Origin of the sequence: Sorangium sp. So ce124, assembly GCF_051525235.1 — a bacterium.
GTDB classification, from domain to species: Bacteria; Myxococcota_A; Polyangia; order Polyangiales; family Polyangiaceae; genus Sorangium; species Sorangium atrum.
In genome coordinates this window covers 5,150,711-5,208,381 of sequence record NZ_CP150312.1, presented here as the reverse complement: position 1 = coordinate 5,208,381, position 57,671 = coordinate 5,150,711, and the positions used below count along the sequence as shown (strand labels likewise).

Genomic DNA, 57,671 nt, shown 5'->3' with positions numbered 1-57,671 from the left:
GACGCGGAGCTCGTCGAGCACACCGCGAACGACGCCTACTGGGCCGACGGCGGCGACGGGAGCGGGCGGAACATGCTGGGCATCATCCTGATGGAGGTCCGCGCGCAGCTGCGCCGCTGACGCGTCAGGGCGGCCATCGCTCCTCGGACGGCCTGGGGTCGCGAAGATGGCTGTCGTGCGACCCTGGCTCCGCGATCAGAACTGCGCCACGCCGAACTGCCGCGCGGAGACCGACCCGTCCGGCCCGCTCCCGGTCGGGTGACTCTCTGCGATCCCGCTGATCGCGCCGGAGACCGCGCCGCTGCTCAGCGCGCCGCTCAGGTACACGGTGACCGCCTTGAACTCCGCGGGATCGACCTCGGTGACCTCGTACGAGCCCTGGAGCGCGGAGAGATCGATCTTGTAAAAGAAGCTGGCAGCGTCGACCCGCGGGACCCTGAGCGTGACCGCGAACGATTCGTCGAACGCGCCGTCCTCGGTCGAGAAGGCCAGCGGGACGTCGATCTGCAGGTGATCCGAGCAATCCAATGCGAGCGCCGGCTCGGCGCCGCTCGAATCGCCGCCCTCTGCCACCGTCGATCGCACGAAGCGCGCGGCGATGAGCTCGCCGACAGAGACGGTCGCCGTCGTGCTGCCGCCCTTCGCCCACGTGAGCGGGGCGGAGCGCTCTCCGGAGATCTCCGTGAGCGCCGCTCGCGCCGAGAAGCCCAGCGGGGAGACGTCGTCTGCGCCGATGTCCTCCTTCTCCTCGTCGCACCCGCCCTCCGCTCCGTGGACTCCGCCGATCTGGCCGCCCTGCGGCGCGCCGCCAGCGCCATCGACGCACCCGAAGAGCCCGACGCTCGTCGCCACCGCGACCACCCAAGAAAGCCAACGCCGCTCGCGCATGTTCACGACCTCCTGCGGCGTACCTTGCGTTCGTTGTCGACGCGACGCCAGGTCAGCTTCGCACATTCCATAGGGCAAATTGGCCTCTATATGTGCGAATCTGCGGTACGTGGACCATGAATCCATTGCAAAGGAGCTGATCCGCGCCCTGCGCGGTCGGCGCTCGCAGCTGGCCTTCAGCCGCCGGCTCGGCTTCCGCACCAACGTCGTTTACACGTGGGAGTCCGGCAGGCGCTGGCCGACCGCGGCCACCTTCCTCGTCGCCGCGCGGCGCGCGGGGGTCGACGTCGCGGGGGCGGTGAGGCGCTTCTTCCCATCGCTGCCCGCGTGGCTCGCGCGCACCGATCCGGCGTCGGCCGAGGGCGTCGCGGCGCTCCTCTCGGAGATGCGCTCCATGTCGCCCATCGTCGACGTGGCGCGGCGCGCGGGCAGGAGCCGCTACGCGGTCGCGCGCTGGCTCTCGGGCGAGGCCGAGCCGCGGCTGCCGGACTTCCTGCGGATGGTCGAGGCCTGCTCGCTGCGCCTCCTCGATTTCGTGGCGCTCTTCGCCGACCCGGCGGCGCTCCCGGCCGCGAGCGCGGCGTGGCGCACGCTCGAGGCCCAGCGCCGCGCCGTTTACGAGGAGCCGCTGCTCCCCGCCGTCCTGCTCGCGCTGGAGCTGCCGGCCTACCGGGCGCTCCCGCGCCACGAGCCGGGGTGGATCGCGCGGCGGCTCGGGTTCCCCGTCGAGGACGAGGCGCGCTGCCTGGATCGGCTCGCGGAGGCCGGCCAGATCCGGAGGAGCCGCGGCCGGTGGATCGTCGCGCCGATCCGGACGGTGGACACGCGCCCGGATCCGGATGCGGAGCACCGGCTCAAGTGCTTCTGGGCCGGCGTCGGGCTGGCGCGGCTCACGCGCAAGGCCGAGGGGCGCTTCTCGTTCAACGTCTTCACGGTCTCCGCGGCCGATCTCGAGAAGCTCTCCGAGCTCCACGTGAGCTATTTCCAGAACATGCGCGCGGTGATCGCCGAGTCGCGGCCTCCCGAGCGCGTCGTCGCCGTGAACCTGCAGCTCTTCCCGCTCGACGGGGGCTGAGCCGGCTGCGGACACCGCGCCGCCGCGCCGCCGCTCCAGGAAAGCCCACGCCGTGCCCGCTTCCACCGAGCGGCCTGCGCGGCTCACACGATGGCGAACGCCCGGACCGGGAACGTGCCGAAGGCGCGGACCTTCACCGGGACGGCGAAGAGGCGGGCTCCGGCGGCGGGGAGCTGATCGAGCCCCGTCATGTGCTCGCAGATCGGGATGTCCGCTCCGAGCAGGAGGGAGTGGACTGGCCGCGCGGGATCGGCCGTGTCGTCGATATTGTAGGTGTCGACGCCCACGAACACGACGCCTGCGCCGGCCAGGAGCCGCGCCGCGTCCCGCGTCAGGTACGGGTGTCCTTCGAAATAGCGGTCCGTGCGCCAGTGAGCGCTCCAGCCCGTGCGCACGAGGACGGCCTTCCCGGCGAGATCGAGCCCGTCGAAGGCGTCGGCGTCGATCGCCCGCCCGGACCGGCCCCGCGCCTCGACCACAACGCTCTCCAGATCGGCCAGCGATTCGAGCGGCAAGCCGGCGAGATCCTTGCCGTTTGCGTAGCGATGAAACGGACTGTCCACGTAGGTGCCCGTGTTTGCGACCATGTCGATTCGGCCAATGTGGAATTCGACGCCTTCCGCGTAAACGCCGCGGGACTGCTCGCGCGAAAGGAAATCGCAGACGACGGGCGCCGGGACGCCCTTGTACGTCGTCATGCCGTGCTCGACGGTGTGGCTCAGATCGACGAGTTTTCGTGAGACGGGGGTGGTCACGGTCCGCTCCTCGGGAGGGGCTCCGCGCGGCGGCGCCTCCTGTGCGCCCGGTCGGGGCCCCGAGCCATCGCCAGTTTCGCGGGAGGACGCGAGGAGATCCAGAAATCGGGCGCGAGCCGGTCGAGTTGACATGTGCTCACATGCGCCGATAGAGTGCGAGCGCGGCGACACCTGGCCCGATGCTTCACGGGGGCGAGCGTCGTGCCTGGGTGCCTCGACGGGCGCGGGTCCGGGCGTCGTCGCTGGAGTGGTCACGGGAACGGAGCGTCGCGGGGGGGTCGAGATCGCCCGCGTGGAGAGGTGGATGTCTGGGATGAGTCGAACCATGCCGCGCCGCGCGTTCGTCCTGTCGGCGCTGCTGCTGTCCACCTGCGCCGCGGCGGGCTGTCGTTCGAAGAATGGCAGCGAGAACCCGTCCGCCGCGCCGGAGCGGGCGGCGACGCCGGGGGGGTCGGCGCAGGAGGCGGGGGCCGCCTCCGCGCAGCAGCCCCCGCCGAAGCGGGCCGCGGTGGTCACGATCGCGAGGGAGCAGCAGGCCACCTGGGTGCGCAACTTCAACCCCCTGCTCCCCGAGGGGAGCGCGCGCTTCCCGACGGTCGCCGGCATCTACGAGCCGTTGCTCGTCTACAACACGATGCGGAGCGAGTACACGCCGTGGCTCGCGACGAGCTACGCGTGGAGCGACGCGAACAAGAAGCTCACCTTCACGACCCGCACCGGCGTCAAGTGGTCGGACGGACAGGCGTTCTCGGCGAGGGACGTCGCGTTCACGTTCGCGCTCATCAAGAAGCACGCGGCGCTCGATCTCGCGGGGGTCTGGCGGTTCCTCGGCGCCGTGACGGCGATCGACGATACCACCGTCGAGTTCGTACTGAGGCGCCCTTATGTGCCCGGGCTCAGCTACATCGGCCATCAGCCGATCGTGCCGGAGCACGTGTGGAAGGAAGTCGCGGACCCCGTCACGTTCGCGAACGAGAACCCCGTGGCGACAGGGCCCTTCACCGAGGTGAAGGTCTTCCAGAACCAGGTGTACGAGCTCGGAAAGAACCCGCGCTACTGGCAGGAGGGCAAGCCGGCGGTCGACGGGCTGCGCTTCCCGGCGTATCCGAGCAACGACCAGGTGACCCTGGCGCTCGTCAACGGCGAGATCGACTGGGCGGGCGCCTTCGTGCCGGACATCGAGCGGGTCTTCGTCGCCAAGGATCCGGCGAACCATCATTACTGGTTCCCGCTCGTCGGGGGCACCGCCACGCTGTACCCGAACGCCACGAAGAAGCCGTTCGACGACGTGCGGGTGCGCAAGGCCATCAGCATGGCGATCGACCGCGACCAGATCGTCAAGCTCGCGGCGGACAACTACACGCATGGCGCGGACGCGACGGGGCTGGACGACTCCTACGAGCGGTTCCGCAGCGACAAGGCGGTGGAGGCGGGCGACTGGGTGAAGTTCGATCCGCAGCGGGCGAACCAGATCCTCGACGAGGCGGGCTATCCGAGGGGCGCGGACGGGATCCGGACGAGGCTCGGCAAGCCGATGCACTTCGACATCAACGTCGTCAGCGGCTGGTCCGACTGGGTCCGCGCGGTGCAGATCATCACGCAGAACCTGGAGAGCGTGGGTATCGCCGCGTCGATGAAGACATATGACTTCAGCGCGTTTTACGCGGCGCTGCAGAGGGGCCTGTTCGATCTGTCGATGGGCTGGACCAGCGTCGAGCCCACGCCGTACAATTTTTATCGCGATCTGATGAGCGCAGATCTCGTGAAGCCGCTCGGCGAGGTGGCGCCGCGCAACTGGCACCGTTTCGGCGCAAGGGAGGCCGACGTGCTGTTCCACGCGTTCGAGTCCGCGACGGCCCCTGTCGATCAGAAGCGCATCCTGGACGGGCTGCAGATGATCTTCGTGCAGGCCGCGCCGGTGATCCCGCTCTTCAACAACCCGTCGTGGGGCGAGTACAGCACGAAGCGGTTCACCGGCTTCCCGACGATGGAGAACCCGTACGCGAAGCTGACGCCGAACAACCCGCCGGAGTACCTGCTCGTCCTGACCGAGCTCCGGCCAAGGTGACGCGCCCTAGAGGCGTGTGACCACGAGGCCGTCGTTCTGCACCGAGATGCGGGCGGGCTTGCCGCGGTGCTCGTCGGGGATCTCGTCGGCCATGAGGTAGCGGCCGGCGATCGAGACGAACTCCGCCTCGAGGCTCATGCAGAAGATGCTCGCGTCCGCGTTGTTGTGGGCGCCGGCCATGGCGCGGCCGCGGAGCGGCGCATAGACATGGATGTTGTCGTTCGCGATGAGCTCCGCGCCCGAGCTGACAGGCGAGAGGACCACGAGGTCGCCGTGCGGCACATAGATGACCTGCCCGCTGCGCACCGGCTGCCGCACGGTGAGCCCTGCCGGCGGCGGCTCCCCGGCCGCGTCCGGCGCCGGGGCGGCGTCCCTCGGGCGCCGGGCGGGCCCCACCGGCCCCGCCGTGGCATTCCCTGGCGCGCCGCGGTCTGGCGCGGGCCCCACGGCCACGGGGCCCGGCGTGGGGGTGCTCCCCTCGGCCGACCCGGCCTGGCGCGACGAGCGCGTGAGCGGCGTCCGCAGCACGCCGAGGCCGGCGGCGACGGCCCGCTCGCGCTGGGCGTCCGTCGGGTTGCGCACGGCGATGGGCACGAGGTTGTGCTTCCTCAGCAGCCCGGCGAGGGCGCCGAGGTCGACGGGCTCGTCGCCGAGCTCCGCCAGGTCGAGCAGGATCGGCAGGTGCAGGAAGAAGTGCGGCATCTGCGAGATGTGGTCGGCGAGCTGACGCTCGACGGCCGAGACATTCGCCGTCTTCAGACAGAGCATCGTGATGGCAGGCATCGTGCCCTTGAGCGCAAACGCCTGCTGCTCCTGCCGCTTCTCCCCTCGCCTGCCCGACACCATCGCTGTCCTCGCTCGCAAAAAGGTGCTCCCGCGGCGGCACTGTAACCCGGATCCGGCGGCTCGCGCGGGAAAAACCGGTAGGCGCTCCGGGCCTCGCCGCGCGGGCGGCGCGTCGCTGCGTGCGGCCGGCGCGCCGCTGCTTGGCTGGCCGCCTTACGCGGTGCTAACGGTGGTTTGGCCATGCCGACCGCACGCCGCGCCTCCGTACTGCGGCTCGACCCCCCTCCCAGCTCGTTCTCCGGCTCTTCCTCTCCCGCGTCCCCGCGCGCGACCCTCCGGCCGGTCGACGCGCTCGATCGCCACTTCGCGCTGGAGGTCCCGCGCGTGTTCTCCGAGGCGGAGCGCGCAGCGCTCGTCGCGGGGGTCCGCGCGGCCCGCTCCGAGTGGACTGCCGACTTCGGAGGCGAGCAGTTCTCGCTGGGGCGCGCCTTCTACACGCACCTGGAGACGGGGCGCTCGCGCCTCTATTTCGCCGATGCGGCCGCCTCGGATGCGCGCGTCGAGCGGCACCTCCCCGGGCTCCAGCGCAGGATGCGCGAGCTCGTCGCGGCGCTCACCGGCGGGCTCGCGCAGCCCCGGCGCGGCTTCTGCGGGCCAGGCGTCCACATCTTCCCTGCCGGAGAGAAGGTCGCGCGCGAGGGCGGCGTCGTCCACTTCGACACGGAGGGGCTCTCCGACTACCACCTTGCCCGCCGGCTCCGCGCGATTACCGTCGTCGTGATGCTGGAGCTCCCGGATGAGGACGGCGGGCTCAAGCTGTGGGACGTCCTCTACGACGGGCGAGACGACCCGGGCGACGAGGCGGTCTTCGCGCGGAGCCTCGTCGCCGGCTACAGCCCTGGCGGCGCGCTGGTCATCGACAGCTACCGCCTGCACCAGATACAGCCGTTCCCGGGCGACCGCGACCGCATCTCCGCGACGGTGCACGCCGCCGAGATCGACAGCGGCCGCTGGGAGACGTGGTTTTAGAGCCGGCTACCTCTCCTTCATGAGCTCGTAGTGGTAGCCGTTGTGGTAGAGCCGGATCGTGTTTCCCCCGTTCGCGTTGTAGACGATCGGCGCGTCGTAATTCACCGAGTAGACCTCGATTCGCCTCCCGAGCGTGAGGCTCAGGGCGGCAATCTCGAGGTCGCCGCCCCACGCGCCGTCCTTACTCATATATCCAAGATAGTCGAGCTGCGCCTTCTTCGAGCCCCACCACGCCGTGTCAAAGTGGAGGATCATGAAGCTGATGGCCTGGCGCCGCAGGGCAGCCGCGCGCAGATCGAGCGGCTCGAGTCCGGCGAGCGCCTGCGCGATCGCGAGGAAGAGGCAGTTGCCGCCGCCGTCGTTGGGGATCGTCTTCCAGGTGTTCGCGAGCTTGTCCGAGAGCTTCAGCGTCTGCCTCTCGGACTTCGTGGTGGGCTTCGGGAGCCTGTCTGGATCGATCTCTCTCTTGGCCTTGGAGATCTCCCCACCGACCTCTTGGATGAGCTTGGCGACCCACCCCGGCAGCTGCAGCCCGACGCTCCGCCTCCGCGGGGCGAAGGTCAGATCCCGGCCCGAGATCTTGAGCGAGGGCGCGTAGGGATCGCGGTCACGCTCGTAGATGAGGCTCCGGAGATCGGAGAGCTGGGCGAAGTCGATGAGCAGCTCGGCGTTCGCGATCAGCGCGTTCAGCGTGGAGGAGAGCTCACGGTACATCTCCAGCTCGCTCTCCTTGGGCGCCACGACGGCCTTCGCGGCCTTGAGCACCTCGACGAGCTTGCGCGCACCGACGAACTTTTTGGTCGGACCGCGGTAGATCTCCGCGTAGATCTTCGTCACGGTCGACTGCTGTTCCTCCTCCGTCTTCGGGCGGTTCTTCAGGGCGCGCCGCGCTTCCTTGTATCCGTCGACGTCGCTCTTGGCGGCGGTGGGGTCGCCTGTCAGCGCTGGGGCGATGAGCTGCACGGGGCGGACGGCGAAGATGTGGTAGTTGGGCACCTTGATGCCCTTGAACCCCTGCTCGTCGCCGAGATCGAACTTCCCTCCCCGGGGCGTGCCGGCGAGCACGAGCATCCTCTCGAAGCCCGACGAGGTGGTCACCTTGCCGCCCCTCCCCTCGAGCACGTAATCGATGTAAACGGTAGGGATGCCCATGAACGCGGGGGCCTCGAGCATCCCGCTGCGCATACCGATCATGGTCAGACGGTCGCGGAGCCGGCTGTAGAGGTAGAGGTAACCGTAGAGCTGCTCGTTCAGGGTCAGCGTCGATCCCGTGGTCTCGATGGCGCGATTCCACCACTGCATCATGTCGTGGACGCCCTTCTTCCACACGTTCTTCGGCGTGACCTCGCCCTCGTAGGTGACGTGCTTGAAGACGCGATCGCCCAGCAGGAAGATGTGCGGAGGGTTCTTCTGCATGGAGAGGTACTCCACGACCTGCCGGACCATCTGCTTGCGCGTGTCGAGCTCGGGGTGGGCCCCGCCGGGCAGACCGCCGGTCGATCGCAGGAGGAAGAGCACGACGGGCCGATCGCCCCCGTACGCCTCGCCGGCAATCTCGTCGATGACCCTGTGGATCTGCCCCCGGCGGGAGGACGAGACGCCGTCGGTGAAGGTGGGCACGGCGATCCCGTCGCGGAAGGCGGCGAAGCCTAGATCGTTGATGCAGCTCGCCACGACCCGCGTCGCATCGCTGGCGAGGAGGCACGGGACGTTGAGCTTGCTCCGGCTGACCGCGGCCTCCACGTCGCGCACCTTGAGCAGGCTGATGCGAAACGACTCGATCCCGCAGTCGATGTAGAAGCGGGCCATGTCGAGGGCCTTCTTCTGCATCAGCCCGACCGGCGCCGTCTTTCCCACCTTGCTGTAGGCCTCGGGGTAGTAAGCGTCGTCCCAGCAGATCTCGATCCGTAGCCAGGGCAGGATCTTCAGCGTCAGGGCAATGGCGTACCGATCTCCGGACTGGTGGGCCGCCTGGCGAAGGAACATCTGCGGCTGGCGGAGCGGCTTGACCTTCGGCGGCAGCACGAGGAACGCGTTCACCGGTGACTCGGCGAGTAGCGGGAGCAACCGCTCGTCCACGCCCAGCGACGAGGGGCGCTCGCCGGGATCCTCGCGCCAGGAGCATTCGATCGTGAGAGAACAGTCCATCCGCATGGACGCCATCAACACGGGCCTCATCCCCGACTCGCGGACGATCGCGTCGGCCATGACGCGATCGGTTGGGGAGAGCTTCACCCCCTGGCACGAGACGCCGCTCACCGTGATGAGGCCCGGCAGGAGACCCGTTGCGTAGATCAAGCCGACGGCGCGGCGGAGGCTGCTCCCGAGATCCCCTGGTTCCAGGTAGATCCGGATCCTGAGCGGTCCCCCCGGGCGGTTCCCGAAGACGGCGACGATCAACATGTGGCTCCGGCCGACTATAGAGCATCGGCCGGGACCGCGTCCCATGCGCTGCGGAGACCCAGCGCCAGCGCCGGTTGCAGCTCCAGGCTGCGTCCCTTCGACGCGCAGGTGGTGCCCGCAGCGCGGCGGCCATCGCCTGGCAGAGTTGCTGCGCGAGGACGTCCGGGCGGCGGATCCTGCGCAGACCCCGCGCTACACGATCTTCCGCAGATAATGGAACTTGGGATCCGTCAGATCGTCGGCCGTCAGCGCCCACCCCTCGTCCCGCGGGATCAGGTAGATGACATCCGATTTGACGCTGGCGAAGCTCACGTGACCGAGGTTCTGGAGGATGTGGCCAAACACGTCGCGGCGCCACAGGCGATCCTTGGGGATGTCGCAGACCGTGCGGAGCATCCGATCCGTGGGTGAGCCCTGGATCAGCAGGAACGCCATCGTGAAGGTCAGGTAGCGGGGCTGGCCGCGGTACGGATCCGGCGTCCCCGATGGCCCCTTGCGCGCGCCCTCCTCCGTGATCATGCCGCGGGACCACATGCCGTAATCGTTGAGCGCCCGGGAGTCGTCGTCGAAGTAGTCCCAGCACCCCTTCTCGATGGCGTGCAGATTGGACAGCAGCGCCATCTGCGCGCGGCGGTACTGGTACCACTTGTATTGCAGGCTCATCTTCTCGAACTGGACCTGGACGGCCTCGTGCAGCGTGCGCTGCAGCGTGCTCCCGGGGTCCATGCGCGCGCACACCTCCATCGCGAAGATCGAGTGCTCCACGGTCAGCCTCCGTATCCGCCCGAAGCCCGGTTCCACGAACCGCTCCGGCTGAGGGCCGCGCCGAGGATCACGCCGGTGCCGAGCGCCACGACGACTGGCACCGTCCCGAAGCCGTCCGGGATCGGCGACACCCCGCTCGACGCGGTGCCGCTCGAGAACGGCGTCGCGCGCTGCGTCGGCACGTACGATTTGCCCGGCCTCGGCGCGCTCGGCTCGACCGGCGCCGGGCGAGGGGCTGGCCCCCACGGATAATCCATCCAGAACCAGCCGTGCGACGCGGCGCGGCCGCCGTAGTAGTAGGGAGGCCAATCCTCCGTCTCGTTCGCGGGCTTCGACTCCGTCGCGTCGGCGCCGAAGACGCTCGCGGCCATCAACGCGACGTCGAGGCGGCGCGACCGGAACGCAACGAAGTCGTCGTTGAGGTCGTCGGACTCGGTCGTGTCCCTCTCCGTGGGCACGATGACCAGCACATGGCGAACTCCCCTGTCCCAGAGCGCATCGGCGGACGGCAGCCTCGCGACATGCCGGTTGTCGAATTGCGCCGCGTCGTCCGAATAGGGCGAGAGCCGCTGCCGATCGAGGACGAACATCGTCGCGCGGGGGCCGGGAACCGAGCGGGCGAAGAGCGGCTGGTAGTACGCCGCCGCGGCGAGCGTCAGGTGCGCCTTGACGACGCCCCGCGGGTGCGGCCAGTTGTCGAACGTGAACACCGGGTCGAACGCCTCCGCCGCGCCGGCGGCAAAGGCGACCGACTCGGGGCCGTCGAGATCCACGATGACCGCGATGTCGCGGCGGAGGCCGCTGTCCGTCCGGGCGGCGAGGAGCAGCGACGCGAGCGCCTTGCCGCTCCGGTAGGCGCGGTCCATCGCAGGCGTGAAGATCGGCCGGAGCACGTCGCCGAGCGGCGTGATGGGCGCCGGATCCCCCTCGGCGACGAGCGTTGGCACGGCCGACGGCGACTCGAACAGCGCGGGCACGTAGTAGGCGCGCGCGCCCTCGTCCGCCGGCCTGAGGTCGGTGGACATCCTCGCGAGCGCGGCCCGGTCGAACGGCTTCTTCGACTCGCCGTCGAACGTCACGCTCTCCTGCGCGGCGCCGAAGCTCCAGCCGAACGTCCGCTGCATGTCGAGCGCCCGCTTCCTCTGCACCGCTGTCTCGTCGTCCGAGCACCCGTCCGCGGCCACGGCGATCGCGGCGGCCACTCCGACGAGCCCGACCGCGCCGAGCGCGGCCAGGATCGCGTTCCGCCGCGACGCGTCCTTCGGCGCGTCGGCCAGGCCCTTGTGCCACCAGCGCGCCCCGACGATCCCGGGCTTGTCGAGCACCTCGGCGCGCTCGAACGGCTCGTCCAGCCGGCTCACGCGGAGGCCTCCCCGGCGCCTTGCGGCGCACGCCCGGTCGGCGCCGCTGGCGCGAGCGGCGCGGCCCCTGCCGCCCTGGCGTGATCGCGCCGGAGCGCCTCGATGAACTCCGGCGTGAAGGTGCCGTCGATGCGCAATGAATACCTGAAGTACGGGTCCGCCTCGACGCCGTGGTAATCGTGATCGTTGAACCAGTAGGCCCGGCCGGCGACCGCCGTCTTCCGCCGCGCCCGCTCGTCCCACAGGAACAGGCGCTTGTTGCCCGCAGGACAGAGCGTGATGAAGTGGTCGGGCTCGCTGTCGGGCGCTCTCCCCTCCGGCGCTCTCCCCTCCCCCGGCGCTCTCCCCTCCCCGTCGTGGTGCACCGTGCCGTGATCGTTGGCCTCGAGACCCATGATGTTGCAGCGCCCAATCGACGAGAACGGCAGGCGCTTCACGTAGGCGATCGTCCTCGGGAAGAACGATCGCGCCAGCCGGGTGAAGTCCTTGCCTTCACTCCTGCTCTTGTCGCTCCAATATCGGTTCGGGATGAGCTCGACATAGACCTTCCAGGGGAAGTACACCCCATGGCGGAACTTGAGCCACAGCATCTGCCGCCGCGAGAGCGGGATCTCACGCTCCTCACCGAACTCGAGCGCGGCGCGCGCGGAACGATCGATCGACGATGGGTCGTCCGAGAGGCGCTGGAACGTGGCGAACTCCTCGTCGCCGAGGCCGCGGATCACCTCGCCGTAGTCGGCGAACGCCTCGCCCAGGCGCGACGGCGGCATGATGCCCATCGTGCGGTGGCTGCCGCCGGTGTAATCGATCGGCACCTGCGTGAGCCCGAGGCAGATCTCCTCGTGGATCTCGTCGAGCGGGGCGAGGTCGAGGTACGGCTCGAGATCGATATAGGGTCGCGCGAAGATGCCCTGGATGCCGGAGTCACAAGGAGGTTCGACCATGGGTCCGCCGCCGGAGCCGGGGCGTCACCGCCCCGCAGGCCTACCCATATCACAAAGCGCACGGCGCCCCGCAAAAGCCCGAAACCCGACTGCGCATCGCGGCGGCGTGACGCGAGACCTTGGGCTTGTGGGGGCGCGGCGCGTTCTGTAGCGTGCGTCCCATGGATCTGTCCTACGTCATGGGGTTCGGGCTGGGCACCACGCTCGCTCTGCTCGCCCTGCTGCGCATCGGGCAGAGGGTCTTCTCACCGGCGCACACGGTCGCCCGCGATCTCACCGAGAGCAACGCCGCCCGCCGGCTGCTCACCGTGGGCCAGGTCCTCGCGGTGTTCCTCGTCGCCGCGAACGCCGTGAAGAACTGCCTCGAGGGCGAGGGCTTCGCGCGCGACCTCCTCTGGGTGGGCGCGTTCGCCGTCGTGGGCCTGCTCCTCGTGCTCGCGACCGGCCACCTCGGGATCCGCCTTCTGCTCAGGGCGCGGCTCCCGGCCGAGATCGAGCGCGGCAACGCGGCCGCGGGGCTCGCGGCGGGCGCGCACTACGTGGCGACCGGGCTCATCACCTCGCGCGCGATCGCGGGCAAGGATCTCGGCGATCTCGCGATCTCCCTCGGCTTCTTCCTCCTCGCGCAGATCACGCTGCACGTGTTCATCTCGCTCTTCCGGGCGCTCACCACGTACGATGACGCCGAGCAGATCCAGGGAGAGAACCTCGCCGCCGCGCTGAGCTACGCCGGCGCCTCGATCGCGGTGGCCATCATCATCGCGCGGGCGCTGGAGGGCGACTTCGAGGGTCTCTTCATCTCGCTGAAGGGCTATGGCGGCGTGCTGCTCTATCTGTTCGCCCTCTACCCTGTGCGGCAGCTCCTCGTGCAGAGCGTGCTGCTCGGCGCGCCGCTCGCGCTGCGCGGCGGCCGCCTCGACGCGGGCATCGCGGCCGACCGCAACGAGGGGCTCGGCGCGCTCGAGGCGGCGACCTACCTCGCGACCTCGATCGCCATCGCGCGCCTCCTATGACCTCCGCTGACCGCGCCTACGACGCCTTCGCCGCGAAGATCGTCGACACGGGCCTCATCACCGACCCCTGGTTCGACGGGGCCCCGCGCTTCCGCGAGGAGCCGGTGTTCGTCACCGCCGCCGAGCAGCGCGCCCTGTACCGCGCCGCCGAGGAGGTCGCGGCGGTCTACAACGAGCTTTGCCTGATCGTCGCGGACGAGCCGTCGCTGCTCGACGACTTCTTCTGTCTGACGCCCTGTCAGAAGGCGATGTGGCTCTCGTCACAGCCGCTGTGGCACGGCATCGCGCGCGCCGACGTCTTCCTGACGGACGAGGGCCCGGCGATCGCCGAGCTGAACTGCGACACGCCGACGGGCGAGGCGGAGGCGGTCGTGCTGAGCGCGCTCGCGGCGCCGGACCACCCGGGCGCGCGCGATCCCAACGGCGAGCTCGGCGCCCGGTTCTGCGCGATGGTGGACGAGGTCGCCCGCGCGCTCCTCGGCGAGGCCGCGACGCGGCGCCTCGGCCTCGTTTATCCGACGGAGTTCACCGAGGACCTCTCGGTCATCCGCCTCTACAGGCGCTGGCTCACGGAGCGCGGGTATTCCGTGCTCCTCGGCTCGCCGTACAACCTCGGCCACGACGATCGCGGCCTGTCGCTCTTCGACGCCCCCTTCTCGGTCCTGCTGCGCCATTACAAGACGGATTGGTGGGGAGAGCGCTCGAGCGTGTGGACCGACGAGCAGATCCCCGACGCCGAGCCGCTCGCCGGCCCGCTCGGCGCCGTGCTGTCCGCCGCGGCCGACGGGCGCGCGGCGATCCTGAACCCGCTCGGCGCCGTGCTGCCGCAGAACAAACGCTCGATGGCGTTCATGTGGGAGCACCTCCATCGCTTCTCGCCGCACGCGCAGTCGGTGATCCAGCGTCACGTCCCGGTGACGTCGCGGCTGGAGACGGTGCACCCCGAGCTGCTCCTCGCGCAGCGCGAGGAGTGGGTCCTGAAGAGCGATTACGGCGCCGAGGGAGAAGAGGTGATCCTCGGGCGCCACACCCCCGACGATGTCTGGCGCGCGTCCCTGGCCAAGGCCCGGGAGGGGCGGTGGATCGCGCAGCGGTACTTCGCCGCCCTGGAGAACGCGCGGCGCGAGTCGGTCAACTACGGCATCTATCTAATTGCCGGCGAGGCGTGCGGCGTCTACGCGCGCGTCCAGGCCGGGATGACGGACGCGGCAGCGCTGAGCGCGCCGGCGCTGGTGCGGTAGGAGCGGACGCGCGCCCGCAGCGCGAGCGCGCCCGCGGGCGGCTACTGGGCGGGTCGGGCGGGGGCATCCATGCTGCGCACCGCGCGGAACGCGTCGGCGGTGGCCTGCGTGTTCTGCGTCGTCACGATCTGGAGCCGGTCCCCCGTGCGCCGCGCCACGTGCACAAGGATGCCCTGCATGTCGGGCACGGGCTGGCCATCCGGGGTGACGACGCCCGTCAGCTCCCATGCCCAGCGGACGACAGCGAGCTCCGGCGTGACGAAGCGTGTCTCGACACGCACGCTGGCGAGGCGGCTCTTCGCAAAGACGGTCTTGTGAATGCCGACGTGATTCGCACGGATCTCCTCCCGCCCATGCCACCACATCCCGAAGATGTTCACGAAATCGGCGTCCTCCGCTTGAAGCGCGGCGAACGCATCCATGTCGTGCCGGTTCCAGGCGTCGTTGAAGGCGGCGACGAGCTGCTCTCCCAGCGCCCGCTGCTCGCGTGCGTCGGGCGCTGCCGCCGCAATGGCCGGCGCTGGCGCCGCCGGCGCGACGGGCTGGGGCGTCGCGGGGGCGCACGCGAGGACAAGGAGCGGCAGCGCAACCATGGCGAGGGCTCTATGCATGCGACGCCACTTACTGCGAACCGGCGCGGGACGTCAACCGGCGCCGCGCTCGATCTGGCTGCGGCTCGACCCCCTGTCTCCGCGGGCAGTAGAGCTGCCTCGATCACGTGGAACAGGCGTTGACCCGCTCGCACCGTCATCGAGGATCAGCGCTCGGCCGGATCGCATGTTGCCAGGACGACCGCGGATAGGTACGCTTGGGTGTCCGCTGGGTCCGCTGCGCACAATGCCCGGCGGCGCTGGAGGCGATGAACGGCGCTTGCGATCACAGCATCCTGGAGGAGCTCGCGTTCCCTGCGCGCCACCATATCAGCGTGACCTCATGATGCTTGAGGGCCAAGGTCGGATGTCCGGTATCACGGTCGCGTACCAGGATGTCTGAGGAACGCGCCCCAGGTTGACATTCCCACGACCGGGGCGCGACGGCCCGGCGACCCGACCCAGGTTGACGGATGAGGAGAGAGATGCATCGATTTGTCTTCAGGACGTGCGGATACGTGGCCACGATGTGCCTGCTCGCGCTCGTGGCTTGCGGTGACGACGGGGCCTCCGACGAGACGTCGACGTCGGGGAGCGGGGGCGCCGGCGCTTCAGGCTCGGCGGCCTCGACAGGCTCGAGCGGCACGGGCGGGTCAGGTGATGGAGGCGGGAGCGCCGGCGCGACGGGCTGTCCAGAGCTCGCTGGCCGCGTCCCCATGCCGGAGCTCGGTCCGTGGATGTATGGGCCTCATCCCGGACCGTGCGCCCAGACGGACACGGAGACGGATACGGGACTGGAGACGTCGATCGTCTACGAATACGACGGCCAGCATGTCATCGGAGCGGTCGAGACGCGGGGCAGCGATACCCACACACACACCTTCGACTACGAGGGTGGTCGGATGATCCGCATGACCCGGACCGGCGCGGCCGACACCCGCGTCCTCGAAATCGACTACGACGACGAAGCGCGGGCGATCACCTTCGGCAACGACGATTACTTCGTCCGATACGATCACGATGACCAGGGGCGCCCCGCTCAGCTGACGTTCGACCGCTTCACGGACGATCTGCCGACCATCACGACGGAGATCGTCTACGATGGTTGTCGTCTCGTCCGCCGGGAGCAGGGGGTGAGCCCGCTCGACGGCACGCCCAGCCCATCGATCCCGGCCTTCACCTACGTCTTCGACGGCGATCTGCTGGTCGAGCGCACCGGGGAGACGTTGCACACGGTTTACGACTACAGCTGCTGGTGATCAACCCGGCGGATTCGCCGGCGCGTGGCCGCCGAGCGCGCGCACGTCGTCGACCGTATCGACGTCGATCGCCCCGCCCGCCCAGTCGATCGCCGCGACATCCTCGGCGCGCAGAAGGCGGCCGGCGCCCTGGTCGCCCTGGAGGCGCGAGAGCGCGTCCCAGCGAGATCGATCGAACACCGCCGGCGCGCCCACGACGCCGCTGAACCGCGACGCGGCGATCGGCGCGCCCGCGAGCCAGGCCTGCCGCAGCGCGGTGAGGTGCTCGACCGTGAGCAGGGGCTGGTCCGCGAGCGCGATCAGGAGCGCGTCGGCCTTCGAGGCCTCCGCCCACCGGACCGCGGCGCGGACCGAGGAGGCGATGCCCTCTTCCCACCCATCGTTCGCGATGTGCGCGACCTCCAGATCGCCGAGCGCGCGCGCGACCGCGCCGGCGTTGGCGCCGAGCACGACGCCGACCGGTCCGGATCGGGCCTCGACGCACGTGGTCGCCACGCGCCGGACCAGCGGCGCTCCGTCGAGCTCGACGAGCTGCTTGGGGCGACCGAGGCGACGTGAGCCGCCGGCGGCGAGCACGACCAACGCGACGCGCGCATGCAGAGGCCGGGCGCGGGCGCGGAGCTTTCCCCCCTGCGCCCGGCGCGCGACGGCCTGGAGCTCGCCCACGATCGAGAGCGCGATCTGCTCGGGCGTCTCGGCGCCGAGATCGAGCCCGATCGGCGCGTGGATCCGCGGATCGTCGCCGGGGTGGCCGATCTCGGCGAGCAGATCGCGCGTGCGGCGCGCGGGCCCGAGCACGCCGATGTAGCGGGCGCGCGACGCGAGGGCGACCGCGAGCGCGTCGCGATCCGGCGTGAGCTGATGGTGCATGATCACGACGTACGGCTCGGCCGCGGCGTCGATGAGCGCGCGGAGGCGATCCGCCGCGCCGCCGGTCGAGACGACGCGATCCGCGGCGCGGAACCGGGACGCCTGCCGGATCGTGGGACCGGCGACCGTGACCCGGAACCCGACCGACGTCGCGAGCGCGACGATGGACACCGCGTCGTGACCGCCCCCGAGCACGAAGAGCTGCGGCGACGGCGCGATCTTCTCGACGAGCACGGTGATCCCGAGCCCGTCGAGCTCCACGACGCCGGCCGGCCCCCGCGCCGCGGCCTCGATCGCGGAGCGCGCGGCCGGATCGGTCACCGGGTGCGCGAGCGCGCACGGCGGACCGAACGCGAGGCGCGCGCCGACCCGGACCGCGCCGGCCGTCGAGCGGATCACCGTGACCAGCGTGCCGGTGGTCTCCTCGGCGAAGCAGGCCGCGGCGAACGCGAGCGCGTCGTGGGTCGCTCCGGCCGCGACGTGCTCGAGCAGGACATCGACGACGCCGTTGCAGCCGAGCCCCACGCCCCACGTCTCTCCGTCTTCGGTTGTCGAGTCGTAAGTGACCACCACGGCGCCATCGCGGCAGCGGTGCTCTCCGCGGAGCATCACGTCGCCCTCGAGGCAGCCGCCGCTCACACACCCGGATACCCAGCGATCGCCGGCGACGAGCATCCGCGCCCCCGGACGCCGGTACGACGACCCCGACACCCGCACGACGGTCGCGAGGAGAAACGGGGACCGCTCTGCAACCAATATCGCCGCTTCGCGCACGATCCGCTCAAGCTCGTTCATGCGCTCGGCATCATTCACCCTTCATGAGGCTCCCGCCAGGGCGTTCGCCGTCGCTGGCGACGACCGGACCCTCTCCACGCCGCCCGGCCGCTCGCGGTCGGGCGTTGCGTTACAGGACGCCGGCGAGCCGCTGGCCGATGGTGAAGAAATGATAAGGACATGCGCAGTCGCTTGACGGCGCGCCAGCCCAAAAGTATGGCCTGGACGGCCATGAAGCTCGATGTCAACGGCGTTGTTCGTGACGTGGATGCCAGTCCGGAGATGCCCCTGCTCTGGGTGCTCCGTGATCTGCTGGGATTGACCGGCACAAAATACGGCTGTGGCATGGCCCAGTGCGGCGCCTGCACGGTCCACATCGACGGCAAACCCGCGCGCTCGTGCGTCCTGCCGGTGTCGAGCGTCGGGACGCGCAAGGTGACGACGATCGAGGGACTGTCTCCCGACGGGTCGCACGTGGTGCAGCAGGCGTGGGCGCAGGCCGACGTCGTCCAGTGCGGGTACTGCCAGTCCGGGCAGATCATGACCGCGGTCGCCTTGCTCGAACAGAAGCCTGATCCGAGCGACGCCGACATCGACGCTGCGCTGTCCGGAAACGTGTGTCGCTGCGGGACGTATGTTCGTGTACGCGAGGCGGTGATCCTCGCGTCGAGGCTCAAGCGAGGTGGCAAGTGACCGTCTCCCGGCGTGACTTCTTGCAAGCGACCGCGGGCTCGGCGGCCGGGCTCGTGATCAGCTTCTACGTCCCGCAGGGGGTCCGCGCCGCGCCGAAGGCTGCGCAGCCGCCGCCGCTCTCGCCGAACGCGTTCGTTCGCGTCGGCACCGACGAGTCCGTGACCGTGGTTCTCGCGCACTCCGAGATGGGCCAGGGCATCTGGACCGGGCTCGCGATGCTGATCGCCGAGGAGCTCGAGTGCGACTGGTCGAAGGTGCGGTCGGAGCACGCGCCGGCGGCGCCGGTCTACGGCCATCCGGCGTTGCACTTCCAGATGACCGGGGGGTCGTCGACGACGAACGGGGAGTTCGAGCGGTATCGCACCGTCGGCGCGATGGCGAAGGACATGCTGCTGCGCGCGGCGGCCGCCCGGTGGAAGGTCTCGCCCGCGGCGTGCGCCGCCGCGAACGGCGTCGTCACCCACGGCAAGGACAAGCTGACCTACGGCCAGCTCGCCGAGGAGGCGATGAAGCTGGCCCCGCCGGCCAAGGTGAAGCTGAAGGACCCCAAGGACTGGAAGCTGATCGGCACCCTCGTGCGCCGCATCGACACGCCGGAGAAGGTCACGGGCAAGGCGCAGTTCGGGCTCGACGTGCACTTCCCAGGGCTCCGCACCGCCGTGGTGCTCCGCCCGCCGGCGTTCGGCGCCAAGCTCGTCAAGTTCGACGCCGCCGACGCCCTCAAGGTGCCCGGCGTCGAGAAGGTCGTCCCCACCGCGAACGGCGTCGCCGTCGTCGCCGCGCATTTCTGGGCCGCCAAGCTCGGGCGCGACGCGCTCCGCGCCGAGTGGGCGCAGCCCGAGGGCGGCGGGGTCGACAGCGCCAAGCTGCTCGCCGACTTCCACGCGCAGGCGCGGACGCCCGGCGTCGTCGCCGCCAGCGTCGGCAAGGTGGAAGACGCGCTCGCCGCCGCCAAATCGCGGCTCGAGGCGGAGTACGACGTGCCCTACCTCGCGCACGCGCCGATGGAGCCGCTCAACTGTACGGTCAAGATCGACGGCGATCGCTGCGAGATCTGGACCGGCACGCAGTTCCAGACCGGCGACCAGATGGCCGCGGCGAAGATCCTCGGCACGACGCCCGACAAGGTCCAGATCCACACGACGTTCCTCGGCGGCGGCTTCGGGCGGCGCGCCAGCCCCGCGGCAGATTTCGTGGGCGAGGCCGTGATCGTCGCGAAGGCCGCCGGCGTGCCGGTGAAGGTCGTGTGGACGCGCGAGGACGACATGCGCGGCGGCTTTTACCGCCCCGCCTTCGTCCACCGGATCCAGGTCGGCGTCGACGCGCGCGGCATGCCGGCGGCGTGGGATCAGGTGGTCGTGGGCCAGTCGATCGTCGCCGGCACGCCGCTCGAGTCGTTCGTCACGAAGAACGGCGTGGACCTCACCTCGGTGGAAGGGATCGCCGAGTCGCCCTATGTCGAGCGGACTCCCGCGCTCCGCGTGTCGCTGCACTCGCCGAGGACGCCGGTCACCGTGCTGTGGTGGCGCTCGGTCGGCAACACCCACACGGCCTTCGCGGTGGAGAGCATGGTCGACGAGCTGGCGCACGCCGCAGGGCAGGATCCGCTCGCGTACCGCCTCGAGCTGCTCAAGGACAAGCCGCGGCACGCGAACGCGCTGAAGGTCGCCGCCGAGAAGGCCGGCTGGGGCACCGCGCCCGCGCCGGGACGGGCGCGGGGGCTCGCGATGCACGAGTCGTTCGGCTCCATCATCGCCGAGGTCGCCGAGGTCTCGATCGAGAAGGGGCGCATCCGCGTCCACTCGGTCACCTGCAGCGTCGATTGCGGCACGGCGGTCAACCCGCTCGGCATCGAGGCGCAGATCCAGGGCAGCGTCGCTTTCGGCCTCACGGCTGCGCTCTACGGCAAGATCAACATCGCCGAGGGGAAGGTCCAGGAGTGCAACTTCCACGACTATCCCATGCTCCGGATGTTCGACATGCCGCGCATCGCCGTCCATCTCATCCCGAGCAAGGCCAAGATGGGCGGCATCGGGGAGCCTGCCACCGCGCCGATCGCGCCTGCCGTGGCGAATGCGGTGTTCGCGCTGACCAAGCAGCGGCTGCGCTCCCTTCCGTTTCGCCTCGCCTAGGAACTGACCATGATCCGATCCTCTCTTGTCCTCGCCTCTCTCCTCGCCGCGTGCGGGGGACAGACGCCCGGGGCCTTGCAGGCGCCCTCGCCGTCGCCGGTCAGCCGCGAGGCCGCCCTCGCTGCGTTCGAGACCGTGCGCGGCGTTTTCCAGCACCCTCGCTGCCAGAACTGTCACCCCGCCGGCGACGTGCCGCTCCAGGGCGACGAGGGCCGCCTGCACACGCAGTTCGTGCTCCGCGGTCCCACGGGCCACGGCATGCCAGGCGCGGAGTGCACGACGTGCCACGGGCCGACCAACCCGCCGAACAGCTTTGGCGTGCACGTGCCGCCGGGCGTCTCGAAGGGCTGGCACATGCCGCCGCCCGAGATGCCGATGGTGTTCGTCGGTGTCGCCCCGGGCGCCCTGTGCGAGCAGATCAAGGATCCGAAGCGCAATGGCGGCAAGGACATGGCGGCGTTGCGCGTCCACCTCGACGATCCCCTCGTGACCTGGGGCTGGAACCCTGGCGCCGGCCGCACGCCCATCCCGACGCCGCGCGCCGAGTTCGTCGCTGCATGGGAGACCTGGGCCCGCGCCGGCGCGCCCTGCCCGGGTGGATAATCGACGGTCACGCGCTTCGCCGTCGGGCAGCGCCTGCTCTATGATGCGGCCCATGGGGTCGTCTCCCGCCTCGGCATCGGGTCCGTGTCGGCGCGCCGGCGGCGCGTGGCCGGCTCTCCTTCAGCTTTTGGTGCTCGCAGCGCTCGTCGGATGCAGCGTCGAGGAGCGCCGCTTCGTCGGCGGGGTCGGCGGCGCCGGCGGGACAGGCGGCGCAGGTGCGGGCGAGACGAGCAGCGACGCCGCGTCAAGCAGCGACGCTGTGTCGAGCGCCGGTTCCGGCGGCAGCTGCACGGGGCCATCGGACTGCCCTACCCCGCCAGAGCCTTGCCAGGTCCCGGCGTGCGTCGCCGGAAGGTGCGGTTCGGCGCCGCTGCCAGAAGGGACCGAGATCGCGCCGAAGGCGGACGACTGCCAGCGCCTCCTCTGCGATGGGCGCGGCGCTCAGACCGCCGTCGCCGCCGATGAGCCGGAGGATGATCACAACCCGTGCACGTCGGACACCTGCGTCGGGACGACACCCAAGCATACGCCCCAGCCGGGGGCCTGCCCGGCGGGACGCTGCGACGATGCTGGCAACTGCGTGCCGGCGGCCGAGTGCTCGCGGGACGCCGAGTGCGGCACCTCGACGGAATGCATCCGATACACCTGCGATAACGGCCTCTGCGCGGCGCAGCCCGCGCCGGCGGGCGCCTTCTGCAACTCCCTGCAAGATCAGTGCGACGGCGCCGGCAGGTGCATCGACTGCGTGAACAGCGGCGGGTGCGGAGAATGCTGCGTCTGCTCTACAGCCGGCGTGTGCGTCCAGGCGTAAGTCGAACGCGGCACCGGCGAAGGCGGGCGGCGCCGCTACCGGGCGGCCGGGTCCTGGCAGTAGAACGTCTTCAGCTGCGCGCACCTCCCGGCCGCGGGCCACGTAGGCGCTCGGGTAAACGAGGACGACCTCGAGCTCAGGGTAGTAGTCGGTCTCGCGGTGCAAGAGGAGCAGGCACGCCTGCGCCGCCACCGTGACCCGGATCTCGTCGGTGATCTCCAGCCCGCCGCACCCCTCGAACGGCTTCTCGTGCAGAAAGACCTGGATGTGCCCGAGGAGCTCCTGCTGGTCCTCGGCCGGAAGGCGGCCGAAGCAGGGCACGTTCCGGTCGAGGATCTCGCGCCACGCGGGCGGAAAGGGCTCACGGCGGACGGCGTCGCGCCGCCGCTTCCTGAGGAAGGCCAGCATCGACGACCACCTTACCCGCTCGCGTGGCGCTGTCGGAAGAGCGGTGAGAGGTCCTCGCGGCGTGCCCGTTCCGCAGCAGCGGATCACCAGCGGATCACCACCGGCTGCTGCCATGGCAGCAACAAGGGGCCGCCGCGCAGCAGGCGCCGCCCTGAGCCAGGCGCCGCCTGCGGAAGTTCGTCAGAGCCGGCTCTGCGCCTACGCCTGCGCCGTCGCCTGCGCCGCGCCGGCCGCGCGTACGCTCGACGCGGGCACGGCCTCCGGCGTCGATCCCGCCTGGCTCAAGCGCCGCTTCGCCTCGGCGACGACCTCGCTCGGCAGGGGGCCCTTCCTCGCGAACTGCAGGTTGTCGCGCAGGTGCTTCGGGTCCCGGGTCCCGACGATCGTGGTGCTGAGTCCCGGGTGCGACAGCGTGAAGCGCAGCGTGAACTCGATCCGGGTCAGGCCATCGAGCAGCTCGTCGAGCCTGGCTCGCTCCCACCGGTCCTGCATCGTGGTGCCCGGCAGCATGTAGTTCGTGCGCTGCCAGTCGGTGGGCGCGCCGCGCGCCACGCCGCCGCGGATGATCGTCCCGGCGCCGGCCTGGGCGGCCTTGCTGATCACCTCTTCGTGCTCGCGCTGCAGCGCGGAGTACGGGATCTGGAAGGCGTCGAAGACGCCGAGCTCGATCTGCTCGATCAGGTTGGGCAGCGTGCCCGAGACGCCGAGGAAGCGCACCTTCCCCTCGCTCTTGAGCTTCAGCGCCTCTTCGAGGGCGCCGTCCTGCTCGAACTCCTGCCGGGTGAGGCTCCGGTGAAACTGCACCAGATCGAGGTGGTCCGTCTTCAGCAGGCGCAAGCTGTTCTCCACGCCGTGCCGGATGTTCTGCGCCGTGTGCACGTGCTCGCCCTGGGCTCCGCCGACGACACACCCGCATTTCGAAGCCAGGAAGTACTCGTGCCTGCGGTGCGAGAGGAAGCGCCCGATCCGCTCCTCGCTGCGACCGTAATCGATGGAGGTGTCGATGAAGTTGATCCCGGAGTCCAGCACGTCGTTCAGGATGCGCTCCGCCTCCTGATCCGAGAGCTCTGGGCCCCGCGGGGCGCCTCGCAGCTCCATGGCGCCGAAACCGAGGGTGGTGACGCGGACGCCGGTGCGTCCGAGCAGGCGAGTGGGCAAATCGGTCATGGTCTTCCTCCGAGAGCGAACACGAGCTGGTCGCGGCGGCTGGCTGCGCCGCTGAGCGAGGGGTGTTTGTATTCCGCGCCACACACAAGGCGCGTGATTCGCGGCAGCGCTGGGCGCCCCGCAATCTGCATCTGCAGAGTCTGCAAACCGTGAGCCAAGGGCGGGCCAGGCGGAACGCCGCTTGACGCCGCCGCCCCTCGCAGAAACCCTGGCTCCTCCTCCGTGACCCCGCGCCCCGCGACCCAGCCGGCCACGGTCTTCGCGCAGGCGCTCGGCATCGCGGTCGTGACCGCGTCGCAGCGCGACGGCATGGCGCCGCCCGAGGTGTGCGCGCGCGTCGGCGTCGACCCTGCGGTGCTCGGCCGCCCCGACGCGCGGGTGACGCACGACGAGCTCTGCCGCGCGTGGGCCGCGCTCTCGGCTGCGGACGAGTCGTTCGGCGTGCGCGCCGCGGTGCTCGTCGACGCCGCGCCGCAGTCGCTCGTCGAGTACACGTTCGCGAGCGCGGGCGACGTGCGCGGCGCGGTGCGGGCGTTCCTGCGGTTCCAGCGGCTCATCCACGACGCCGCCGCGCACACGTTCGAGGAGGGGCCGGCCCACGTGACGTTCCGCTTCGCGCTCGCGCCGGGCCACACGGCCCCGGGCGCGGTGTGGGACTACCTCGCGGCGACCACCGTCCTGCGCTTCCGGCGCGCCGCGACGCCCCCCCGCGAGCCCACGGTCGTCCGCCTCGTGCGCCCGCCGCCCGCGGACGACGCGCTCGCGCGCAGCGTCTTCCGCGCGCCCATCCGCTACGGCGAGCCGCGCGCCGAGGTCGAGTACCCGAGGGCGGTCCTCGACGCGCGGATGAGCACCACTGACCCGATGCTCTTCGCGCTCCTCGCCCAGCAGCTCGAGCGCGCGCTCGGCCTGCCCGCGGGCGAGCACCGCGTGCTCCCGCGCGCCGAGGAGGACGTGCTCGCGCGCGTGCGGCGCGAGCTGCGCACGGCGATCCCGCAGGGCGAGGCCACGCTCGACCGCGTCGCGCGCGCCGTCGGCCAGAGCGCGCGCAGCCTCCAGCGCCGCCTGTCCGAGCGCGGGACGAGCTTCCAGGCGATCGTCGACGACGCGCGGCGCGCGATGGCCGAGGAGCTCCTCGCGGCGCACCGCGCGACCGTGACCGAGGCGGCGTTCGCGGTCGGGTTCACGGACGTCGCCGCGTTCACGCGCGCGTTCAAGCGCTGGAACGGCGTGCCGCCCGGCGCGTGGTCCCGCCGCCGCTGATCTGCTCCGGCGTGGAAGCGGCGTCGAGCGGCACCCGGCCGCGCCCGCCCCGAGCCATCGCGGCCGCCGACGTTCCCGCTCGGGACGCCCATGACGATGGACACGAGGGCGAATTTTTCCTGCCCCCCTACACAACGCTTCGGTAAGACCTTACACAGCCCGCCGTGGCGGCTGCCCGGCGCGAAGCGCCCCCATCGAGAATCACGTCCTCGTGCTAGGATGCGCCCGCCCGCCAAGAAAGGTGCATGATGTGGCTCGATCGGGTCATTAAATCGCTTTTACCTCGTGAAGAGCACTTCTTCGACTTGCTCGAGCGGGGCGCCGACTGCGCGCTGCAGAGCGCCAACGTCCTCTCGGAGTGCTGCAGCGCCCGGAGCGCCAGCGAGAGGCAAGCCCTGGTCTCGCGCATCACCGACATCGAGCACGCCGCCGACGCGGTGATCCGCGACGTCTACGACGCTCTCAACAAGACGTTTGTCACGCCGCTCGATCGCTCCGACATCTACGCCCTCGCGACCGACCTCGAGAACGTCTCCGATCGCGTCCACTCCACGATGATGCGCGTCGTGGTCCACGCCATGGAGGATCTCCCGCCGGCGAGCCAGGAGCTCGCCGCCAAGATCCTGGAAGGGTGCAGCGAGATCCACAGCGCGGTCAAGCTGCTCCGGGGGATGAAGCGGGTGGCCGAGATCAACCGACATTGCAAGGCCATCGCCAAGCTCGAGCACGACGGCGATCAGATATTCCGCTCGGCGATCGTCGACCTCTTCAACACCGAGAAGGACGCTATCCACCTCATCAAGCACAAGGAGTTCCTCGAGGGGCTCGAAAACACGCTCGACGCCTGCGATGACGTCGCCAACGCGCTGGAGGCGCTGGTGATCAAGAACGCCTGAGGGGCGCGCCATGAACACTCTCCTCGTCACGCTGACCCTCGTGATCGTGGTCGCGCTCGTCTTCGATTACATCAACGGCTTCCACGACACGGCCAACGCCATTGCCACGGTGGTGAGCACCGGTGTCCTCCCCATCCGCACCGCCGTGATGCTCGCGGCGCTGTTCAACTTCGGGGGCGCGCTCACCGGCACGGCGGTGGCGAGCACCATCGGGAAAGGGCTCATCGTCCCTTCGGCGGTGACCCAGGTGGTCGTGCTCAGCGCCCTCGTGGGCGCGATCTTCTGGAACCTCTTCACCTGGTATTTCGGTATCCCGTCGTCGTCGTCTCACGCCCTCGTGGGCGGGCTCGTGGGCGCGGGCGCCGGGCGGGCGGGCACCGCGGCCGTGCAGGGCGCGGGGCTCTTGAAGGTGGTCAAGAGCCTGGTCATCAGCCCCCTCGTGGGCTTCGTGATCTCCTTCTTCGGGATGATCGCCATCTTCTGGATCGTCCGGCGCACCCGGCCGGCGGTGGTCAATCGGCGCTTCCGGACCCTGCAGATGGTCTCCGCGGGCTTCATGGCGCTCTCGCACGGGAGCAACGACGCCCAGAAGACGATGGGCATCATCACCATGTCGCTGGTCGCGTACGGCGTGATCCCTGCGGGTCACGGCGACTTCCACGTGCCGCTCTGGGTGGTCTTCGCCTGCGCGACGGCCATGGCCCTCGGCACGGCGGCGGGCGGGGTGCGGATCATCAAGACCATGGGCACCAAGATCATCGACCTCAAGCCGATTCATGGCTTCGCGGCCGAGACCAGCGCGGCGGCGACCATCTTGACCTCGTCGTTCCTCGGGATGCCGGTGTCGACGACGCACGTGATCACCGGCTGCATCATGGGCGCGGGCGCGAGCCAGCGGGTGAGCGCGGTGCGCTGGGGCGTGACCACGCGCATCCTCTGGGCCTGGGTGCTCACCATCCCGGTGAGCGCCGTGGTGGCGTGGGCCTGCTACCGCGGGCTCTCGTCGATCCTCGGCGGTTGAGCGTCGAGGCGCCGCGTCGCCCACTTCTGACACTGCTGACACTGCTGTTCGCTCTCCAAGGAGGCCCCTCCGTGCACCGTCGCCACGCGCTCTGGATCCTGATGCTCTGCCTGACTCCCCTGCTCGCCGCGTGCGGGCACCCCTGGAAGACCTCCCGTCAGGCCATGCCGAACCCGTTTTACGGCCAGGGGCGCTTCGGGGTCGTCCCGATCGCGTTCAACGCCCTCCAGGTCGGCAACAGCTCCGAGGCCGACTGGATGGCGGAGAAGGACGCCGAGCAGCGGCAGAGCTGGCAGGAGGACAAGTCGGCGATGAACGAGGCGTTCACCGAGGCGCTCGTCGAGAAGGCAGCGTCGGAGGACGCGATCGTCGTCAGGGCGAGGAGCGCCGCGGACGCGCCGTTCTTCATCCGCGCCAACGTGACGTTCTACGAGCCCGGCGTCTTCACCGGCGTCTTCAACATGGACACGCTCCTCAAGGCGACGGTGCAGCTCACCGATCCGGCAGGGCGCGTGTTCGACGAGTTCTTGATCGAGGCGAAGTCGCCGGCTTCGTTGCTCAACCCGTCGAGCGGAGGTCGCGCGCGGGACGCGGCGAGCCAGCTCGGCAAGCTGACGGCGATGTACATCAGCCATCGGGTCCGGGGCGAGGACTGAACGCTCGCGAGGCGCGCTCAGCGCGCGATCTGCGCGAGCGCCGCCTCGGCCGACGGCGCGGCGAGCCCTAGCTCCGTCGCCCCGTAGCGCGCGAGCGCCCGGCGGTCTGCGGGCGAGAGCGGCCGCGCGCGGAGCGCCTTCGCCGCCGCGGCGGCGCCCTCACCGCAGGACGCGGGCACGCTCGATCCGTAGCGCAGCGCCCGGTGCGTCCGGATCATCGCGAGCACGTCGAGCGACGCGCCCGCGTAGTGCGCCACCTGATCGAGGAGGAACGTGGCCAGGGGCCGCGGCACGGGCACGCTGTCGAGCGCGTCGGTCAGGCGGAGCTCGTAGACGACGCGCTGCTTCGACGGCAGGAACGTGGTCCGATCGAACGTCGCGTCGCACGCGAGGAAGATCTGCGACGTCGGCACCAGCACGCGGACGGACGGGGCCACGTCCCACGCGGCGATCGTGTGGTTCCACGTCGGCCAGAAGAGGCCGACCCCGCGGACGTCGAGCCGGCGCGCGAGCCCGGCGAAGAGCGCCGAGAGCTCGTCGCACTCCGCCGTCGCCGAGGGCCCGGCCGACGACGCGAGCGGAGGGCTCTGCCTCCACGCGGCCCAGATGTGCCAGGCGGTCGGGTTGCGATCGGTGATGCTCCAGCGCAGCCGGAACGGACCGCCGTCGCGCGTCATCTCGAAGAGCGTCCGGACGCGCACGTAGTCGCGGCCCCGCCCGGCGCTGCATTCGAGCCCGTGCTCGGCGCAGAAGCGCTCGGCGTCGGGGCGCCGCGCATCGGCGGCGCAGGCGTCGATGCGCTCGCCGAGGCGGGCGGCGAGGTCGCGCATCGGCAGCGCGTCCGGGAGCGCCTGGCCCTCGGTGGCGGCGCAGGTCTCGGCGCGCGCCCGGGCGGCGGGCGCGGTGAGCGCCGCGGCCAGCGCGAGCGCGAGCGCGAGCAGGTGATGCGGTCCGGGGAACGAGCGGCGGTTCGGCATACCCCTCCATCGCGCGGCGACGGCAGAGTGTGACCGGCAACCCGGGTCGGGCAGCCGGCGCCGCTCGGCCGGCGGCGTCCGCCGGGCGCGACAGGCCACCCTCACTCGATGGTCGACGCCGTGACCATGATCGGCGTGTCGTCGTGGTTCGAGATCTGCGGATAGGTCGGGTACCACGATCCGCCGATGTTGTTGGTGATCACCGACCGGTCGATGACGATGTTTCCGGAGTGATCGTTGCTCACGAAGAAGATCGCGCTCCCGTGGGCGTTCACCTCGTTTCGCTCGATCCGGGTCCCGCAGAGCGTGAGCGTCATCGTGTCGCCGTCGTTGTAGATCGCCCCGCCGCTGCCGCCGCCCGGCGTCCCGGCCATCGCGGGGTTGCCGCCGTTGCCGAGCGCGCGGTTGTGGGAGAACAGGCTGTTGATGACCGTCCAGGAGACGCCGATGCTGCTGATGCCGCCGCCGTTCGCGCACTCGTTCCCGTAGCCCTCGGCGCCGCCGAAGGTGCTGTTCACCACGTAGAGCGGAAGGCCGTTGTACTGCATGAACGCCCGGATCCCCGCGCCGCCGAGATCGGGGCCGGTCGGATCACACGTGTTGTTGAAGAAGCGTGAGTTGACGACCTTCAGGCGTCCGCCCTGCGCGAAGATGGCTCCGCCGCCCTCGTCGTCATCGTTCGTTGAGTTGCCCCCGAAGAAGGTGAGGTTCTGGACCGTCAGGTGCGGGTGGTCCTGGTTGTCGCAGTTCGGCGTCGTCCAGACCTGCGCCTCGTCGCAGGTGTTCATGTAGAGGATCCGCCGCTTCCCGCCGCCGCTCAAGGTCACGAGCCCGCCGCCGTCGATCACGATCTCGGGGCCGGTATCGTTGAAGATCTTCGCCGTCTCCTCGAGCGTGATGGTGATCGGCTCCGGGCCGCAGTCGAATGTGATGATGCCGCCGGCCGCGACGGCGCTGACGACCGCCTCGGAGGTGCAGCTCTCGGGCGTCCCGTCGCCGATCACCGTCTTCGGTGACGAGGTGTCGACCGCCTGAGCCTCGTCCGGAACAGCGCAGCTGCCATCCGGGTTGCCTGCCGCGGGGCCGCCGCCTTCGTGCGCTGGAAGCTCCGGCGTCGAGCCGCCCGAGCCCGGGCCGGCTCCCGAGGAGCTCGTCGCTCCGGCGCCACCCGCGCCCGTCCCCCCGTCACCCCCATGCTGGTCGTCCCCGCAAGCCGCAACCACGGTCGCCATCGACAAGCACAAGATCAGCCCCAGCGATCGCCGCATCACGCCCTCCTCGATCCAATCGTCGTTGCTCAGCGGCGTGGACACCTCTCGGGCCGGTCGCTCCTCGCGTGGCCAGTCGCCAGCATCATCGCAGGGTACCTCCGTCGTGCGGCGGTCCGCTCATCGATCCCACGGCGACCGAAGAGCCCATGGCACACCCGCGACACGGATGTCCCCCGAGATCAGCCGCCGCGCCCTGCGAGGTTGCGGGCACACACCAGGCACACACGTTGCAGTGAGCGCTCACCGGAGGGACGAGATGCAAAACATGGCGTGGATGGTCGCGGCGCTCCTGGTGGTCGGCTGTGGCGGGGCGGACTTGCCCGAGGGCTGGGAGGATGCAGAGGCGATCGAGGGCCTCACCCAGAGCGAGTGCAAGGCGGGCGCGTACGACGACACGGTGCAGGAGGCGCTCGTGGCGACGCCCGAGCGCGGCGCTGTTCGCCTCGAGTACCGCGCCGCGCAGTTCCGATGCGACCAGGAGGTGGAAGGGTTCGTCCGGATCGCCGGCAGCAAGGTGGATGTGCTCGTGCAGCCCGTGGACATGGACCCCGGGGCCGTGGCCGGGTGCGACTGCCGCTATGACATCGGTATGGCCATCAAGGGCCTGAGCAAGGGGGCTTTGGGCGTCGAGCTGTACCGCCGCTGGGACAACATCAACGAGCCGAACGATCCGAAGAAGATCGGCTCCACCGAGGTGCAGATCCCCTGAGGACGGCCGCAAACCGAGGCTGAAGCCGTGGAGCTCGGCCGCGCGGTAAGCGATGTCGACCGAACAGCAGGCGGAGGGATCGCTGCTCGCCTGGAAGACGCCCGTGATCCGCTCCTCGCTCGCGGACGAGCTCTGCTCGACAGGCGGTATGGGTCCGCCTCCCGGCGGCTGATCCAGGCGAGCCCGACCCAACCCGCTTGCCCCCGCGGGAGCGGCCATGCAGACTGGCCCGCACGCCATGGTCGAGCTGAGCCATCAACAGATCGAGCGCTTCATCGCCGATGGATTCATCCGGATCGACGCGGCGTTCCCGCGGGTCCTCGCCGACGAGGGCCGCGCCATCCTGTGGCGTGACACCGGGATGGATCCGCAGGATCCGAAGACCTGGACGAAGCCGGTCGTTCGACTCGGGATGTACGGCCAGCGACCGTTCGCTGACGCCGCGAACACGCCAGCGCTTCACTCCGCGTTCGATCAGCTCGTCGGCCGCGGGCGCTGGCAACCGCAGAAAGCGCTCGGCACCTGGCCCGTGCGCTTTCCGTCGCCCGATGATCCGGGAGATGCGGGCTGGCACGTCGACGTGAGCTTCGGCACCGAGAACCCCGACTTCATGTCGTGGCGCGTGAACGTCGCGTCGCGCGGCCGCGCGCTGCTCATGCTGTTCCTCTTCTCGGATGTCGGCGAATCCGACGCGCCGACGCGCATCCGGGCAGGGTCCCACCTGGACATCGCGAGGCAGCTCGCGCCGGCGGGCGAGCCGGGGCTGACGTTGCGTGAGCTGGCCGCGAACGGCTTCGCCGAGACGGCGCATCGTCCGCAGGTGCTCGCGACCGGCGAGGCGGGAACGGTCTACCTGTGCCACCCGTTCCTGGTCCACGCAGCGCAGCCGCACCGCGGCACGCGCCCGCGCTTCATGGCCCAGCCGCCCCTGCTCCCGACCGAACCGCTGCGGCTCGATCGCGAAGACGGCGAGAGCTCTCCGGTCGAGCAAGCCATTCGCGCGGCGCTGCGCGGGGATCCGTGAGCATCGGACATGCCGCGACGCGCAGGCCGCGCGCGGCGAAGCACCGTCAGCCCGCGGCAGCGCGTGCCCCGCGCGCGCGCCGCACTCGGTCGACGGCGACGGCGACCACGATGATCGCGCCCGTCGCGATCTCCTGCACCCAGCTCGGCAACCCGAGGTGGACGCCGCCGGTCCGGATGACCGTGATGAGCAGCGCCCCGATCACGCTCCCCGCTACGCTCCCCTCGCCGCCCGAGAGCGGCGCGCCGCCGATGACCACCGCCGCGATGACCTCGAGCTCCAGGCCGATCGAGTCGGTCGGGTCGCCCACCGTCAGCGTCGCGAACTCCATCACCCCCGCGACGCCGGCGAGGAGGCTCGACAGCGTGTACACCGCGATCTTCACGCGCCCCGTGTCGATGCCGCACAGGCGCGCCGCGGCCTCGTTGCTGCCGACCGCGAACACGTGCCGACCGAAGCGCGTGAACAGGAGCACGGCGAAGACCAGGATCGCCAGCGCCGCCGTCACCCACAGCCCCGGCGCGGCGAGGTCGGCCGAGAGCAGCGCGTCGAGCCCGCGCGGATCCGCGTCGATCTTCTGCTCGGACGCGAGCCCCTTCGCGGCGCCGCGCAGCGCGCTCATCGTGCCCAGCGTCACGACGAAGGGCACCATCCGCGCCCGCCCCACGAGCGTCCCGACGAAGGCGCCCACGAGGCCCGCCGCCGCCGCGGCGACGAGCGCCGCCGGGAGCGCCGGCACCCCCGCGCGCAGGAGCTTCGCGAGGACGACCGTCGTGAACGCGACGAGCGAGCCGGTGGAGAGGTCGATCCCGCCGGTCGCGATGACGAGCGTCATGCCGACGGCGCAGATGCCGACCACCACCGTCTGCCGCGCCATCGTGAGCAGGTTCTGGCTGCGCAGGAACGTGTCGGGCGTCAGCGCCGCGAAGAGCGCGTAGACGAGCAGCAGCGCGACGAGCGGCCCCACCCACGGCGGACGCTTCTTCACGAGGATGCCTCCAGGAGGAGCGACGCCTCGGTCCACGACGACGCGGGCCGCGGCGGGTCGAGGGTCCCCCGGCGGAGGACCGCGATGCGATCGCAGGTCGTGACGAGCTCGTCGAGCTGGCTCGACACGAGCACGATCGCCTTGCCGGCGCGCGCGAGCTCGCGGAGCAGCGCGAGCACCTGCGCCTTGCTCGCCACGTCGATGCCGCGCGTCGGCTCGTCGACGAGCAGCACGTCGACGTCCTCGCGGAGCAGCCGCGCGATCTGGACCTTCTGCTGGTTGCCGCCCGAGAGCTCGCCGACGCGCTGCTCCGGCCCTCCAGCGCGGATCGCGAGCCTCTCGATCCAGCGCGCCCCCTCCGTGAGGAGCGATCTCGGCCCGGCGAAGCGCGGAGCGCGCGGCGAGAGCCAGACGTTCTCGGCGAGCGAGCGGCCGAGCATCAGCCCTTCCCCGCCGCGATCCTCGCTCAGCAGGCCGATCCCGCGAGGAGCGCGCAGCGCGACCGTCCCGCCGCGCCTGGGATCGAGCCCGGCCAGGATGCGGAGGAGCTCCGTCCTCCCCGAGCCGACGAGGCCGGCGATGCCAAGGATCTCCCCCCGGCGCAGCGTCAGCGACGCGCGCTTCGGCCGCTTCACGCCGGAGACGCCCTCGGCCTCGAGCACCACCTCGCCGCCGTCCGGACGCGCCGCCTCGGACACCGCGCCCGCGCGCGTCTCGGCGCTCGCGCGCGTGTCGGCGCTCGCGCGCGTGTCGGCGCTCGCGCGCGTGTCGGCGCTCGCGCGCGTGTCGGCGCTCGCGCGCGTGTCGTCAAGCGCGCGGCCCAGCATCTCGCGGACGATCTGGGCCGGCTCGGTCTCGCGCGGATCGCCCTCCCCCGCGACGCGGCCGTCGCGGAGCGCCGTGTAGCGATCGGCGTGCGCGCGCACGTCCGACAAGAAGTGGGTCACGAGCAGCACCGCGAGCCCGGCGTCTCGCAGGGCGCGGACGCGCTCGAACAGGCGCGCGGCGTCCGACTGCCCCAGGCTCGATGTCGGCTCATCGAGGACGAGGAGCCGCGCCGCGAGCCGCCCGTCCTCGCAGAGGCCGCCCTGCGCGAGCGCCCGCGCGATCTCGACGAGCTGCTGATCGGCGACGCCGAGCTCCCCGCCCCGCGCGTCGAGCGGCACGCGGCCCGGATCGGCGGTGACGAGCGCGATCGCCGCCCGCGCCACGGCGCGCGCGCGCGAGCGGTCCCGGATCCCGAGCCGCGAGCGCGCGAGCGGCTCGATCCCGAGCACCACGTTGTCGACGACCGTGAGGTGGGCGCAGAGCGTCCGCTCCTGCGGGACCAGGACGACGCCCGCGCGGCGCGCCTCCTCGGCCGACGCCGGCGCGTACCGCGCCCCCCCGAGCAGGATCGCGCCGGCGTCCGCGCGCTCCATGCCGAGCAGGACGCGCGCCAGCGTGCTCTTGCCCGCGCCGTTCTCGCCGAGCAGCGCGTGGATGCTCGCGGGCGCCACCCGCAGCGAGACGTCGCGCAGCACCGGGTTCGGGCCGAACGCCTTCGCGAGGCCCGTCACCTCGAGGAGGGGCGCGCGCTCTCCGCCCACGAGCCGCTCACTCCCCGAGCCACCTGGCGAGGTCGGGTCTCACGATCTCCTGCACCGCCGGGTCGTCGAGGTCCTGCCTCGTGACGACGCGCGAGCCCGTGTCGATGCGCGCCTCGACCTTCTCTCCGTGGAGGTGCGCCACCATCGTCTTGATCGCGACGTACCCCATGTTGAACGGGTTCTGCACGACGAGCGCCTCGATGTCGCCCTCGCGCAGCGCGCCGAGGAGCTTCTCCGACGCGTCGAAGCCGACGAACTTCACCTTCCTCGCGACGTTCGTCTTGCGGAGCGCCTGCAGCATCCCGAAGGTCGTCGACTCGTTCGGCGTGAACACCCCGGCGACGGCCCCTTCCGCCGCCCTCTGCGCGAGCAGCAGGCTCTCGCTCTTGTGGAACGCCGACTCCGTGGTCGCGCCGCCAACCTGGTTCTCGCTCGCGACCGTGACGCCGGGCATCGCGCGGACCGCGTCGAGGAACCCCTTCTCGCGGTGCTGCGTGCTCGCCGAGCCCTCCTGGTAACGGAGCACGACGATGTTGCCGTTCTCGCCGATCGCCTTCCCGAGGTGCTCTCCGGCGAGCCTGCCGGCCGCCTCGTTGTCGGTGGCGACGAAGCTCACGTGATCGTCGCTGGCGAGATCGGAGTCGAACACGACCACCGGGATCTTCGCCTGCGCCGCCGCCCGCACCGGCGCCCTCAGCGCCGTGGCGTCGAGCGGCGCGAGCACGATGCCGGACACGCCCTGCGCGACGAAGCTGGAGACGACATCGACCTGCGCCTTGAGGTCGTCCTCCCGGAGCGGCCCCTTCCACACGACATCGACGCCGAGCTCACGCGAGGCCTTCACCGCGCCTGCGTGAACGCTCTTCCAGAACTCGTGTGTCGTCCCCTTCGGCACGACGGCGATGCGGAGGCGCGCGCCGCCGGTCGCGCCCGGGCCTGCATCCGTCGACGTCGGCGCCGATGACGACGTCTTGGAGCACGCGGCGAGGGCGGCAATCGCGAACGCGCACACGACGACATGGACGCTCATGGGTGCGAGAGGATAGTCGACGGATCGCGGCCACGCTCGCGCGGGCAAGCACGTCGTCCGCGCAGATCCGTCCGACAAGCACCATCTGAGTTCTCGGCTGCACCCGGCGCAGGCGAGCTCATCCCAGCGCGACGCTCGCGTGCAGCTCGTCATTCACCCGGGTCGAACCGACGAGCGCGCGCGCAGGTCGACCCGGGTCGGACGGCGCCGCTCAGTCAGCCCGGCGGCGCCGCCTTCGGCTCAGAGGCCGAAGAGCTCCTGGAGAAACACGCCGCCTTTCCCGGCCCCTGCGTGCGTGAAGAACAGGCGCCCCGCCTCGAAGTCGCCCGCCTCCGCCACCCACTCGGCCGCGTGGGCGCGCAGCCGGGCAACCGCATGCGGCGGGAACGCGAACGGCGAGCGCGAGCGGTAGACGAACGTGGCGTCGTAATCGACAGGATAGCTGGTGACCGTGAGGTAAAACCACCCTTTCCGCTCGAACACGAACGGCGACTCGGTGTAACCGCTGTTGCGCATCGCCGTCTCCGGCCCGAGCGTGAGCGCCATGGCCGGCGAGCTCCAGCGGACGAGATCGAGCGACGTGCGGTAGGCGACGCCGCTCAGTGGCGACTCGATCGACGCGCAGCGCGTATAGTACACCACCCACAGATCGCCGAGCCGGGCGAGCATCGGATCGCGGGCGACGCAGAACTCCTCGAAGAGCGTCCCCCCCTCGCGGCCCCAGGTAAAGCCGTCGCGCGAGCGCGCGATCCGGAAGCCGGATCGGTCGGGGTCGTGCGTGCCCACATGAAAGATCATGACCAGGCTGCCGTCCCGGTCCTTGACCATGTGCGGGGCCCAGATCCAGCGCTCGTCAGAGAGGGCGTGAATCGAGAAGCGCTCCGGCGCCAGCGTGAGGCTCGGTGAGACGGACTCCATCCAGCGCACCGGTCCGGGTCCGGGCGCGGTAGCGAGGACGAACTCGCGCTCCATGTCAGGTCGATAAGGCTCGAGGTGAAAGATCCCGGTGAGGATCCAGCGGCCGTCGGCGAGCTGGACCATCGAGTGATCGTTCACATAGAACGGTCCCCCGGGGAGGCTCCCTGTGTCCAAGATCTTCACCGCGGGCCCCTGCGTGAGCCGAGGCGCGGGAGGTCCGGAGAAGAACCGCAGCGTGTACCCCCGCTCGCTCCAGGGCGCCTGGGAGTGTGTCGCGTCGATCTCGAGGACCGGGCGCCTGCCTGCGCTGCACTGTTCGGGGAGGAGGTCGATCCAGAGCGCGTCCTCGGCGAGCGACCGGACAGGGTTCGCCTGCATCTCGTGGAGCACGCCGACCTCCCGCCCGTCGAGCCTGACGCGCGCCGTCTGGGGGGCTTTTTCCGCGGAGTACGCGCGGAGCAGCAACAGGCCGCGCGCATCGGGCGGGCATTCGACCTCGATCCGGGTGATCCCGCGCCCCTCGCTGGACCAGGATCGCCGCCGGAGCTCCAGCCGCTCGGCGTCGACGGCCGAATGCACCAGCCGCCGCCTCCCGGCCGCACGGACCCTCTGCTCACCGATCACCTGATGATCCGAGAATGCGTAAGCGAGGCCCAGAGAGCGCACCCGCAGCGGCGTGTAGGCGCCGGTCGGTCCGGCCTCGATGCCGAAGCGCAGACCGGAGCGGCTCACGATGGGATCGGCCACGTGCAGGCGGTACAGGGAATGGACGAACGTCGCGTTCCTCCATCCATCCTCGGGATCGATGACGAGGAAGCGGAGCAGCCCGCTGAAGGGGTTGCTGTGCGCGCCAAGGAAATAGAAGCCTCCATTGAAGTAGTCCTCAGTGCCGGTCCCCATCTGCAGCGGGTGCGACATTCCGTCGGTCCGGATCATCTCGTCCCCCTCAAGGTACGTCCGATCGTTCGGCCGGCCGCCGCTGATCTCCTCGAGAAGCGCGACGAGCTGGATCGGCTCGTCGCTCTCGAAGAGGGGCATCGTCGTCTCGCGCCCGGGGGCCATCTGATCGCGGAATTGCGCGATCAACCGCACACCTCGGCGGGCGGGCGCGAGGTCGACGGCCGCTTCGACCGCCGCGATCTCCTGCCCGGGCGCGGCCTCGAGCGAGAGCACCTCCCCTTCGGCCAGCGGGATCGGCAGACGCGTCGCGAGCCTGCCGGCCCCCGCGGCGTCGGGTGTCCACGCGGCGTGCAGCGCGCTCTGGAAGGTCGTCCATCCGCCGTCGGCGTCGGTGCCTGAGCTGGCGAGGCCGAAGAAGAACGACGCTGGCACGGGCGGCTGTCCGCCGATCCTCACCGACAGGTCGTCCAAGCTCCCCGCCGGGATCCGGACGTCGACCCCTGATACGGTCGCGGGTCCTGTCGCCAGGACGAGCGGCGCGCTGGCGTTCAGGCTCTCCCGGCGCGACGGGGCAGGCAGGGTGGCTGTCCAGTCCTCCGTCATGAACCGCGAGAGCGCCTCGGGCGTCGGTCCCGACGCGGCCCCGGGGCCCTCGCGGTAGGTGACCTGGTAATAGATGGGAACGCCCCGGAAGCGGACCTTGGCCTCGCTCGACCAGGCGAAGGGGACGTAGCTTGTATATGCGCCCGAGCTCGCGTCCACGTCGAGCACGAGAGGCGATTTCCAGGGGCCCTTACCCCCGAAGAAATCGCCGGGCGACCCGCGGAACGCCGTGTGTCCGTCGACCTCGATCCATATCTCCTGGTCCGGCCTCTCGAGCTCCGCGCGGGGGGCGGTCATCCAGATCCGCGCGATTCTCCCCTCCCCGCGGGCGTGGAACAGGACCAGGTGATCCCCCTCGATCGCGATCCCCGGGCGATACCCATCATCGTTGCCACCTGCGGGGTCATGCGTGGTCACGCTCCGTGTGATCCACCCGGAATGAAAGGAGAGGAGATCCTCCAGCACCGGCGAGATCGACGAGGCGCCCGGCGCGATGGCGAGGGACGCGCCGAGGAGATCGCGGGCCGCGCTCGAGACGAGGCGATCCAGGAACGCGCCCGCGCCGCGCCCATTGAGGCTTCCGGTGTTCATGATCGAAACCTAATGGCGCGAACAACGCCAGGGGAGCGGGCTCGGCGAGGCACCTCCCTTGCACCACCCCGAAGCGAGAGCATGCGCGACGCACCGATCGCGCACTCGAGGGGGGCAATTCATGCGCACCCGCCGCGATCGACGCCGTGTCGAAGGCTCGCCCAGCACCGGGCCTCGCGCATGCGCGCGCGGCCTCCTGCTCGCGCTCCTCTCTCTATCGCCGCTCGCGGGCGCCGGCGACGCGCCGCGCTGCGCGCTCGCCGCTCCTCTGGAGCAACGGGACGCCCCGGGAATGTCCCCGAGATCGCGGATCCAGCTCGACCGCGCGGCATACGCCGAGCGGCTCCGCGCGATGTGGATTGGCGCGTGCATCGCCAACTGGACGGGGCTTCGCACGGAGGGCGTCCGCATCCAGCGCCCCTTCTTCACCGATGCTGACTGGGGAAAGCCCATGGGGCGCGACGGAGCGCCGATCGACTTCGTCCTCCTCGACCCCTGCCCGGCCGACGATGACACCGACATCGAGTATGTCTATCTCCACCTCATGACCGAGGCGGGCACGCTCTTCCTCTCCCCCGAGCAAATCCGGGACGGGTGGCGCGCGCACATCAACGATTTCATCTGGGTCTCCAACCGGAGGGCGCGCGATCTCCTCGAGCGCGGCGTGCTGCCCCCCGCGACGAGCGATCCAGCGCTCAATCCGGACGCGCTCCAGATCGACGCCCAGCTCACCACGGAGATCTTCGGCGCCCTCGCGCCCGGCATGCCGGGGCTGGCGCTGCGGATCGCCGACCTCCCCATACGGACCACCGCGCGCGATCACGCCGCGCACGCCGCGCAGTTCCATGTTCTCCTCTTCTCGCTCGCGGCGACAGTCGATCTGGAGAAGCCGCGGCGACAGGAGATCGTGCGCATCGTCCGTGAGGCCAGGAGCTACCTGCCGGACGAGTCCAAGGCAGCCGATGTCATCGACTTCGTGCTGTCCGCCTATCTATCGACCAGCGATCGCGCCGAGGATCGCGACGACTGGGAGCGCGTCCGGGATGCCATTGCGGATCGCTACCAGGAGCGGGCTTCGGCGTACGGCTTCGTCTATCGGGGGTACACGGAATCCGCGATCAACCTGGCGACCGCGACGCTGGCCCTCCTTTTCGGTGAGGGGAGCTTCCGGCGCACCGTACAGATCGGCACCTTGTCCGGCTGGGACTCCGACAACGGCACGGCGACCATGGGCTCGCTCGTTGCGCTCATCGGCGGGATGGACGAGCTGCGCCGCGCCTTCCCTGGCGCGCGCCTCTCCGACCGTTATCATATCCACCGCACGCGCCCCACCCTGCCGGACCGGCTTCCGCAGGATCCCGAGGCCGAGGACACCTTCACGGATGTGGCGAGGAGGATGGCCGCGCTTGTCGACCTCGCCGTGCAGGAGGGAGGCGGCCAGGTCGAGCCGACCCGGTGGGTCCTCCCTCCTCGCCCCCGCGACGGCACAGGAGCCAGCGCGCGCGCCACACGCGGCTCCGAGCCTCGGCCCCGCGCTCCTCGCTCGGCGAGATGACCTGGCGCTCAAGGCGCCTCGGGCCGAAGACGTCGAAGTAGGCCTTGGCCGCGGCGAGCAGCTGTTCCCGCGTGCTGCGCTGTTCTTCAGGCAAGACGTCCCACGTCTGGTCCTTCGAGTCGAGGTACCCCTGGGCGTCGAACAGCCAATCGCCATCCCGCGTGATGATGGCCTCGGCCTCCGTGATGCCGCCGGACTCGACCTTCAGCCTCAACCCCATGATCACGTCCACCCCGTCTTCGTGGCGCCACCTCCGGCCCCGCTCGAAGCGCCTGTCGTCGCGCTCGTGGCACCGCCGCTCTCCGAAGCGGCTTGCTCGGAGATCGCACCGCCAGAACACGCGAGAAGCAACGAGAAGCTCGCGAACCCGAATCGCACCTTCATGAGACCTCCGCGAGGTACCCTTCGGTTCACCAACGACCAGCGTGCCCTCCGCAAGGAAGCCCCTTGCCAGCACACGGCGGAATCTTGCCTCGAATCGTCGCGGACGTCGATACGCTGCTCGGGAAAACACTCGAGTTCTCTCCCAGCTCGCCGCAGCGCGATCGGGGCAATTCGCCACGTGGATGAATCTTTGGGTGTGGTCGATTTTCCAGCGGACGACCGGATCGCACGCGAGCTGCTCATAGCGACCAGCGCGTGCAGCGTCGCTGCACGATGAAGACCTCCACCGCAAAGAGCTACGGCGACATTTCTGACATCCCGATGACGTCGCGACTCGACGCTGCGTCTTTTCAGACCGTATCCCGCGCAAAGATCAGCGTCATCGACTATACTCGTCGTCGATCCCGGGGCTCCGGCGAGGCATGCACTGGAAATTTCCGCCTCTGGAGACCTCACGTCGCTAACTAACTTCGTGCCCGCGGACCGTGCTGGCACGCGTTCGAGAAGGAGTCGGCTCATGAGATTGCCTAGGATAGCCATTGCATTGCCAATGGCGGCTTTGATCGGCGCGGGGTGCGGAGGGGCCAACGATGGCAGCGGGGACAGCGCTGGCTCGCAGAGCAGCACCGGCGCCGGCAACAGCTCCGGCTCCGGCTCCGGCTCCAGCAGCAGCACCGGCACCGGCGTCGACGACACCTTCGGCGGAAGCGGCGTGGGCTCGAGCGGGAGCTCCGGCACGACCGGCAGCAGCAGCGGGGGCTCGACGGGCGCGGGGGAGGCGTGCGCCACCCAGTCGTCCCAGGCCGGGTTTCAACAGGTGTACCTCGTGTTTGCGTTCGATGTATCGGCCAGCATGACAGCCAGCGACGTGGAGTGGCGCAGGAAGGATCTCAAGTGGGATCCCGTCGTGGCCGCGACGAAGCAATTCTTCGTGGATCCCGCGTCCGCCGGGTTCAGGGCGTCGCTCACGTTCTTCCCAGGCGCGGCTCAGACGCGTCAGGCGTGCCAGGCCGCCGGCTACTCGACCCCGGATGTCCCGATGACGCCGCTGCCCTCCCCGGCGTTCGGCGAGGCGATCGATCGCATCGAGCCGGAGATCAGCACCATGGGCACGTGGCGCACCAGCACGCCGACGGCATTCGCGGTCGAAGGCATCGTCGATTTCATCGAAGCGCAGCGCCAGCAGAACCCCGGGAAATATGCAATCGTGCTCGTGACCGACGGCTATCCACAGCTGTGCGGGGGCACGGCGGACACGCTCGAAGCGGTCGTGACGCAGGTCACCGCGGCGCGCTCCGCCAACATCTCGACCTTCGTGATCGGGGTCGACAATCCGCCGGGGCCGGGCGCGCCGGATAGCCTCACCAACCTGCACGAGATCGCGGCTGCGGGCGGCACGGGAGAGGCGTCGATGCTGAACACCGGCGACCCCGCGCAGACGGCGGCCGCGTTCAAGACCGCGATCGATAAGATCCGCGGCGCCGCCGTCTCGTGCACGATCCCGATCCCGCCGGCACCCGACGGGAGGAGCTTCGACAAGCAAAAGGTCAACGTGACCTACACGAGCGCCGCGAGCAACACGCCGACGACGCTCACGTACGATCAGGCCTGCTCGGCCGCAGGCACATGGCGCTACGACGAGCCTGCGAACCCGACGGCGATCATCCTCTGCGACGATACCTGCGCCGTTGTCCAGGCCGACGTCGAGGTCTCCCTGGGCGTCGACTTCACCTGCGAGGACGTGCTCCAAGTGCCCCAGTGATCGACGACGCCCGCTGGCCGGCACGGGTCTTCGCGAGGAGGCGCCGGCCAGCCGCTCGTCTCCCGGTGCGCAGCCGGCGAGTGGGTACGCCTCACTCGCCTGCCTGGCGCCCGAGCCCGTATCACACGAATCTACCCCCCGCTCCAGGCCAGAGAGACCGACGCAGACCTGGAGAGAGCGCGCCAGCACCCGTGCGAGATGCGGGCGCGCCCGAGCTCCTTCGGTCGAGGAGCTCGTCCAGCTCAGCGCGTCGGCTCCCCGTCAACCACCACGATCCAGGAAGTCCATCAGCCACTGCATGGCCGGCCGCATGGTGCCGTTCTCCTGCTGGAGGCCGGTGCCGTTCCTCCACGTCTTGCCGACGATGTAACCCCACAGGGTGATCCCCGGGATCTTGGGGTGATTCCAGAACATGGTGAACTGCTCCTCCATGATCTGCTTCTGCCTGCTGTCGTTCGTTTCGCCGATGTCGTACTCGGTGATGTACACGGGCTTGCCGAGCTCGGCGAGCGAGTCGATGTACCCCTTGACCGTGTTGGTGTTGATCTTGAATGCGTCGTGCGCCTGCGCGCCGAGGGCGTCGACCGGGGCGCCCGCGTCGATCACCTTCTTCGCGATGTCCTTGAAGTGCCTGTGCTCGTTCTCGTACTCGATGTTGTTGTAGTCGTTGAGGATGAGCTTGGCGTTCGGGCAGAACTCGCGAGCCCACTTGAAGGCGTTGACGATCCAGTCCCAGCCGCTGGCGCCGTTGCCGCCGAGGCCGGCCGTGTACGAGGGCGTGGTGTGGGGCGGCGGCTCGTTGACGACGTCGATGTACTTCGTGTCCGGGTAGCGCTTGCAGAACTCTTCCATCCAGCTCCGCACGGCCTTCTTCTGCTCGTCCGGCGAGAGGCTCCCGACCCAGGAGGGTTGCTGGCTGCCCCACACGAAGACGTGGTGCTTGAAGATGATCTTGTTGTCCTGCGCGTACTTGTAGGTCCTGTCGAGCGAGCTCCAGTTCTTGTTCCCGCGGCTGCTCTCGACGGAGCCCCACTTGCCCTCGTTCTCGGGCGTGATCTGGTTCCAGTACTTCGCGAAGCCGTCGCGCACGGCGCCGCTCGTCGTGATGTTGCCGACGAACTTCGGCTCGGGCTCGGAGCCGCCGGCCCCCGTGGACGCGCTGGTCGACGCGCTGGTCGACGCGCTGGTCGACGCGCTGGTCGACGCGTCCCCGCCGCCGACCCCCGTGGTCGCGCCGCCGGAGGTGGCGCCGGTCGTCGGGGGATCGCCCGAGCTGCTGCTGGTGGCAGGGCCGACGCCAGCCGTCGTGCCGGCGCCGGAGCTGCTGTTCGTGCTGTTGCTGGAGCTCGTGCTGACGCCGGCGCTGGTGCCGGTGCTCCCCGCTCCGCCCGAGCCGCCCACGCCGTCGTCAACCCCCTCGCCCCCATCCGCGCATCCAAAGAGGGTCGCCATTCCGAGCGCGATCCAGGCCGTGCTGCACAGCAATCGAGAAGAACGCTTCTTGTTCATGTTGGAGTTCCGCAAGTCGGACGATTGTCGTTGGTGAAGCTGGGAGCGGGAAAGCCGAGGGGCGGCGGCAAGAACGGCAGCGCCCACGCTCAGCGATACGCACGCCGTGCAACTCGCGACGGATGATTCCCGCCACGCCTGGAAGTGATCACGACACGCGCGCGAAGCCTGCTACATCTCAAGTTCCCAGCTGAGAGGAAACGTGCATCGACAGCGCATGTTGCAATCATGAAGCAACTTTGCGCTTCGAGCGGCAGCCAAGCTCGTTATCCCTGGCTTGCCCGCTGACGGCCCGGTCCGTGAACACATCACGGAGCCGGTACGGTAGAGCGGTCTCAGCGGCGCCGGGGGACGGCCGTGCTCTTGCGCACAACGAGCTCGGTCTCGACCACGACCCGCGACCACGAGCGCTGGCCGCTCTCGATCTGCCCGAGCAGGACGTGGAGGCACCGGCGCCCGAGCTCGGAGAAGTCCTGGCGGACCGTGGTGAGCGGCGGCGTGAAGTAGGCCGCCTCCGGGATGTCGTCGAAGCCGACGATGCTGATGTCCCGCGGCGTCTCGCGCCCGCTCTCGTGGAGGAAGCGGAGGAGGCCGAGCGCCATCTGGTCATTGGCCACGAACACGGCCGTCACGCCCGGCGTGCGCGTCAGCTGCGGGGCGAGCTCGTAGCCGGAGCGCGCGCTCCAGTCGCCCCGCAGGAGCGGCGGGATCTCGGCGCCGGCCGCCTGCAGCGCCGAGCGCCAGCCGTCGATGCGCTGGTCGGCCTCGAGCCAGTCGGTCGGGCCGGCGATGTGCCATACGGTCTTGTGGCCCAGGTCGAGCAAGTGGCGGGTCGCGGACGCGGCGCCCTCGTGCTGGTCGACCGCGACCACCGGCACCGAGTCGTCCGGACCGCCCTCGACAGCGACCACCGGCACATCGGAGGTGACGTGCCGCAGCGCGTCTACCGCCGACCGCTGCGGGGCGATCACGACGATGCCGTCGGCCCCCTGGTCGCGCAGCCGCTGCACGGCCTCCAGCACCGGCGCTCGGCTGAACGACTTCAAACTGGCGATGCTCACGCCATAACCCGCGTCGTGCGCCGCCTCCTCGAGCCCCAGGAGCGTCGACGCCGGACCGTAGAGCGTCGTGTCGAAGCTGACCACACCGAGCGTCCGCGACCGGCCGGTGACGAGCGCCTGCGCCACCGAGCTCGGCCGGTAGTCGAGCTGCCGGATCGCATCCAGCACCCGCTCCCTCGTGTCGCGGCGCACGTGGGGGCTGTCGTGCAGGACCCGCGAGACCGTCTGATAGGAGACGCCAGCGAGCTTGGCCACGTCGACCATGACCGCGGCCCGCCGCCCGCCGCCCCTCTTGACGCGGCGCTCCGGAAGAGATTTGTCAGCCATCGGCGCGGGAGGATAGTCGCGGGGCGGTCGATTGGAACGGAGTTCTTCAATGTGAGCGTTCACATACTGGTCGGAGTTCTTCATTTCACTCGGCTTTCGCGTCACTGGACGGGTGCGCGCCGGGGATCGTCGCCATCGGGATCGAGCGCGGCACCGACGCTGTTCGTCGTCGTAGATGCCATTCCCGGTGGGCCCACGATCGATCCCGCAGATTTCACGCCGGCTCTCACATCTGGCCTATGCGAACGGCATGCCGGCCGCCGCCGGCGAGCGTGGCCCCGTCGATCAGGTCCACAGCCCGGCCCCTCCTCCCCTGGAGGGCGGGCTTCGGAGGAACGCCGCTGGCGCTCGTACTCAACCGGTTCAGGAATCGTTGGGGCACCAGCCGATTCCAGTTGACACGAGAGATGTGAACGCTCACAATTCGGGGAACATCCTTAGGCATTGCGCCCGCTAGGTCGTCGTCGTACGTCTATGCAGCGGGGCATTCGTCATCGATGTCAGCGCGGGGAGAGGCGGCGGGTCTGACCTGCTGCGCCGTGCGCTCGCCTCACACGCCACGGCCAACCAGGGTCGGCCCGCGCGGCAGCGGCGGTTCGTGAAGGTGTTACGCGGTGCGGCGCCAGATCATCTAGCGCAGTCCCGGACGTCAGCAAGGCACTTTTTCACACAAGGGCGGACTCACAGGAGGGATCGTGTGAAATTATCTTCTTTATTGGCCGCCGCCTTGGGGCGCGCGCCCCGCAAAGCGCCAAGGTGGCTCGATGGCCGAGGTCGCGCAGCAGGAGCCATGAAATCTTCCACTCACGATAGCGGCCCGAACGCCGCGCGTGATCGATGGAAGGTGGAAACATTCACTCACAGCGGGGCGGCCTCCCGGCTGCTGCGAGCGGCCGCGTGCACTTCGCTCCTCGTTGCAGGGTGCGTGGGTGATATCGGCGGCAACTCGAGCTCCTCGGGCGTCTCCTCGGGCGCCGGCGCGAACCCGACGGGCGGGGGCACGAGCTCCTCGGGCGGCGGAGACGCCGTGTGCAACCCGCGGCTCGAACGACGGGTCGTGCTGCTCGCCGACCTTCAGTTCATCAACGCCATCCGCGGTCTCCTGGGGGACGAGGCCATCGAGGCGGAGCAGGCGCCGGACGCGCGGACGAAGCCGTTTGCCAAGAAGGGCCTTGTCGTGGGGACCTCCCTTGTGCATACGCGGCTCGCGAGGGCTGCCTACGCGGCCGAGAGCATCTCGGGGCGCTTCGAGCAGGTGACGGGGTGCGCCCCCGACGGGGACGACGCCTGCGCCAAGACGTTTCTGACGAAGTTCGCGCAACGAGCGTTCCGCCGGCCCGTGGACCAGGCGGAGCTCGACAACCTGTGGTCGGTCTATGCGCTCGGGAAGGAGACGAGCTACGAGCGGGGCGTCTCGCTCGCGCTCGAGGCGCTCATCGCGTCCCCCTCGTTCTCCTACCGCACCGAGCTCGGCGGCGACGCCGACGGCGACGTGGTGAAGCTCGCCGCGCACGAGGTCGCGAGCGAGCTCTCGTTCTTCTTGACGGACAGCCTGCCGGACGAGGAGCTCGCCGCCGCCGCCGACTCCGGTGCCCTGAACGATCCGGAGGAGCTGGCGCGCCAGGCCGAGCGCCTCCTCGATAAACCCGAGACGCGCAGCAGCCTGAACACCACGCTGATCGCGGCGTGGGGGCTCAGCAACCTCTTCGGCACGGTGAAGGATCCGGGGCTCTTCCCCGAGTACACCCCCGCGCTCCAGGCGAGCATGTTCCACGAGACCGAGCTGCTCGTGGACGACCTCCTGTGGAACCGCGGAGCGGACGTGTCGGAGCTGCTCACCACGAGGGAGACGTTCGTGAACGGCGTGCTCGCGAAGGTCTACGGCGTGGAGCACACGGGATCGAGCCCGGAGGAGTTCAGCAAGGTCGAGCTGCCGGCCGACGAGCGCGCCGGGATCCTCACGCAGCCCGGCCTGCTCGCGGCGCTGGCCCGGACCGACAACACGAGCGTGGTGGCGCGAGGGCTCTTCGTGCGCGGCGCCCTGCTCTGCCTCGGGAAGATCCCGTCGCCCCCGGAGTCGCTCTCGGACGCGATCAAGGAGCTGCTCGAGGCCGACATGACCGAGCGCGAGCGCGCCGACGCGCGCGCCGCGAACTCCACCTGCGCCGCGTGTCACGCCCAGTTCGACGCGTTCGGCCTGCTGCTCGAGAACTACGATCCGGTCGGCCGGTACCGCGACACCCTCGATGGGGAGCCGATCGACGCGCGCGTCAACCTGGGCAACATCGCCGAGGTCGCGGGGAGCTACGCGAGCGCCGTCGAGTTCGCCGAGGCCGTCGCGCAGAACGACGGGTTCGCCGCCTGCATCACGCGGCACCTGCTGACCTACGGCACGGACGATGAGACGCTCGGGGTCCGCGACTGTCAGGTCGGACGCGTGATCGAGGCGCTGCCAGAGGGCCAGCGGACGCTGGCCAACGTCGTGAAAGGCATCGTGACGTCGTCCGCGCTGACCGAGCGCGCCAAGGAGGAATGACCGTGGGCTACAACCTTTCTTATGGATGGTCTCGCCGCCGCTTCCTGCAAGGCATCGGCGCCGCCGCGGGTCTCGTCACGGTGCTCAAGGGCCTCGAGTCGGCCGCGGAGGGCGCGGCGCCCCCGAGGCGCCTGCTGATCGTGCAGCGCCCCGTGGGCACCGTGTACGAGAACTACTGGCCGCAAGGCAACGGGACCAACTTCACGCTCTCCCGCATCCTGACCCCGTTCGAGGCCATGAAGTCTCGGATGGTCGTGATGCGCGACCTGAAGCTGCCGCACGAGGGGTCCGTCGGCGGCGGCCACGAGCGCGGGACGGTGCTGATGTGCACGGGGACGCGGACCAAGCAGCTGTACCCGGGCAACGGCGGCGACGATCCGATGGCCGAGGCGCCGAGCATCGACCAGCTGCTCGTGAAGCAGTCGGCCGAGCTCCAGGGCACGCCCATCGCGTCGCTCCAGGTGTCCTGCGACAACCGCGCCGACACGCCCGAGGTGTCGACCCGCCACATGTCCTATTCGGGCGCGCGGGCGCCGATGACGCCCTACTACCAGCCGCAAGAGGTGTACCGGCGGGTGTTCGGCACGCTGATGCCGGGCGGCCCGACGAACGACAACCTGGATGCGCTGGCGCGGGCGCGCCTGCAGAAGAAGAGCGTGCTGGACTTCGCGATGAAGGACCTGAAGCGCCTTCAGAGCCTCGCGCCGAGCTCCCAGCGAGAGGCGCTGGAGGGGCACGCCGCCGCCATCCGCGAGGTGGAGGCGGAGTTCGACGCGGACCCGAGGGATCCCGCGACCTGCGGCATGCCCCAGGAGCCCGAGGTCATCCAGGTGAGCGGGCACATCGATCCCTACGGCGGCTCGCACGTCGTCTCGGAGCGCGACGACGTGAAGCACGCGCGCATCGGCGCGCTCCACTTCGCCGTGATCAAGGCCGCGTTCCGCTGCGACCTGACGCGCGTGGTCACGTACCAGTGGTCCCCTGGCACGAACCACGTGAGCTTCGGCGAGCTGTGGCCCCCCAACTCCTCCATCTTCAAGGTGCACCACACAACGAGCCACGATCCCGATACGCCCGACACGCTCGAGTTCCTCACGCGGGTGGAAGAGTTCTACGCCGGCTACGTCGCCGGCTTCCTGAAGGAGCTCGCGGAGACCAAGGACGTGACGGGCGGGACGCTGCTCGACACCACGCTGGTCCCGTACATCACGGAGGTCGGCACGCGGCATCACAACTGGGACAAGATGGCGTGGGTGCTGTTCGGCGGCGAGGGAACCAAGCTGCGCGGCGGGCAGGTGTGGAACAACGGCAACCGCGGCGGCCGCTCCACCAACGACCTGTGGATGGCGATCGCGGCCTCCTTCGGGGCACCGGATCTCGTGATGGGGGACAAGGACCAGCGGACCTCGGCGATCGAGGGGCTGTTCGGGTGACCGTGGGCCTCGGAGATCGGATACGGTAGAGCCGAGCCGCGCGTAGACGCCGCCTGCGAGGGGTCGTGAGGTGAAGAGGACGAAGTCGATCTGCAACCTGCACGCCTTGAGCCTGGTGGCGCTCTGCGCCTGCGGCGAGGCACCGGACAGCCCCGCGGCGACGACCGACGGCGGCGGCACGTCGGAGAGCGGCACCTCTGCGTCGGGCGGCTCCGCCGGCGGCGGAGCAACGGGCAGCGGAGCTCCGGGCTCGGGCGGCGCAGGCGGCGCGGGCGGCGCAGCACAGAGCGGGTCCACCGGCACGGGCGCCGGGGGGAGCTTCGTGCCCGGCGGCACAGGAGGAGGCGGCCCCGCTTACGTGCTCGACTGCGGCGCGAACGGCGTGGCCATCGAGAGCGCGGGGCCACCTGAAAACCGCGTCAACTACGTCATCGTGGGCGACGGCTACGACGCCACGACCGTGAACACCACGTACATCGAGCACATCGAGGAGGCGATGGCCAAGCGGTTCAGCAGCCCGATCGGCGAGCCGTACGGCAGGTATCGCAAGTTCGTCAACATCTGCGCCGTCAAGCTGGTGAGCCCCTCGAACGGCATCCCTGGAGCGCTCGGCTGCACGGGCGACGACGAGAGCCGCCTCGCAGAGTGCGACACCCGCAAGGCGGATCAGGCGCTCAAGGCGAACCTCCCCGAGGACTTCGAGGTCGACTGGCACGCCATCGTGTTGAACAACGATCGCTGGTGGAACACGGGCTCGGCCTGGATGCTCTGGTCCGGCGCGCACGGGGACGCCGCCGGAGCGGCCCTGCACGAAGGCGGCCACGGCTTCCATCAGCTCGCCGACGAGTACTGCGCCAAGGCGACGGGCTCCGCCTGCGGCGCGAACATGTGCAGCGGCAGGGGCACGGAGTACGTCGAGGTGAACAGCACGGGCAACTGCGCGACGACGGCGGGCAAGTGGGACAAGTGGCTGGAGTACGACGCCGCCGACGCCACGGGCGTGCAGGGCACGTTCATCGGCAGCCGCTACGTCGATGGCGGGCAGTACCGCCCGTCCTCGAACTCGATGATGAACAGCCTGTTCGGAGACAACAAGAACACGAGCTTCAATCCGGTCTCGCGCGAGAAGATGATCATGGACATCTGGATGCGCGTCAGGCCGATCGACTCGGCCGATCCGCCCGCAGGGGCCGTCACGGATCCGGAGACGCTCGCGCTCGACGTGATCGATCCCGACGTCATCAGCGTGGACTGGACGCTCGACGGCGAGGTGATCGCGACGGACGGCGGACCCGTCTACAACGTCGCCGCGGCGGGCCTCGCTTCGGGCACCCACACCATCGTCGCCAGGGCCTACGACAACGCCGGCGAAGAGCTGGTGCGCTACCGCAGCGGCGAGTGCCTGGACCCTCCTCCTTCGACCGATCCCCGCTACTACGATCCCTGCTGGGGTCGCGACAACTGGCCCCGCTCGCAAGAGACGGTGACGTGGACCGTGACGATCCCGTGAGGTCGGCGCGCAGGCGCGGGTCCGTCGCCGCGCTGCTGCTCCTCGGCGCGGCGCTTTACCTCGTGCATCGCTCTCGAGAGCCCGACGCGCGGCGGCTCCCTTCATCCCGCCAGGAGACGTCGCGAGAGGAGGCGCCGCGCGAGGCAACGTCGCGCCGTGGGTCGACCGAACCGCTGGCGTCGGCCCGCAGCACCACGCTCGCCGCGGCGATCGACGACCTGCCCGTCATCGGTCCGAGCCCCGACGACCGACACGAAGGCCCCGCCCACCCCCACCCCATCACGCAGCGCCACGTCGAGATACAGCATGAGAACGGCCTGATCGGGCTGCTGAACGACGCGATGAGCGCGCGGAACGGCGCGCGCATGCGGGAGCTCGTGCACGAATATCGTCGCACGCATCCCGGCGACCCGAACCATCTCCAGGACGGCTACGAGATCATCGCAGACTGCCTCGCCGCGCCGGGCGAGTCGTCGAGAGCGGCGGCGGAGGGCTACTACGCCGAGCATCGCGCCTCGACCGTCAGGCGCTTCGTTCGCAGGATCTGCCTCGAAGGCGGCTGAGCCGCGTCCCCCGAAGCATCAGCCAAGCTCCTTCGGTCACGCCCCCCTCCACTCCACCATCGGCCACCACGTGAACGTTCACGTCGGTCGTGGTCGTGGTCGTGGTCGTGGTCGCGGTCGCGGTCGCTCCAGCCAGCGGCCCATCGTCCCCTCCCCGGCCTAACCGCACGAGAGGAGAGTTGCAGCCTGGTTCATCCTCCGGGACCTTAGAAGCGTCGCGTTCCAGTAGATTATGATTGACAGCCACATTGTGAACGTTCACATTGAACGCGGGGCACATCCTTAACTGGCTTCGCCCGGCCAACGGGTCGTCATGCTCAAGGGAACATTCGTCATCGGGATCGATTTCGGCACCGACTCCGTGCGCGCGGTCGTCGCGGACGCGCGGAACGGCGAGCTCGCGGGGGCCTCGGTCGCGCCCTACCCTCGCTGGGCGCAGGGCCTCTATTGCGACGCGCGCGCGCACCGGTTCCGCCAGCATCCGCTCGACTACCTGCATGCCATGGAGGCGTCCGTCCGCGCGGCGCTGGACCAGGCGGGCAGCGACGTCGCCGCGCAGGTGCGCGGGATCGCGGTCGACACCACCGGATCCACGCCGGTCCTGGCCAACGCGAAGGGCAGACCGCTATCGCTCTGCCCTGGCTTCGAGGAGGACCCGGACGCGATGTTCATCCTCTGGAAGGACCACACCGCGGTGGCCGAGGCGGCGCGGATCAACAGCGTCGCCCGGACCTGGGGCGGTGTGGACTACACGAAGTACGAAGGCGGCGTGTACTCGTCCGAGTGGTTCTGGGCCAAGGCGCTCCACGTCATCGAGACCAATCCGGCGGTCGCGCGCGCGGCGGTCACCGTCCTGGAGCACTGCGACTGGATCCCCGCCGTCCTGACCGGCACCGACGACCTCAGGCAGATCCGCCGGAGCCGCTGCGCCGCCGGGCACAAGGCGATGTGGCACCCGGAGTTCGACGGTTATCCCTCGAACGAGTTCCTGGCGAGGCTCAATCCGCGCCTGCCCGCCATCAAGGCCACCCTCGGATCGCAGACCTGGACCGCGGACGTGCCCTTCGGGACGATCTCGCCCGGTTGGGCCGCGACGCTCGGTATCCCGGACAACGTCGTCGTCGCCGTCGGCGCCTTCGATGCGCACATGGGCGCGGTCGGCGGCAACATCCAGCCGAACCGCCTGCTCAAGGTCATGGGCACGAGCACGTGCGATATGCTCGTCATCCCGAAGACCGGCGCGCCGGAGGTCCTCGTCGCCGGGATCTGCGGCCAGGTCGACGGCTCGATCCTCCCGGGCGCGGTCGGCTACGAAGCAGGGCAGTCCGCGTTCGGCGACGTCTTCGCCTGGTTCAAGCAGCTCCTCAGCTGGCCGCTCCTCGCCATCCTCCCTGCCCTGCCCGGCGAGGGCCATTCGCTCCGGACGACGCTGGCCGACGTGACGCTCGCCGATGCGGCGATCGAGCGGATCATCCCCGAGCTGGAGCGGGCGGCCTCGGAGATCCCGCCGGCGCGGAGCTCCGTGCTGGCGCTCGACTGGCTGAACGGGCGCAGGACCCCGGACGCGGACCAGCGGCTCAAGGGCGCCATCGTCGGCCTCGATCTGGGCACGGACGCCCCGCGGATCTACCGCGCGCTCGTGGAGGGGATCGCGTTCGGATCGCGCGCCATCGTCGAGCGCTTCCGATCCGAGGGGCTCCGCATCGACGGCATCATCGGTGTCGGCGGCGTCGCGCGAAAGAGCCCCCTCACCATGCAGGTCCTCTCGGACGTGCTCGACATGACCGTCGAGGTCCGCGCCGGCGAGCAGCCGGTCGCGCTGGGCGCGGCGATGTTCGCCGCGACCGCCGCCGGCCTGCACGCCACGGTCGAGGACGCGCAGCGCGCGATGTCGTCTGGGACCGAGGCCCGGTATCTGCCGGATCCCGAGCGCGCCAGGCTCTATGACGCGCTGTACCGGGATTATGTCGCGCTGGGATCGTTCGTGGAGAGGGAGTTGACGCAATGAGCGGGATCGCGATGCAGGATCTTCGAGAAGGCTTCGAGGTGTGGTTCTTGACCGGCAGTCAAGACCTCTACGGTGAGGAGGCGCTGAAGCAGGTCGCCGAACACGCGCGGGAGATCGCCGCGTCCCTCGACGCCTCGGGCCAGCTCCCGGTCAGGGTCGTCTGGAAGCCGACGCTCAAGAGCTCCGAGGCGATCCTCGCCGTCTGTCGCGAGGCCAACGCGTCGCCGCGGTGCGCCGGCGTGATCACGTGGATGCACACGTTCTCGCCCGCGAAGATGTGGATCGCGGGGCTCAAGCGCCTGGAGAAGCCGATCGCGCACCTGCACACGCAGTACGGCCGCGAGCTGCCCTGGGACAGCATCGATATGGACTTCATGAACCTGAACCAGTCGGCCCACGGGGACCGCGAGTTCGGGTACATCGGCGCTCGCCTGCGCATCGACCGGAGGGTCATCGTCGGCCACTGGACGGACGGCGACGTCCTCGCGAAGCTCGACATCTGGGCGCGCGCCGCCTGCGCCATCCTCGACGGGCGGCGGCTCAAGATCGCGCGCTTCGGCGGCATGAACATGAGAGAGGTGGCCGTCACCGGCGGCGACCGCGTCGAGGCGCAGGTCAAGTTCGGCTGGTCGGTGAACGGCTATGGCGTGGGCGATCTCGTGGGGCGCATCGCCGACGTCGACGAGCGCGAGGTCGATCGCCTCGTGGCGGAGTACGACGAGGCGTACACCATCGCCCCCGCCCTGAGGAGGGGCGGAGATCGCCACGGCGACCTGCGGTACGCGGCGCGGCAGGAAGCGGCGATGCGCTCCTTCCTGAAGGAGGGCGGCTTCGGCGGCTTCACCACCACCTTCGAGGATCTGCACGGGCTCAAGCAGCTCCCCGGCCTCGCGGTGCAGCGGCTCATGGCCGACGGCTACGGCTTCGGGGCGGAGGGCGACTGGAAGTCCTGCGGCCTGGTCCGCGCCCTGAAGGTCATGGCGACGGGCCTGCGCGGCGGCGTCTCCTTCATGGAGGACTACACGTATCACCTGGTCCCGGGGCAAGAGCGCGTCCTCGGCGCCCACATGCTGGAGATCTGTCCCTCGATCTCCTCCGGGAGGCCGTCGCTGGAGATCCACCCGCTCTCGATCGGCGGCAAGGGGGACCCGTGCCGGCTCGTCTTCGACGCCGGCGCCGGGCCCGCTGTGAACGTTGCCATGATCGACATGGGCGGCCGCATGCGGATCGTCGCCAACGAGCTCGAGTCGGTGCCGCCCGAGAGGGCGATGCCGAAGCTGCCCGTGGCGCGCGCGGTGTGGATCCCGAAGCCCGATTTCAGGCTCGCCTGCGAGGCGTGGATCCTGGCTGGAGGCGCCCATCACTGCGCCTACAGCCGCGCCGTGACGATGGCGCACGTGGAGGACTTCGCCTCCATCGCCGGCGTGGAGCTGGTCCGCATCGGCGAAGGGACCGAGATCCGCGCGCTCAAGAACGAGCTCCGCTGGAACGATCTCGCCTACCGGCTGGCGCACTGAGGCCATGACGTGAGCGCGATCTATCGAGAGCTGCGCGAGCGCGCCTTCACGGCGAACATGGAGATCCCGCGCCGGGGGCTCGCGATCTACACGTTCGGCAACGTCTCGGCGTTCGATCGCGACAGGGGCGTCCTGGCGATCAAGCCCAGCGGTGTCCCTTACGATCGGCTGTCGGCCGACGACATGGTCGTGGTCGATCTGGAGGGGAAGGTGGTGGAGGGACGCCTCCGCCCCTCCTCGGACACCAGGACGCATATCGTCCTCTACGCGAGCTTCCGCGGGCTTGGTGGCGTGGTGCACACGCACTCGACCTACGCGACCGGTTGGGCGCAGACAGGCACGCCGATCCCGATCTACGGTACGACGCACGCGGATCACCTGGCCGAGGACGTACCCTGCACCGAGGTGATGCGGCCGGACGCCGTGGAGGGCGACTACGAGACGGAGACGGGGAAGCAGATCATCGAGTGCTTCAGGGATCGTAACCCGCTTCACACACCCATGGTGCTGGTGGCGGGACACGGCCCGTTCGCGTGGGGAGAGGACGCCGAGAAGGCGGTGTACAATGCGGCGGTGCTCGAGGAGATCGCGAGGATGGCGTTCATCACCCGCACGATCCACCCGGGCGCCGCTCGCCTGCCCGACGCGCTCGTGCGCAAGCACTTCGACCGGAAGCACGGGAAAAAGGCGTACTACGGGCAGAAGTGACGCCGTACGTCGGGGGACGACGGCGAGGATGAGCGAGGTGCCTCATGGGACGAGGCGACGGACGAGAGGAGACGAGCTGCGCGATGAAGAGGCGAAACTTTGTCACCACGGGGATGATGGCGCTGGCAGGGCTGGCGCTGATCGTGGTCGGGCCGGGCTGTCAAAAGGAAAATAAGCAGATCACGCTCGGGTTCTCCCAGATCGGCGCGGAGAGCGAGTGGCGGACGGCGAACACCAAGTCGATCGAGGAGTCCGCCAAGGCGGCCGGGATCGACCTCAAGCTCTCCGACGCGCAGCAGAAGCAGGAGAACCAGATCAAGGCCATCCGGTCGTTCATCGCACAGAAGGTCGACGTCATCGCCTTCTCGCCGGTGGTCGAGACCGGCTGGGAGCCCGTCCTGCGCGAGGCCAAGGAGGCCAAGATCCCCGTCATCCTGACCGATCGCGCCGTGGATACGAAGGACGACACCCTCTGGGTCAGCTTCATGGGGTCGGACTTCGTCGAGGAGGGCCGCCGCGCGGCGAAGTGGCTGGTCGAGAAGACGAAGGACCAGAAGGACCCGATCAACATCGTCGAGCTGCAGGGCACCGTCGGCTCGGCCCCCGCGATCGATCGCAAGAAGGGGTTCGAGGAGATCATCAAGGACAAGCCCCAGTTCAAGATCCTCCGCTCCCAGACGGGCGACTTCACGCGCGCCAAGGGCAAGGAGGTCATGGAGGCGTTCCTCAAGGCGGAGGGCAAGAACATCAACGTCCTCTACGCCCACAACGACGACATGGCGATCGGCGCGATCCAGGCCATCGAGGAGGCGGGGCTCAAGCCCGGCAAGGACATCCTCATCATCTCGATCGACGCGGTGAAGGGCGCGTTCGAGGCGATGATGGCCGGCAAGCTGAACGTGACGGTCGAGTGCAGCCCCCTCCTCGGGCCGCAGCTGATGAGCGCTGTGAAGGACCTGGTGGCTGGCAAGCAGCTGCCGAAGCGCATCGTCACCGAGGAGGGCGTCTTCCCGATGGAGACCGCCGCCCAGGAGTTCCCGAAGCGCAAGTACTGAGCGCGTGACGGTGGCGACGCGGAGGCCGCCGGGGAGGACGTGAGCGATGCAGAGCGGAGCCGTGCCCGTGCTCGAGATGAAGCGGATCTCCAAGGGATTTCCTGGCGTACAGGCGCTCTCTTCCGTCGATTTTCGGATGCTGCCCGGGGAGGTGCACACCCTCATGGGGCAGAACGGCGCGGGCAAATCGACGCTGGTCAAGGTCCTGACCGGCGTCCACCCCCCGGATGACGGGCAGATCCTTCTCGAGGGCCGGGAGATCCGGCCCTCGAGCCCCCAGGACGCGCAGGCGCTCGGCATCAGCGCCGTGTTCCAGGAGGTGAACCTCTGCCCCAACCTCTCCGTGGCCGAGAACATCTTCCTCGGGCGCGAGGATGCGGGCGTGTTCGCGATCCGGTGGGGGGAGATGCGCCGGAAGGCGAGCGCCCTGCTCTCGGACCTCAACATCCACGTCGACGTCACCGCGCCGCTCTCGACCGTCTCCATCGCCGTGCAGCAGATCGTCGCGATCGCCCGCGCGCTCTGCGCCCGGGCGAAGATCCTCGTCCTCGACGAGCCGACCTCGAGCCTGGCCGAGGACGAGGTGAAGACGCTCTTCTCGGTCATCCAGCGCCTCAAGGCGCAGGGGATGGCGATCCTGTTCATCTCGCACTTCCTCGATCAGGTGTTCGAGATCTCCGACCGGATCACGGTCCTGAGGAACGGTCAGCTGGTCAGCGAGACGCCGGCCGCCGAGCTGACGCGCATGGAGCTCGTCACGCGGATGGTCGGGCGCGAGGTCGCGGAGGACGGCCCGGCCCGGGCCGAGCGCGCGCGGGAGGCGACGTCGGCGGGCGGGCAAGCGCCCCTGTTGCGGGCGCGAGGGCTCGGCAAGAAGGGCTCGGTCAGCGACGTCGATCTCGATGTGCAGCGCGGCGAAGCGCTGGGCCTCGCGGGCCTCCTGGGCGCCGGGAAGACGGAGACGGTGCGGCTCCTGTTCGGGCTCGACGGGGCGGACCAGGGATCCATCGAGATCGACGGGGAGCCGGCGCGCATCGGCTCGCCGCTCGACGCGATCGCGCGCGGCCTCGGCTTCTGCCCCGAGGACCGGAAGGTCGAGGGGATCCTCGGCGACCTGTCGCTGCGCGAGAACATCGTCGTCGCCCTCCAGGCCAAGCGCGGCATCTTCCGCAACCTGTCCCGGGACGAGCAGGACGACATCGCCCGCCGCTACATCCAGCGGCTCGGCATCGTGGCCGCCGACGCGGAGGTGCCCATCTCCAAGCTGAGCGGCGGCAACCAGCAGAAGGCGCTCCTGGCTCGCTGGCTGGTGACCGATCCGCGCATGCTCATCCTCGACGAGCCGACCCGCGGCATCGACGTGGCGGCCAAGGGCGAGATCATGGGCCAGGTCATGGATCTTTGCGATCGGGGCATGGCGGTGGTGATCGTCTCCTCGGAGATGGCCGAGGCGCTGCGCTACTCGGACCAGGTCGTCGTCCTGCGCGACCGGCGCAAGGTGGCGGAGCTCGCCACGGCCAAGACCGACGAGCAGGCGGTCTACCAGATCATCGCGGGAGGTCAGCCGTGAGCGCGGCCGCCGCCTCCCTGCGCCGGCTCGCCAGCCGGAACACGTTCTGGCCGCTGGCGATGCTCGGCTTCCTCCTGCTGTTCAACCTCGTCAGCAACCCGC

General features: G+C 70.0%; 47 protein-coding genes (2 of these 47 running past the window's edge). 28 read left to right on the top strand and 19 right to left on the bottom strand.

The window, feature by feature from the left end; translation table 11 throughout:
• Positions 1–120, top strand: partial view of an NADAR family protein gene (locus WMF19_RS19455; protein ID WP_437872756.1) — the 3' end only. It extends 318 nt beyond the left edge of the window; only the last 120 of its 438 coding nucleotides appear in the window; its start codon lies beyond the left edge, outside the window; its stop codon occupies positions 118–120.
• A gap of 75 nt (positions 121–195) precedes the next feature.
• On the opposite strand, the gene WMF19_RS19450 is transcribed toward WMF19_RS19455, so the two are convergent.
• The gene (locus WMF19_RS19450) at positions 196–888 is read right to left on the bottom strand and encodes a hypothetical protein (protein ID WP_437900468.1); all 693 of its coding nucleotides are present in this window, start codon (positions 886–888) and stop codon (positions 196–198) included.
• A 109-nt stretch (positions 889–997) separates the two neighbouring features.
• Between WMF19_RS19450 and WMF19_RS19445 the strand changes: the two genes are divergently transcribed.
• Positions 998–1,963, top strand: coding sequence for a DUF4423 domain-containing protein (locus WMF19_RS19445; RefSeq protein ID WP_437900467.1), 966 nt, complete (start codon positions 998–1,000; stop codon positions 1,961–1,963).
• An 83-nt stretch (positions 1,964–2,046) separates the two neighbouring features.
• Here the strand turns inward: WMF19_RS19445 and WMF19_RS19440 are convergent, their stop codons facing one another.
• Positions 2,047–2,718 (bottom strand): cyclase family protein, encoded by a 672-nt coding sequence (locus WMF19_RS19440; protein ID WP_437900466.1) that lies wholly within the window; start codon positions 2,716–2,718, stop codon positions 2,047–2,049.
• Positions 2,719–3,043: 325 nt separating this feature from the next.
• Between WMF19_RS19440 and WMF19_RS19435 the strand changes: the two genes are divergently transcribed.
• On the top strand, positions 3,044–4,786 hold the full coding sequence (locus WMF19_RS19435; protein ID WP_437901647.1) for an ABC transporter substrate-binding protein: 1,743 nt from the start codon (positions 3,044–3,046) through the stop codon (positions 4,784–4,786).
• 6 nt (positions 4,787–4,792) lie between these two features.
• Here WMF19_RS19435 and minC read toward each other — a convergent pair whose 3' ends face one another.
• Entirely contained in the window at positions 4,793–5,632 is an 840-nt protein-coding gene (gene minC, locus WMF19_RS19430) for a septum site-determining protein MinC (RefSeq protein ID WP_437900465.1), read from the bottom strand.
• Positions 5,633–5,812: 180 nt separating this feature from the next.
• On the opposite strand from minC, the gene WMF19_RS19425 reads away from it, so the two are divergent.
• Positions 5,813–6,601: a hypothetical protein gene (locus tag WMF19_RS19425; RefSeq protein ID WP_437900464.1), complete on the top strand. Its 789-nt coding sequence runs from the start codon at positions 5,813–5,815 to the stop codon at positions 6,599–6,601.
• Between the two features lie 6 nt (positions 6,602–6,607).
• Here WMF19_RS19425 and WMF19_RS19420 read toward each other — a convergent pair whose 3' ends face one another.
• From WMF19_RS19420 to WMF19_RS19405, 4 genes are all read right to left on the bottom strand, one after another.
• Positions 6,608–9,004: an OTU domain-containing protein gene (locus tag WMF19_RS19420; RefSeq protein ID WP_437900463.1), complete on the bottom strand. Its 2,397-nt coding sequence runs from the start codon at positions 9,002–9,004 to the stop codon at positions 6,608–6,610.
• A gap of 192 nt (positions 9,005–9,196) precedes the next feature.
• Positions 9,197–9,769 carry a hypothetical protein gene (locus tag WMF19_RS19415; RefSeq protein WP_272098671.1) on the bottom strand — a complete coding sequence of 191 codons (573 nt, stop codon included), beginning with the start codon at positions 9,767–9,769 and terminating at the stop codon, positions 9,197–9,199.
• Positions 9,770–9,771: 2 nt separating this feature from the next.
• On the bottom strand, positions 9,772–11,130 hold the full coding sequence (locus WMF19_RS19410) for a hypothetical protein (protein WP_437900462.1): 1,359 nt from the start codon (positions 11,128–11,130) through the stop codon (positions 9,772–9,774).
• Positions 11,127–12,074, bottom strand: coding sequence for a hypothetical protein (locus tag WMF19_RS19405; RefSeq protein WP_437900461.1), 948 nt, complete (start codon positions 12,072–12,074; stop codon positions 11,127–11,129). Before WMF19_RS19405 ends, WMF19_RS19410 begins: the two co-directional genes overlap by 4 nt.
• A 161-nt stretch (positions 12,075–12,235) precedes the next feature.
• Here WMF19_RS19405 and WMF19_RS19400 point away from each other — a divergent pair, with 161 nt between their 5' ends.
• Together WMF19_RS19400 and WMF19_RS19395 are read left to right on the top strand one after the other, a co-directional pair.
• Positions 12,236–13,087, top strand: coding sequence for a DUF350 domain-containing protein (locus WMF19_RS19400; RefSeq protein WP_437900460.1), 852 nt, complete (start codon positions 12,236–12,238; stop codon positions 13,085–13,087).
• Positions 13,084–14,328 (top strand): glutathionylspermidine synthase family protein, encoded by a 1,245-nt coding sequence (locus WMF19_RS19395; protein WP_437900459.1) that lies wholly within the window; start codon positions 13,084–13,086, stop codon positions 14,326–14,328. Before WMF19_RS19400 ends, WMF19_RS19395 begins: the two co-directional genes overlap by 4 nt.
• A 41-nt stretch (positions 14,329–14,369) precedes the next feature.
• On the opposite strand, the gene WMF19_RS19390 is transcribed toward WMF19_RS19395, so the two are convergent.
• Positions 14,370–14,939 carry an SgcJ/EcaC family oxidoreductase gene (locus WMF19_RS19390; RefSeq protein ID WP_437900458.1) on the bottom strand — a complete coding sequence of 190 codons (570 nt, stop codon included), beginning with the start codon at positions 14,937–14,939 and terminating at the stop codon, positions 14,370–14,372.
• 464 nt (positions 14,940–15,403) lie between these two features.
• On the opposite strand from WMF19_RS19390, the gene WMF19_RS19385 reads away from it, so the two are divergent.
• Positions 15,404–16,177 carry a hypothetical protein gene (locus WMF19_RS19385; RefSeq protein WP_437900457.1) on the top strand — a complete coding sequence of 258 codons (774 nt, stop codon included), beginning with the start codon at positions 15,404–15,406 and terminating at the stop codon, positions 16,175–16,177.
• On the opposite strand, the gene WMF19_RS19380 is transcribed toward WMF19_RS19385, so the two are convergent.
• The gene (locus WMF19_RS19380) at positions 16,178–17,842 is read right to left on the bottom strand and encodes an NTP transferase domain-containing protein (protein ID WP_437900456.1); all 1,665 of its coding nucleotides are present in this window, start codon (positions 17,840–17,842) and stop codon (positions 16,178–16,180) included.
• Positions 17,843–18,052: 210 nt separating this feature from the next.
• On the opposite strand from WMF19_RS19380, the gene WMF19_RS19375 reads away from it, so the two are divergent.
• From WMF19_RS19375 to WMF19_RS19365, 3 genes are read left to right on the top strand one after another with little or no spacing between them, the layout of a single operon-like run.
• Positions 18,053–18,514: a (2Fe-2S)-binding protein gene (locus WMF19_RS19375; protein WP_272098656.1), complete on the top strand. Its 462-nt coding sequence runs from the start codon at positions 18,053–18,055 to the stop codon at positions 18,512–18,514.
• Positions 18,511–20,646 (top strand): molybdopterin cofactor-binding domain-containing protein, encoded by a 2,136-nt coding sequence (locus WMF19_RS19370; protein ID WP_437900455.1) that lies wholly within the window; start codon positions 18,511–18,513, stop codon positions 20,644–20,646. The genes WMF19_RS19375 and WMF19_RS19370 overlap by 4 nt, the downstream gene beginning before the upstream one ends.
• A gap of 9 nt (positions 20,647–20,655) precedes the next feature.
• Entirely contained in the window at positions 20,656–21,249 is a 594-nt protein-coding gene (locus WMF19_RS19365) for a hypothetical protein (RefSeq protein ID WP_437900454.1), read from the top strand.
• Between the two features lie 244 nt (positions 21,250–21,493).
• Here the strand turns inward: WMF19_RS19365 and WMF19_RS19360 are convergent, their stop codons facing one another.
• Positions 21,494–22,468, bottom strand: coding sequence for a zinc-dependent peptidase (locus tag WMF19_RS19360; RefSeq protein WP_437900453.1), 975 nt, complete (start codon positions 22,466–22,468; stop codon positions 21,494–21,496).
• A 198-nt stretch (positions 22,469–22,666) separates the two neighbouring features.
• A complete protein-coding gene (locus tag WMF19_RS19355; RefSeq protein ID WP_437900452.1) occupies positions 22,667–23,635 on the bottom strand; it encodes an aldo/keto reductase in 969 nt (322 codons plus the stop codon).
• Between the two features lie 222 nt (positions 23,636–23,857).
• Between WMF19_RS19355 and WMF19_RS19350 the strand changes: the two genes are divergently transcribed.
• From WMF19_RS19350 to WMF19_RS19335, 4 genes are all read left to right on the top strand, one after another.
• The gene (locus tag WMF19_RS19350) at positions 23,858–24,898 is read left to right on the top strand and encodes an AraC family transcriptional regulator (protein WP_437900451.1); all 1,041 of its coding nucleotides are present in this window, start codon (positions 23,858–23,860) and stop codon (positions 24,896–24,898) included.
• Positions 24,899–25,143: 245 nt separating this feature from the next.
• Positions 25,144–25,794: a DUF47 domain-containing protein gene (locus tag WMF19_RS19345; RefSeq protein WP_272098642.1), complete on the top strand. Its 651-nt coding sequence runs from the start codon at positions 25,144–25,146 to the stop codon at positions 25,792–25,794.
• Positions 25,795–25,804: 10 nt separating this feature from the next.
• Positions 25,805–26,815: an inorganic phosphate transporter gene (locus tag WMF19_RS19340; protein ID WP_272098640.1), complete on the top strand. Its 1,011-nt coding sequence runs from the start codon at positions 25,805–25,807 to the stop codon at positions 26,813–26,815.
• A gap of 71 nt (positions 26,816–26,886) precedes the next feature.
• On the top strand, positions 26,887–27,471 hold the full coding sequence (locus WMF19_RS19335; RefSeq protein ID WP_272098638.1) for a hypothetical protein: 585 nt from the start codon (positions 26,887–26,889) through the stop codon (positions 27,469–27,471).
• A gap of 17 nt (positions 27,472–27,488) precedes the next feature.
• Here WMF19_RS19335 and WMF19_RS19330 read toward each other — a convergent pair whose 3' ends face one another.
• Positions 27,489–28,448: a hypothetical protein gene (locus tag WMF19_RS19330; protein ID WP_437900450.1), complete on the bottom strand. Its 960-nt coding sequence runs from the start codon at positions 28,446–28,448 to the stop codon at positions 27,489–27,491.
• Between the two features lie 101 nt (positions 28,449–28,549).
• Positions 28,550–29,716 (bottom strand): hypothetical protein, encoded by a 1,167-nt coding sequence (locus WMF19_RS19325; RefSeq protein WP_437900449.1) that lies wholly within the window; start codon positions 29,714–29,716, stop codon positions 28,550–28,552.
• Positions 29,717–29,984: 268 nt separating this feature from the next.
• On the opposite strand from WMF19_RS19325, the gene WMF19_RS19320 reads away from it, so the two are divergent.
• Together WMF19_RS19320 and WMF19_RS19315 are read left to right on the top strand one after the other, a co-directional pair.
• The gene (locus WMF19_RS19320; RefSeq protein ID WP_437900448.1) at positions 29,985–30,428 is read left to right on the top strand and encodes a hypothetical protein; all 444 of its coding nucleotides are present in this window, start codon (positions 29,985–29,987) and stop codon (positions 30,426–30,428) included.
• 217 nt (positions 30,429–30,645) lie between these two features.
• A complete protein-coding gene (locus WMF19_RS19315) occupies positions 30,646–31,452 on the top strand; it encodes a phytanoyl-CoA dioxygenase family protein (protein WP_437900447.1) in 807 nt (268 codons plus the stop codon).
• Positions 31,453–31,498: 46 nt separating this feature from the next.
• Here WMF19_RS19315 and WMF19_RS19310 read toward each other — a convergent pair whose 3' ends face one another.
• From WMF19_RS19310 to WMF19_RS19295, 4 genes are all read right to left on the bottom strand, one after another.
• A complete protein-coding gene (locus WMF19_RS19310) occupies positions 31,499–32,440 on the bottom strand; it encodes an ABC transporter permease (protein WP_437900446.1) in 942 nt (313 codons plus the stop codon).
• Entirely contained in the window at positions 32,437–34,029 is a 1,593-nt protein-coding gene (locus tag WMF19_RS19305; RefSeq protein WP_437900445.1) for a sugar ABC transporter ATP-binding protein, read from the bottom strand. Before WMF19_RS19305 ends, WMF19_RS19310 begins: the two co-directional genes overlap by 4 nt.
• 7 nt (positions 34,030–34,036) lie before the next feature.
• Positions 34,037–35,059, bottom strand: a complete 1,023-nt coding sequence (locus WMF19_RS19300; protein ID WP_437900444.1) for an ABC transporter substrate-binding protein — start codon at positions 35,057–35,059, stop codon at positions 34,037–34,039.
• Between the two features lie 240 nt (positions 35,060–35,299).
• Complete coding sequence (locus tag WMF19_RS19295) at positions 35,300–38,071, bottom strand: DUF2961 domain-containing protein (protein ID WP_437900443.1); 2,772 nt, start codon at positions 38,069–38,071, stop codon at positions 35,300–35,302.
• A gap of 292 nt (positions 38,072–38,363) precedes the next feature.
• Here WMF19_RS19295 and WMF19_RS19290 point away from each other — a divergent pair, with 292 nt between their 5' ends.
• Both WMF19_RS19290 and WMF19_RS19285 read left to right on the top strand, forming a co-directional pair.
• Entirely contained in the window at positions 38,364–39,626 is a 1,263-nt protein-coding gene (locus tag WMF19_RS19290; RefSeq protein WP_437900442.1) for an ADP-ribosylglycohydrolase family protein, read from the top strand.
• Between the two features lie 934 nt (positions 39,627–40,560).
• Positions 40,561–41,772 carry a vWA domain-containing protein gene (locus tag WMF19_RS19285; protein ID WP_437900440.1) on the top strand — a complete coding sequence of 404 codons (1,212 nt, stop codon included), beginning with the start codon at positions 40,561–40,563 and terminating at the stop codon, positions 41,770–41,772.
• Between the two features lie 261 nt (positions 41,773–42,033).
• On the opposite strand, the gene WMF19_RS19280 is transcribed toward WMF19_RS19285, so the two are convergent.
• Together WMF19_RS19280 and WMF19_RS19275 are read right to left on the bottom strand one after the other, a co-directional pair.
• Complete coding sequence (locus WMF19_RS19280) at positions 42,034–43,281, bottom strand: endo-1,4-beta-xylanase (RefSeq protein ID WP_437900438.1); 1,248 nt, start codon at positions 43,279–43,281, stop codon at positions 42,034–42,036.
• Positions 43,282–43,616: 335 nt separating this feature from the next.
• Positions 43,617–44,669 carry a LacI family DNA-binding transcriptional regulator gene (locus tag WMF19_RS19275; protein ID WP_437330048.1) on the bottom strand — a complete coding sequence of 351 codons (1,053 nt, stop codon included), beginning with the start codon at positions 44,667–44,669 and terminating at the stop codon, positions 43,617–43,619.
• 925 nt (positions 44,670–45,594) lie between these two features.
• Between WMF19_RS19275 and WMF19_RS19270 the strand changes: the two genes are divergently transcribed.
• The 10 genes from WMF19_RS19270 to WMF19_RS19225 all read left to right on the top strand — a co-directional run.
• Positions 45,595–47,205, top strand: a complete 1,611-nt coding sequence (locus WMF19_RS19270; protein WP_437900437.1) for a DUF1592 domain-containing protein — start codon at positions 45,595–45,597, stop codon at positions 47,203–47,205.
• Positions 47,202–48,638 carry a DUF1552 domain-containing protein gene (locus WMF19_RS19265; RefSeq protein ID WP_437900436.1) on the top strand — a complete coding sequence of 479 codons (1,437 nt, stop codon included), beginning with the start codon at positions 47,202–47,204 and terminating at the stop codon, positions 48,636–48,638. Before WMF19_RS19270 ends, WMF19_RS19265 begins: the two co-directional genes overlap by 4 nt.
• A 70-nt stretch (positions 48,639–48,708) precedes the next feature.
• Entirely contained in the window at positions 48,709–50,148 is a 1,440-nt protein-coding gene (locus tag WMF19_RS19260; protein WP_437900435.1) for a M64 family metallopeptidase, read from the top strand.
• Positions 50,127–50,711 carry a hypothetical protein gene (locus WMF19_RS19255; protein WP_437900434.1) on the top strand — a complete coding sequence of 195 codons (585 nt, stop codon included), beginning with the start codon at positions 50,127–50,129 and terminating at the stop codon, positions 50,709–50,711. The genes WMF19_RS19260 and WMF19_RS19255 overlap by 22 nt, the downstream gene beginning before the upstream one ends.
• A gap of 313 nt (positions 50,712–51,024) precedes the next feature.
• Positions 51,025–52,719, top strand: coding sequence for a ribulokinase (locus WMF19_RS19250; RefSeq protein ID WP_437900433.1), 1,695 nt, complete (start codon positions 51,025–51,027; stop codon positions 52,717–52,719).
• 11 nt (positions 52,720–52,730) lie between these two features.
• On the top strand, positions 52,731–54,236 hold the full coding sequence (gene araA, locus WMF19_RS19245; protein WP_437900432.1) for an L-arabinose isomerase: 1,506 nt from the start codon (positions 52,731–52,733) through the stop codon (positions 54,234–54,236).
• A gap of 9 nt (positions 54,237–54,245) precedes the next feature.
• Positions 54,246–54,944: an L-ribulose-5-phosphate 4-epimerase gene (locus WMF19_RS19240; protein WP_437900431.1), complete on the top strand. Its 699-nt coding sequence runs from the start codon at positions 54,246–54,248 to the stop codon at positions 54,942–54,944.
• A gap of 83 nt (positions 54,945–55,027) precedes the next feature.
• Positions 55,028–55,999: an ABC transporter substrate-binding protein gene (locus tag WMF19_RS19235; protein WP_272098593.1), complete on the top strand. Its 972-nt coding sequence runs from the start codon at positions 55,028–55,030 to the stop codon at positions 55,997–55,999.
• 46 nt (positions 56,000–56,045) lie between these two features.
• The gene (locus WMF19_RS19230) at positions 56,046–57,569 is read left to right on the top strand and encodes a sugar ABC transporter ATP-binding protein (protein ID WP_437900430.1); all 1,524 of its coding nucleotides are present in this window, start codon (positions 56,046–56,048) and stop codon (positions 57,567–57,569) included.
• Positions 57,566–57,671: the 5' end (the start) of an ABC transporter permease gene (locus WMF19_RS19225; RefSeq protein WP_437900429.1), read on the top strand. The gene runs 953 nt beyond the window's last position; the window shows 106 of its 1,059 coding nt (coding positions 1–106); it begins with the start codon at positions 57,566–57,568; its stop codon lies off the right edge, out of view. Before WMF19_RS19230 ends, WMF19_RS19225 begins: the two co-directional genes overlap by 4 nt.

Bases quoted from the DNA above. Each gene is read 5' to 3' on its own strand.
- WMF19_RS19230 (WP_437900430.1), top strand. From the start codon at position 56,046: ATGCAGAGCGGAGCCGTGCCCGTGCTCGAGATGAAGCGGATCTCCAAG.
- WMF19_RS19250 (WP_437900433.1), top strand. From the start codon at position 51,025: ATGCTCAAGGGAACATTCGTCATCGGGATCGATTTCGGCACCGACTCC.
- WMF19_RS19395 (WP_437900459.1), top strand. From the start codon at position 13,084: ATGACCTCCGCTGACCGCGCCTACGACGCCTTCGCCGCGAAGATCGTC.
- WMF19_RS19340 (WP_272098640.1), top strand. From the start codon at position 25,805: ATGAACACTCTCCTCGTCACGCTGACCCTCGTGATCGTGGTCGCGCTC.
- WMF19_RS19450 (WP_437900468.1), bottom strand. From the start codon at position 888: ATGCGCGAGCGGCGTTGGCTTTCTTGGGTGGTCGCGGTGGCGACGAGC.
- WMF19_RS19285 (WP_437900440.1), top strand. From the start codon at position 40,561: ATGGCGGCTTTGATCGGCGCGGGGTGCGGAGGGGCCAACGATGGCAGC.
- WMF19_RS19330 (WP_437900450.1), bottom strand. From the start codon at position 28,448: ATGCCGAACCGCCGCTCGTTCCCCGGACCGCATCACCTGCTCGCGCTC.
- WMF19_RS19400 (WP_437900460.1), top strand. From the start codon at position 12,236: ATGGATCTGTCCTACGTCATGGGGTTCGGGCTGGGCACCACGCTCGCT.
- WMF19_RS19280 (WP_437900438.1), bottom strand. From the start codon at position 43,281: ATGAACAAGAAGCGTTCTTCTCGATTGCTGTGCAGCACGGCCTGGATC.
- WMF19_RS19380 (WP_437900456.1), bottom strand. From the start codon at position 17,842: ATGAACGAGCTTGAGCGGATCGTGCGCGAAGCGGCGATATTGGTTGCA.
- minC (WP_437900465.1), bottom strand. From the start codon at position 5,632: ATGGTGTCGGGCAGGCGAGGGGAGAAGCGGCAGGAGCAGCAGGCGTTT.
- WMF19_RS19425 (WP_437900464.1), top strand. From the start codon at position 5,813: ATGCCGACCGCACGCCGCGCCTCCGTACTGCGGCTCGACCCCCCTCCC.
- WMF19_RS19405 (WP_437900461.1), bottom strand. From the start codon at position 12,074: ATGGTCGAACCTCCTTGTGACTCCGGCATCCAGGGCATCTTCGCGCGA.
- WMF19_RS19275 (WP_437330048.1), bottom strand. From the start codon at position 44,669: ATGGCTGACAAATCTCTTCCGGAGCGCCGCGTCAAGAGGGGCGGCGGG.
- WMF19_RS19375 (WP_272098656.1), top strand. From the start codon at position 18,053: ATGAAGCTCGATGTCAACGGCGTTGTTCGTGACGTGGATGCCAGTCCG.
- WMF19_RS19420 (WP_437900463.1), bottom strand. From the start codon at position 9,004: ATGTTGATCGTCGCCGTCTTCGGGAACCGCCCGGGGGGACCGCTCAGG.
- WMF19_RS19355 (WP_437900452.1), bottom strand. From the start codon at position 23,635: ATGACCGATTTGCCCACTCGCCTGCTCGGACGCACCGGCGTCCGCGTC.
- WMF19_RS19385 (WP_437900457.1), top strand. From the start codon at position 15,404: ATGCATCGATTTGTCTTCAGGACGTGCGGATACGTGGCCACGATGTGC.
- WMF19_RS19290 (WP_437900442.1), top strand. From the start codon at position 38,364: ATGTCCCCGAGATCGCGGATCCAGCTCGACCGCGCGGCATACGCCGAG.
- WMF19_RS19345 (WP_272098642.1), top strand. From the start codon at position 25,144: ATGATGTGGCTCGATCGGGTCATTAAATCGCTTTTACCTCGTGAAGAG.
- WMF19_RS19320 (WP_437900448.1), top strand. From the start codon at position 29,985: ATGGCGTGGATGGTCGCGGCGCTCCTGGTGGTCGGCTGTGGCGGGGCG.
- araA (WP_437900432.1), top strand. From the start codon at position 52,731: ATGCAGGATCTTCGAGAAGGCTTCGAGGTGTGGTTCTTGACCGGCAGT.
- WMF19_RS19365 (WP_437900454.1), top strand. From the start codon at position 20,656: ATGATCCGATCCTCTCTTGTCCTCGCCTCTCTCCTCGCCGCGTGCGGG.
- WMF19_RS19295 (WP_437900443.1), bottom strand. From the start codon at position 38,071: ATGAACACCGGAAGCCTCAATGGGCGCGGCGCGGGCGCGTTCCTGGAT.
- WMF19_RS19390 (WP_437900458.1), bottom strand. From the start codon at position 14,939: ATGCATAGAGCCCTCGCCATGGTTGCGCTGCCGCTCCTTGTCCTCGCG.
- WMF19_RS19235 (WP_272098593.1), top strand. From the start codon at position 55,028: ATGAAGAGGCGAAACTTTGTCACCACGGGGATGATGGCGCTGGCAGGG.
- WMF19_RS19315 (WP_437900447.1), top strand. From the start codon at position 30,646: ATGCAGACTGGCCCGCACGCCATGGTCGAGCTGAGCCATCAACAGATC.
- WMF19_RS19435 (WP_437901647.1), top strand. From the start codon at position 3,044: ATGCCGCGCCGCGCGTTCGTCCTGTCGGCGCTGCTGCTGTCCACCTGC.
- WMF19_RS19360 (WP_437900453.1), bottom strand. From the start codon at position 22,468: ATGCTGGCCTTCCTCAGGAAGCGGCGGCGCGACGCCGTCCGCCGTGAG.
- WMF19_RS19325 (WP_437900449.1), bottom strand. From the start codon at position 29,716: ATGCGGCGATCGCTGGGGCTGATCTTGTGCTTGTCGATGGCGACCGTG.
- WMF19_RS19300 (WP_437900444.1), bottom strand. From the start codon at position 35,059: ATGAGCGTCCATGTCGTCGTGTGCGCGTTCGCGATTGCCGCCCTCGCC.
- WMF19_RS19265 (WP_437900436.1), top strand. From the start codon at position 47,202: ATGACCGTGGGCTACAACCTTTCTTATGGATGGTCTCGCCGCCGCTTC.